The sequence below is a fragment of the Streptomyces sp. NPDC085937 genome (assembly GCF_044540535.1).
Classification (GTDB): Bacteria; Actinomycetota; Actinomycetes; order Streptomycetales; family Streptomycetaceae; genus Streptomyces.
Genome location: NZ_JBITSH010000002.1, coordinates 659034 through 714671, shown reverse-complemented (window position 1 = coordinate 714671; position 55638 = coordinate 659034). Strand labels below are relative to the sequence as shown.

Sequence of the window (55638 nt, the reverse complement as noted above, 5' to 3'; positions counted from 1 at the left end):
CCGCTGTCTTTTGTCCGGATGACGATAGTCCGCGCGGGATCACGTTGCCCCGGGGTGACGCGAGAAGGATCACAACCGGCCACGGCGGAGGGTGGTCCGGGGCGCCGCGGCGTGCCTGGACACACGGCATTTCGATGCAGTATGCAGCTAATTACGTACCGCCCGTAAGGGGGGAAACGGCGCCTATGGTCGCTTGCTTCGGCCCGCCCGACAGTGCCGCCGCGCGGACCCCGTCCCTGATCCCGACGAAAGGCAGGCGAGCGACGTCTTGTCGACTGTCCCGGTCGCCCCTCATCCCGTCGTCCCCGGTCCCGGCTCACCCGCGCCCGGGAAGGCCGGTCCCGCACAGGCACCCGACCCCGCCGTCGGCCCCCCGACGGTCACCGACCCCGCGCTCGTCCGGCGCGCCGTCAAGGCGGCCGCGCTCGGCAACGCGATGGAGTGGTTCGACTTCGGTGTCTACAGCTACATCGCCGTCACCCTGGGCAAGGTCTTCTTCCCCTCGGGGAACCCCACCGCCCAGCTGCTGTCCACGTTCGGCGCCTTCGCCGCGGCCTTCCTGGTCCGCCCGCTCGGCGGCATGGTCTTCGGCCCGCTCGGCGACCGCGTGGGCCGGCAGAAGGTCCTCGCCCTCACGATGATCATGATGGCGGCGGGCACCTTCGCCATCGGCCTGATCCCCTCCTACGCCGCGATCGGCGTAGGAGCCCCGATCCTGCTGCTCGCGGCCCGCCTCGTGCAGGGCTTCTCCACCGGCGGCGAGTACGCCGGCGCCTCCACCTTCATCGCCGAGTACGCCCCCGACAAACGGCGCGGCTTCCTCGGCAGCTGGCTGGAGTTCGGCACGCTCGCCGGATACATCGGCGGCGCGGGCCTGGTCACCCTGATGACGGCACTGCTGTCCACGGACGACCTGCTCTCCTGGGGCTGGCGGATCCCGTTCCTGATCGCCGGCCCGATGGGCATCATCGGCCTGTACCTGCGGATGCGTCTCGAGGAGACCCCCGCGTTCAAGGCCGAGGTCGCCAAGGCCGAGACCGAGCGCCCGAAGGTGCCGCTGCGCGAGATGGTCACCGGCCAGTGGCGCGCGCTGCTGCTCTGCGTGGGCCTGGTGCTGGTCTTCAACGTCACCGACTACATGCTGCTGTCGTACATGCCGAGCTACCTCACCAGCGAGCTGGGCTACGACGCGACACACGGCCTGGTCGTCGTGCTCGGCGTGATGGTCCTGATGATGATCGTCCAGCCGTTCGCCGGCGCGCTGACCGACCGGGTCGGCCGCCGACCGGTGATCGCGGCCGGCTGCGCCGGGTTCCTGGCGCTGTCCGTCCCGGCGCTGCTGCTGATCCGCGACGGCTCGCTGCTCGCGGTGGCCGTCGGCCTGGGCGCGCTCGGCCTGCTGCTGGTCTGCTTCACCGCCGCGATGCCGGCCGCGCTGCCCGCGCTGTTCCCCACCCGGGTCCGCTACGGCTCGCTGTCGATCGGCTTCAACGTCTCGGTGTCCCTCTTCGGCGGCACGACCCCGCTGGTGGTCACAGCCCTGATCGGCGCGACCGGCGACGTCATGATGCCCGCCTACTACATGATGGCGGCCGCCGTGATCGGCGGGTTCGCGGTGTGGCGCATGGCCGAGTCGGCGGGCCGTCCGCTGCCCGGCTCGGCGCCCTCGCTGGAGGCCGGGACGCCTGCGGAAAAGGTCTGACCGCCGGCGGCCGTGCCCCGTGTCCTCGACGGCCGGTTCGGCCGGGCGGGCCGGCCGGCCGGCCGGCGGTTTCGCGCCGGCGCGCGTGGTGGCGTGGGCGGTCCCGGTCGGACGGCTCACGCCCTGCGGCTCACGCCTCGTGGTAGAAGCCGACGTTGACGCTGCGCGGGGCGGTGCGGTCCTGGATGACGACCTCGCCGCTGCCGCCCCGGGGCAGCGCCACGGTGCCGCCGTAGGTCACCGGGTGGGCGTACTCCCCGACGGTCAGCCGCACCTCGGACGACGGCTCGGGCAGCGAGCCGCGCAGCCAGGTCAGGTGCCAGGTGCCGTCCTGGCCGCACTGGAACTCCAGGTGCACGCGGGAGACGAACAGCCAGTCGTCCGGCGTCGACAGCCGGCACAGGGACGAGTCCCGGCCCACCCGCAGCGACGCGCCCGGCTCGCTGGGCGCGTCGGCCATGAGCATCCCGGCCGTGGCGCCCGCTTCCGCCGCGGACACCGCGGCCATGGTGAGTTCGAGCACGTGCGCTCCTCCTGGGAGGTCCTGGGGGCCGGGGCCCCGGCGCCGGCCCGGGGCGGCCGGATCGGCTCCCCGCCGCCGCATGATAAAACGCCCGGCCGGACGGCGTCCGGCACAATGGGCTCATGACCGAGCGAAAGCCACCCGGCGTCGACTTCGAGAGCTGGGTCGACAAGCAGATCCGCGACGCCGACGCGCGCGGGGAGTTCCAGCAGCTGGAGGGCGTGGGCAAGCCCCTGCCGCGCGAGGTCGAGAGCACCTACGACGAACTGTGGTGGGTGAAGCGGAAGATGGCCCGCGAGGGCTTCTCGGTCCTGCCGCCGACGCTGGCGCTGCGCAAGGAGGCCGAGGACGCCCTGGAGGCCGCTCTCGCGGCCCCCTCGGAGCGGGTCGTGCGGAAGATCCTCGCGGAGATCAACGCGAAGATCAGCGACATGATGTTCAAGCCGCCGCCCGGCCCCCCGCTGGGCAAGAAGCCGTACGACGTCGAGGACGTCGTACGCCGGTGGCGGGAGCGCCGGGCGGCGTCGGACGGACGGGAAGCTCGGGACTGACAGGGCGGGCGTGCCGGGGCGGGACGGCTCAGACACCCATCAGGCGCTCCGCCAGCTCGCGGTAGTCCCGCAGCGCGAGGCGCAGTTGCTCGGTGTCGGCGGCCGGCGCGGCCCCGTCCTTCGGCTCGCCCTGGGCGGGCGCCTTCCAGTTCCGCGTGAGGGTGCGGCGGCGCTCGGTGAGCGCGTCGGTCAGCCGCTCGGTCAGCTCCTGCAGGACGAGGTCGGCCTCCTCGACGGCGTCCCGCGGCCGGTCCACGAAACCGGCCACTGCCTGCCGCAACTGCTCGGAGAGCCGGTCACAGGTGTCGGTCGGCAGCAGCCGCCCGTCGGAACCGGTGTGCGGGGAGGACCCGTGCGGGGTGCCGTCCTTGTGCGGACCGGTGGTGCGGGCGCCGGCGCCGTCCGTGCCGGGGGGCGTGGTGTGGGCGCCGGTGCCGTCGGGGCCGGGCACGGAGGTGCGGTCCGCCGAGCCGGGCACCGAGGTGTGGTCGGCCGGGCCGGGTGCCGAAGTCCGGGCGGACGTGGCCGACGCGGTGGCGTCGGTGCCGTGCGTGCCGGTGCCGCTCCGCGGGTGCGCCGCGACCAGCGGGCTGTCGGTCCCGCCGGAACCGGCGGACCCGGTCTCCGTGCCACCGGCACGGTGCGCGGTGTCCGTCCCACGGGTGGCACCCGCCGCGTCGGTCTTGCCGTGGAGCGTGGTCGCCTCGTACCCGGGGTCCGCGGCGGCGGAACCGGAGTGCGGGGCGTCCGGGGCGGGGCCGGACCCCGGGGTGCCGGGGAGCCAGGTGTCCTGGGTGTGACGGGGGGTGTCGGGCATGGCGATCAGCTCTCCTTCGCCTGGCGGCGGTGCAGCATCGACGGGGTGCGGTGGCCGGCGCGCGGGGTGGCCGGGGCCGTGCGGTCACCGGCGACGGCACGGCGTCCGCCCTCGCGCCGCGACGGGCGCACCAGTTCCTCGAACAGCGCCCGCGCCTCGACCATCGCCTCGCGCATCTCCTCCGTGCCGGTGTTCACGTCGTGCGTGCCGTCCGGACGGGTCTGCGCGACGCGGTGCACGCGCCGGTAGCCCTCGACGTGGTGGGCGTGGTGCACGGACAGCGCGGCGAGCTGCTCCTCGTAGTGGCCGTCGGCGGGGAAGCCCCGCGTGCCGGCGAGTTCGGCGATCAGGCGGTCCGCCTCGACGACGGCCTCCCGCGGCGCGTCGACGAACCGCTCCTGCGCGGCCGTCCAGCGCGCCTCGTACGCCTCACGCTGGGCGGGCTCCAACGGCCGTACCTCCAGGGAGCCGTGGCGCTCCACGCGCTCGGCCAGCTCCCGCTCCGCGGCCTTGGTGTCCCCGTCGTGCCGGGCGACGGCACGCTCGTACTCGGGGCCGAAGCGGCGCTTCAGGTTCGCACCGTGCCGCGGGCCGCGTGCGCGCAGGGTCAGGACGGCCGCGACGGCGACAACGACCGCGACAATCACGATCAACGCAATGATCAGGCCAGTGGACATGAATGCCTTCCGGGGGTTTCGTCCCAACCGGCACTCCTCGCGAGCCGGTTCGCGCATCGGGTTGCCCGATGCGCGACGCACAAACTGCGCGGCGCAGACGCCCTGGCCGCCTGCCACCCCCCAATTCGCTTGCGCGGACGCCCCGCAGGGCCCCGACAATGCGGGCATGACCTGGACCGTCGCGCCGGAACAGCCCGGCTCCCCCGCCGCCTCGGCGCTCTGGCGGGCGTACTACACGGAAGTCAGCGACCGCTGGTACCTGCTGCACGAGGGCCGCCGTACCGACCCGGAGGAGCTGGAGCGGGAGGTCGCCGCCGATCCGGGCGCCGATCTCGCCCCGCCCCGGGGCCGGCTGCTGGTCGCCCGGTACGCGGGCGAGCCGGCCGGCTGCGCGGGCGTGCGGCTGCCGCCCGGCGGGCCCGCCGAGCTGACCCGGGTGTTCCTCTACGAGCGGATGCGCGGCCGGGGCGGCGCGGCCCTGCTGGTGCGGGCGGCCGAGGACGTGGCCCGCGCCGCCGGCGCCCGTGACGTCGTGCTGGACACCCGGGGCGACCTGGTCGAGGCGCGAGCCCTGTACGCCCGCCTCGGCTACCGCGAGACCGCGCCCCACAACACGGCCCCGTACGCCGAACACTGGTTCGCCAAGCGGCTCGGCTGACGGACGCCCGTACGGGCCGGGGCCGCCGGGTCAGGAGGCGGGGGTCACCGCGCGCCTGCTCTGGGGGCGTTCGCCCCGGGAGCCGCACAGCTCGTCGTTGAGTTCGTGCACGAGCTGCACCAGGTCGGTCGGGCGGTCCGGGCCCCACCAGTCGCCGAGCAGCTCGGCCAGGGACTCCTCGCGCGCCCGGGCCAGCCGCTCGGTCACCTCTCGGCCCTCGTCGGTGAGCACCATGTCCACGCCCCGGCGCACGGCGAGGTGCCGGCTCTCGACCTGGCGGGTGGCCTCAAGGACGACGTCCAGCGGGACGGGGTTGCGCTCGGCGAGCCGGGCCGGTTCCACCGAGCCGTGCCGGCGGATCCGCAGCAGCAGCCAGCTCGACGCCGGGAGCAGGTCGTAGCCCGCGCGGTCGGTGATCTTTCGGTAGATCTCCCGGCGCCCCTCCCGGGTGCCGAGCACCGAGAGCGAGCGGCACACCTCGTCGTGCGAGGAGCGCTCCACCGGGTTCGGGGCCAGGGTCTCGGACGCGTCGGGCGCGGTGACCGAGGCGCGCAGCGGGTCCTCCTTGAGGAACCACGCCAGCACGAAGCCCAGCAGCGCCACCGGCACGGCGTACAGGAAGACGTCCGTGATGGCGGTGGAGTAGGCGTCGAGCGCGGCCGGGCGCAGGGCGGGCGGCAGGGCGCCGATGCCACGCGGGTCGGCCTCCAGCGTGTCGGCGGAGACGCCGGCCGGGAGGTCCGCGCCGCGGAAGGCGGCCGAGAGCTGGTCGCCGAGCCGGCCGGCGAAGATCGCGCCGAAGACGGCGACACCGAACGAGGCACCGATGGACCGGAAGAAGGTCGCGCCGGAGGTGGCGACGCCGAGGTCCTCGTAGGGGACGGCGTTCTGCACGATCAGGATGAGGACCTGCATGACCAGCCCGAGCCCGAGTCCGAAGACGAAGAAGTACGCGCTCATCAGCGCGGTGGAGCTCTGCGTGTCGAGCTGGTGGAGCAGCAGCAGTCCGACGGCGGTGACGGCGGTGCCCGCGACCGGGAAGACCTTCCAGCGGCCGGTGCGGCTGACGATCTGTCCGGAGCCGGTGGAGGACAGCAGCATGCCCGCCACCATCGGCAGCATGTGCACCCCGGACAGGGTCGGGCTGATCCCGTGCACCACCTGGAGGAAGGTCGGCAGATAGGTCAGCGCGCCGAACATGGCGAAGCCGACGATGAAGCTGATCACGGCGGACAGGCTGAAGGTCCGCACCCGGAACAGCTTCAGCGGCAGCACCGGTTCGGCGGCCCGCCGCTCCACCGCCACGAACGCGACGATCAGTACGGCGCCCAGCACCGCGAGCCCGATGATCTGCGGTGAGGCCCAGGGCCAGGTGTTGCCGCCGAGGGAGGCGACCAGCACCAGGCTGGTGGCGACCGAGGCGATGAGCAGCGTGCCGAGGTAGTCGATCACGTGCTTGGTCGACCGGCGCGGGATGTGCAGCACGGTGGCGATGACGGCGAGCGCGACGATGCCGACGGGCAGGTTGATGTAGAAGACCCAGCGCCAGCTCAGGTGCTGGGTGAACAGTCCGCCGAGCAGCGGTCCGAGCACGCTCGTCGCGCCGAACACGGCCCCGAACAGGCCCTGGTAGCGGCCGCGTTCGCGGGGCGGCACCAGGTCGCCGACGATCGCCATCGACAGCACGATCAGGCCGCCGCCGCCCAGGCCCTGGAGCGCGCGGAAGCCGATCAGCTGGGGCATGTCCTGCGCCGCCCCGCACAGCGCCGAGCCCACCAGGAAGATGACGATGGCGGTCTGGAACAGGCGCTTGCGGCCGTACTGGTCACCGAGTTTGCCCCACAGCGGGGTGGCGGCGGTGGACGCCAGCAGATAGGCGGTGACCACCCAGGACAGGTGCTCCAGGCCGCCGAGGTCGCTGACGATGGTGGGCAGGGCGGTGGAGACGATGGTCTGGTCGAGGGCGGCCAGCAGCAGGCCGAGCAACAGCGCGCCGATCGACAGCACCACGCTGCCGGACACCTGTTCCTTGCTGTGGGCGGTGCCCGGCGCGTCCCCGGCCATGCGGACCTCCAGAGGTTCGTTTCACCATCCATCGTGATCGGAGTGACCGCATATGGCCTGTTGAGTCCTTCCGGAAGTCCCCATTCCGGGGGCGCGCGGACGGGAGTGTGAAGAAGATCTGCATAATCTCTGGAGTTCGCGAGGGGAGGGACGACACGTGGAACAGCCGAACGGACACCCGTGCCCGGAATGCGGTGCGCCCAGGAACAGGGACAACACCCCGGCGTGCGGCTGCACCCGGCGTGCGTCCGACGCCCTGCGCGACGCCCGCACGGCGGAGGCGGCAGCGGCGGAGGACTTCGACCCCCTGCGCATACGGCCGTACGTAGAACTGGACGACTGCCCCACCCCGACTACGCCGGACGGGTTGCCACAGGCAACGGCCACGCCTCCGGCGGGGGACGGAGAACGGGGAACGCCTTCGTCACCGGAGGGGCCGCCCACGGACGGGGCGCCGCCCGCTTCCGGGTACGGGCACACGGAAGCTCCCGGCGGACCGGCCGCCCACGGGGCGCCCGCGCCCCGGGGACCGCACGGCTCGACACCGTCGGGCGCGACCGCCGGGCCGCAGACACCGGAGTCCGGTGAACCGGCGCCCGACGCCACCATGACCCTGAAGGCCATCCGCCCCGACACGCCTCCGCCCACCACGCCGGCCGGACCACCGAACAGCACGGGGGCACCCGCCACGGGCACACACGGCGGCACGGGGGCAGACGCCCACGGCACGGGCGCCTCCGGCGCGGCAACGCCCGCCACCGGCACGGGCGCGCACGGCACAGGAACGCAGAGCGCGGGCGCGGGCCCGTCCGGCACGGGCGCACAGACCGCAGGCGCGGGCGCCCCCGGCGCGGCACCGTCCGCCGCCGCAAGCCCGTCCGGCGCGGGCCCATCGGGCACGAGCCCGTCCAGCACAGGCCCATCGGGCGCAGGCCCGGCCGGAACAGGCGCGCAGACCGCAGGCGCGGGCGCCCCCGGCGCGGCACCGTCCGCCGCAAGCCCGTCCGGCGCGGGCCCATCGGGCACGAGCCCGTCCGGCGCAGGCCCATCGGGCACAGACCCGTCCGGCACTGGTGCGCACGGCGCGGGAGGGCAGCCGGTCGGCGGGGCGCCGGTACCGGACGGCGGCGCGGAGCCGGGGGCGGTCGACGCCACCATGACGTTGCGGGCCGTCCGGCCCGGCGCGGCGGCGGAAGCCGCGGGGACCGCCGCCGCGCCAGCGGCCGTGTCCGGGTTGCCCAGCCCCCTCGCGCCGGGGACGGCACGGCCCAACGCCGACGACCTCGGCCTCTTCGACGACGCCACGCGCCCTCTCCGACAGGTGCCCGCGGGGGCGGCGGCAGCCGCACGGCACACAGGCGACGAACCCCCGCAGCGCGGCCGCCGCAGGCGAGGTGCGCTGATCGCGGCGTCCGGTGCGGCCGTGGCCGTGCTGGGCGCGGCGGGCTGGGCGAGCGGTCTGTTCTCCTACGACTCGCCGTCCCGGGACGACGCGGCACCGGACGACGTCAGGGCGAGCGTGCCGGACCGGCCGTCCGGGTCGCCGTCGGCGGAGCCGTCCCCCGACGCTTCGTCCGCGTCGCCGTCGGCGTCCCCCTCGGCCTCCGGCTCCCCGTCCGCGAGCGCGAGCGCGTCCGCCTCCCCGTCGCCCTCGGTATCCAGTTCCGCGCCGAGCGCCTCCGCGCCGGCCGAACCGTCGGCGACCGCGTCGACCGGCGCCGCGTCGTCCGCGCCCGCCGTGGCCCCGGAGCCGACGGACCCGGGCGGCACCGCGCCCGTGCTGCGGCGCGGCGACCGGGGCCCGGAGGTCACCGCACTCCAGCAGCGCCTGCGCCAGGTGTGGCTGTACCACGGCGACATCAACGGGCAGTACACCCCGCGCGTGGAGGAAGCGGTCCGCGCCTACCAGTGGTCGCGCGGCATCGCGGAGGAGACGGGCGTCTACGGCCCCCGGACCCGCGCCCGCCTGGAAACGGAAACCCGGGCCCCCTGACCGCTCCGGGGGCCGGCTCCGCCCCGGGGCCGGCTCCGCCCCGACCCTCGCCGCTCGAACGCCGGAGGGGCTGATTCCAGCCCGTCCGGCGCTTGAGGACGAGGCCCGCCAGGGCCGTCAGGGGGTCCGGGGCGCAGCCCCGGACAAGGGCCCCGCCTACGCGGCGATGTGCAGCCGGACCATCCCCGAAGGCATCCGCTCCACCCGCACCTGCGTCAGATCACGGACGACCACGTCCGGCCCGTGGAAGCCGGCCCGCGGCCCGATCCCCACCACCCGCATCCCCGCGGCGCGCCCCGCCGCGATCCCCGCACCGGAGTCCTCGAAGACGACGCAGTCGGCCGGGGCGACACCCAGTTCCGCCGCCCCCTTCAGGAACCCCTCCGGGTCCGGCTTGCTCGCGCCGACCGACTCCGCCGTGACGCGGACCGCGGGCTGCTCCAGCCCGGCGGCGGCCATCCGCGCCGTGGACAGGGCGACGTCCGCGGACGTCACGAGCGCGTGCGGCAGCCCGGCGAGGGAGGCGAGGAACTCACGGGCGCCCGGTATCGCGACGACGCCCTCGGTGTCCGCGGTCTCCTCCGCGAGCATCCGGGCGTTCTCGGCGTGGTTCTGTTCCATCGGCCGGTCGGGCAGCAGCATGGCCATCGAGGCGTAGCCCTGGCGTCCGTGCACCACCTTCATGACCTCGTCGCCGTCGAGTCCGTGGCGGTCGGCCCAGCGCCGCCAGATGCGCTCGACGGAGGCGTCGGAGTTGACGAGGGTGCCGTCCATGTCCAGCAGGAGGGCACGGGCGGTGAGTACGGAGGGGGTGGCCGTCATCGGCTGCTCCAAGAAGCGGGGGGCGGGACCGTGGGGGCGGGGTCCGTCGGGGACAGAGCGGCCCCGCCCGCCGGTCAGGGGAAACGGGCGGGAGCCACTTTGTTCATCCACGGTACAAAACTACCCCGCTCTCCCGCCAGCGGGTGCACCGGGTGTTCGCCGGCCTGCCGTCCGGGCGTCACCCGGCGACCGCCTCCCACAGGCTCCACACGCCGAGGGCCAGCATGAGCAGCGCCGCTATCCGCGTGATCAGCTTCAGCGGCACCCGCTTCATCAGCGCCTTGCCGCCGACGATGCCGAGACCGGCCACCGCCCACAGGGCGAGCACGGCGCCCACGCCCACGGAGACCGGGTCGTCGTACCGGGCGGCGAGGTTCGCCGTCATGATCTGCGTGAGGTCGCCGAACTCGGCGACGAGGATCAGCATGAACCCGGCCCCGGCGACCTTCCAGAAGGACTGGTCCTCGGGCTTGCGGACCTCCTCCTCGTCGTCGTCCTTCCTGAACAGCAGCACCGCCGCGCCGCCGAGGAAGAGCACGCCCGTGATCGCGTGCACGAGCTGCTGCGGCAGCAGGGTCAGCACACTTCCCGCCGCCACCGCCAGGGCGACGTGCACCGCGAAGGCGGCGGCGACGCCGGCGAAGACGTACGAGGCGCGGTAGCGGGTGCCGAGGACGAGCCCGGCGAGCGCGGTCTTGTCGGGCAGTTCTGCCAGGAAGACGACGCCGAAGACGACGGCCGTCACGGTCAGGCTGATCAAGGTTCCTCAATCGGTCGGGGGCTGCCCCGCCGAGAGTGACGAACTTGCGCGCAAGACACCTCGGCACGGCAGCACACACGGTGCCCGTGCCGTACGGCACAGGCGTGCACTGCTTGCCGAAGGTCTCGCCGGCCGGCCCTCACGGGCCTGCCTCCGGGCGCCGGCTCAGGCTCGCTGAGCAGTATGTCGACGGTCCGGCAAAGGGCTACTCCCCTTCTGCGCCGCCCATGGTACGTGACGTCCGCGCGGACCCCGAAAGCCCGTCCCCGTGACAGGCCCCGTACCGGTCCCCGTACCTCCGTGCGCGGAAACTTCACACCTGAACCATAGACGTGTCATGAGCACGTCATTAACTTCTTACCGGACCCACGCCTCCCGGCAACACGGCGCCGCGAGCATTCCCCTGCCCGCACGCCAACCCCCGCACCCCACAAGGGAGTTCGCATGACGAAGTTCTACGCGCGTCGACGGCTCAGCATAGCCGCGGCGCTCACCGGACTCATAGCCTCCGCGGGGCTGTTCAACGCCCCGGCCGCCTCCGCCGCCCTCCCCACCCCGGTGAGCGCCGCCACCGCCCGCGGCTACCTCGCCACCCTCCCCGTGCGCACCGAGAGCCGCACCGGCTACAACCGCGACCTGTTCCCGCACTGGATCACCATCAGCGGCAGCTGCAACACCCGCGAGACGATCCTCAAGCGCGACGGCACGAACGTCGTCACGAACTCCTCCTGCGCCGCCACCAGCGGCAGTTGGTACTCCCCGTACGACGGCGCCACCTGGTCCGCCGCCTCCGACGTCGACATCGACCACATGGTGCCGCTGGCCGAGGCATGGGACTCCGGCGCGAGCTCCTGGACCACCGCCCAGCGGCAGGCCTTCGCCAACGACCTCACCCGCCCGCAGCTGATCGCCGTCACCGACAACGTCAACCAGTCCAAGGGCGACCAGGACCCCGCCACCTGGATGCCGTCCCGCACGGCCTACCGCTGCACCTACGTCCGCGCGTGGGTCCAGGTGAAGTACCACTACGACCTGGCGGTCGACTCGGCCGAGAAATCCGCCCTCCAGGGGTACCTCAACAACTGCTGACGCGGCACGGCCCGAACTGCCGGGTGCGCCAATCTCCCCGGTGGCCTCCGTCGCTGCGTACCGTACGGGGCGACGGAGGAAGGGGTCACCATGGCCGGACTGCGGCTCGGACCACTGCTGAGGTACGTCGACGGCTCGTCCGCGAGCGTCTGGGCCGAGACGGACGGCCCGGGCACCGTGGAGGTGCGCTGTCCGGACGGTTCCGGCGGGACGTCCGGCACCTTTCAGGTGGCCGGTCATCACTACGCGCTGGTGCGCGTCACCGGCCTCGCCCCGGGGACGGCCACCCCGTACGAGGTGTTCGTGGACGGCACCCGGGTGTGGCCGCTCGACCGGGAGCCCTTCCCGTCGTTCCCGCCGTCGGTGATCCGCACCCCGGCCGGTGACGACCGTGCGCGCATCTCCTTCGGCTCCTGCCGCTGGGCCTCCCCGCCCACCGGGGAGCCCGACCCCGTGGGACCCGACGCCCTGGACGCGCTGGCGAAGCGCATCGCCGCCGATCCGGAGGGCGAACGGCCCGACGTGCTGCTGCTCCTGGGCGACCAGGTGTACGCCGACGAGACCTCCGAGGCCACGAAGGAGTGGCTGGCCGGGCGCCGCGACCTGAGCCGGCCGCCGGGCAGCCAGGTGGCGGACTACGAGGAGTACACCCACCTCTACTACGAGTCCTGGCTCGACCCGCAGGTGCGCTGGCTGCTGTCCACCGTGCCCACGTGCATGATCTTCGACGACCACGACGTGATCGACGACTGGAACACCTCCGCCTCCTGGGTCGAGGACATGCGCGCCACCTCCTGGTGGCGGGAGCGGGTGCTCAGCGGACTGATGTCGTACTGGGTGTACCAGCACCTGGGCAACCTCTCCCCCGCCGACGCCGACGCCGACCCGCTGTACGCGGCCGTACGGGAGGTCCCCGACGGCACCGACGCGCTGCGCGCCTTCGCCGCAGAGGCGGAGGCCGACGCGACGGCCGTGCGCTGGAGCTACCGGCGCGACTTCGGCCGGGTGCGGCTGGTCATGGTGGACAGCCGTGCGGCGCGGGTGCTGGAGGAGGAGCGGCGCTCGATGCTCGACCGGGACGAGGCCGACTGGCTGCGCGCCCAGGTGTTCGACGACCGCGCCTCGTACGACCACCTGCTCATCGGTACGTCGCTGCCCTGGCTGCTCCCCCACCTGGTGCACGACGTCGAGGCGTGGAGCTCCGTGCTGTGCCGGGGCGACAAGGGGCCGCGCTGGGCCCGTTTCGGGGAGAAGCTGCGGCGGGCGGCGGACCTGGAGCACTGGTCGGCGTTCCCCGACTCGTTCACCGAGCTGGCGGAGCTGGTCGCCGACGCGGGCAGCGGTCCGGACGCGCCCGCCACGGTGTGCGTGCTGTCGGGGGACGTCCACCACGCCTATGTCGCCGAGCCGAACTGGCCGGGGCGTCCGGGGCCGGACGCGCGCGTGCTGCAGCTGACCTGCTCGCCGGTCCACAACTCCATCCCCGCCTCCATGCGGGCCGGCTTCCGCTTCGGGTGGAGCGCCGCGGCCCGGCGGCTGGGCCGGGTGTTCGTGCGGCACGGCGGGCTCGGGCGGCCACCGGTCGGCTGGCGCCGGACGGGCGGGCCCTGGTTCGGCAACCAGCTCATGACGCTGGCCACGCGCGGGCGTTCGGCGGTGCTGCGGCTGGAACACGCCCAGCAGGAGAAGGCCGGTGTGCGGCTCCGGCGCGTGATGGAGCGGCAGTTGAGCCGCTGAGACCGGCGAACACCTGTGAGTCCGCTGTGCAACGGGGGGTGGATCCGGTCACCCCTGCGGCCGGGCGGGCGGTCCGGTGCGCGCGGTGACATGCGGAGAGGGGCGTCGGGGGCGGCCGGAGGGGGCTGAACCCGTGGCCAAATGTTGAACTTGCAAGCATCTTTTAGGCACACCTAACGTGGGATCACGACTCGGTTCCGCCCCCAGGACCGGCCTCTTCCGGGGGCCGGTTCGTGACCGAAGGAGATCCCCCGCATGAACGGACGCCTCACCAGCGCCCAGCCCTACGCCTTGGGCCTGTTCCGCATGGTCGTCGGACTGCTCTTCGCCTGCCACGGCGCCGTGTCCCTGCTCGGCCTGCTCGGCGGCACGGACGGCAACGGCGGCACCGTCGAGACCGGCGCCTGGCCGGGCTGGTACGCCGCCCTGATCGAACTCGTCGGCGGCGCGCTCGTCCTGCTCGGCCTCGGCACCCGTGCCGCCGCGTTCATATCGTCCGGCGCGATGGCGTACGCGTACTTCAAGGTGCACCAGCCCGAGGCCCTCTGGCCGATCCAGAACCACGGCGAGGGTGCGGCCATGTACTGCTGGGCCATGTTCCTGCTCGTCTTCACCGGCTCCGGGGCCTTCGGGCTCGACCGCCTGCTCGCCAAGCGCTCCACGGTGCGGCAGGCACAGCCGGCGGAGCAGACCCCGGTGACCGCGTGACCGCCCCTGGCCGTCTGACCGCCTGACCGCTTCACCGCAACGCACGACCGCACGGCCGCCGGAGCCTCCCCACGGCACCCGCACCGAGTCGCACACGGCGCCCCCTGCCGCACACCGGGCAGGGGGCGCCCTCGTGTCCGGGACGGGAACCGGCGACGCCGGGCGAACGAACCCCCCGTGACCTTTCTGTCACTTACCGGGCGTACGCTGTATGGCTGTCATCGGCCTCTCCTGCCATTCCTGCCGCTTCCCCCGCGACAGCGCGGCGGGGCACGGGCCCACGGGGGCGTACGGGGAGTGCGAGTGGAGAGTGTCGGGTCGCTGGTCGGCAGCCCGTGGATCTACGCGGTGGTGGCCCTGTCGGTCCTGCTCGACGTGTTCCTCCCGGTGCTGCCCAGCGGGGTGCTGGTGATCACCGCGGCCACGGCTGCGGCCGCGAGCACCGCCGCCTACGTGCCCGACATGCTGATCCTGACGCTGTGCGCCGCCACCGCCTCCGTCCTCGGCGACCTGGTCGCCTACCGCCTCGCCTGGCGCGGCGGCCCCCGCCTGGACCGGGCCATCGCGCGCTCCCGCCGGCTGCGGAGCGCGCAGGAACGTCTCGGCGCGGCGCTCGCCCGGGGCGGCGGCGGCCTCGTGGTCCTCGCGCGGTTCGCGCCGGCCGGCCGCTCCGTGGTCTCCCTCGGCGCCGGCGCCGCCCGCCACCGCGCCCGCGACTTCCTCCCCTGGTCGGCCCTGGCGGGCCTGTCCTGGGCGGGCTACAGCGTCGCCCTCGGCTACTTCGGCGGCCAGTGGCTCGGCGCCACGTGGCTGGCCACGGCGGTCTCCGTCGGCGCGCTCTTCGCGGCGGGCGCCGGCGCCGCCTACCTGATGCGCCGTCCCCGCCCTTCCCAGGCCCAGGCGCAGTAACCGACGCGCGGCGGGCGCGCGGCGCGGTCCGCAGGCGTCGCGCGACCCGCGCGACCACCCCGGACCGACGGCGCTTCGCACCACCGCGAGACCACGGGCGACGGCCGCCCACCCAGCGCTCGGCGAGCGTCACCGGCGTGGCACACCATCCGGCTCGCGGCGGGCCGACGGGATGCCGTCGGCCCGCCGGCAAGGGTTCAGCTGGCTGCCTGGCGGGCCGGGGTGCCTCGGACCTCCAGGTTGTCCAGGAGGTCGGCCGTGGCCTCGGCGATCGCCTCGACCGCGCGGTCGAACACCTCGCGGTTGTGGGCGGCCGGGGCCCGGAACCCGGACACCTTCCTGACGTACTGCAGGGCGGCGGCCCTGATCTCCTCCTCCGTGGCCTCCTCGGGCAGCGCGGGCGGACGCAGGGTCTTGATACTCCGGCACATGCCCCCAGTCTTGCGCCTCGGGCCGCCCGGGGCCACGAAGGAGTGAATCCCGCCCCAGGACCCCTGAGTGACTCGCCACCCAAATTCGAACAGGCGTATCATTGTCGTGTGGCTGCGACCTATGACTTTCCGAGTGACCTCCGTGCCGGTCAGGAGGAACTGCATCAGGTCCGGGCCGAGCTGTCGGCCCTGCTGAAGCGGCTCCCCTGGTCGGTCGAACCCCTCGACGGGTTCAGTGACGACAACGGCTGGCGCAAGGTCGAGCGCCCCGCCTCCCCCGGCTGGACCGAGGACGAGCAGGCCGAGGTCGAGAAGCTGCGGCGCCGCGAGCACGAACTCGCGGTGTTCGTCAGCACCCACCGCTACTGGACCGAACTGACCGGCACCGACCGCGTGCACGCCCGCTCCGCGCTGAAGCACGCCCGCGAAGTCGCGGAGGACTCGCCGTAGTTCCCGCGCACGGCCGGTGGATTGCACGGGAGGCGTCCCGGCAGCAGCATGGAAGTGGACCATCGTTCCAGCGCCCGTGCGTCACATGAGGAGACCACGAGAGGCAGAGGTGAGCAGCCGAAACGTCCTGCGCAGGGGAGTCGCACTCGTGGCCGGGGGCGCGCTGCTGCTCGTCGGCGTCGCACTGCTGGTCCTGCCCGGCCCCGGACTGCTGCTCATCCTCGCCGGGCTGCTCATCCTCGCCGAACAGTTCCCCACCGTGGCCCGCTTCGTCGACCCCGTGCGCCGGCGCGCCATGAGCGCGGCCAGGGAGAGTGTCTCCTCGCCCGCCCGGATCGCCGGTTCCTGCCTGGTGGCAGCGGCCCTGCTCGCGGCGGGTCTGTTCTGGGGCGTCATGCCCGAACTCCCCTTCGGCGGCTGGCCGACGGGCGCGGGGCTCATCCTGTCGGGCGTCATCCTCATCGCCCTGCTGGTGTACAGCTACCGCACGACGCGCACCGGTGTCCGCGGGACCGGCTGACGGGATCACCGGGCCGTGCCGTCCGCGCGGTCTCCCGCCGATCTCCCGAAGGATCGAAAGAGGCCCCTCACCGGACGGGAGAGGGGCCTCTGATCTGCGTGGGCGCGGACGGTTTCGAACCGCCGACATCCTGCTTGTAAGGCAGGCGCTCTACCCCTGAGCTACGCACCCCCGGCCCGGGCGGCACCGCCCAGGTCGAGTGGACAGCCTACATGGCCCGGGTCACGGTCCCGCAAACCCCGTCGGCCCCCCGGTCCTGGGGTTATCCCCACCCCGGATCCGCCGGTCGGCCGGATCCCCGTACGCCTCCCGGCTCCGTACGGTCGAAGACGTCCGAACACCTTCGCAGGGCCAGCCGTCCGTTCCAGGGGGAGACCGTCATGACCGCCACCATCCGCGCCGCCCGCACCACCCGTAGCTCCGGCACCCGGCGGGTGCGGGCCCTCGCGCTCGCCGGTGCCGTCGTGGTGCTCGGCGCGGCCCTGACCGCCTGCGCGTCGGCCGACGACGACACCGAGCCGGACCACCGCGCCTTCGCCCTGCCCGGCACCACCCTCACCATCGACTCCGACGACTCGGCGCTGGAGATCGTCGCCTCGGACGCGCAGCCGGCGGGCGAGATCGCGGTCACCCGCTGGTTCCAGGGCAGCGTCACCCTCGGCTCGGACCCGAAGGTCACCTGGTCCATGGAGGGCGACCGGCTGGTGCTGCGCGAGAAGTGCTCGGGCTTCGTCGCGGACTGCGCCGCCAAGCACCGCATCGAGGTGCCGCGCGGGGTCGCCGTCACCGTCGAGGACAAGGACGGCAGCGTCCGCGCCGAGGGCTTCCGGGACGCGCTGAGGATCCGCACCACGGACGGCTCGGTCCGGGTCACGGACACCAGCGGCCCCCTGGAGCTGCGTACCGGCGACGGATCGGTGCGCGCGGAGGTCTCCTCCCGCAGCGTGCGCACGCAGAGCGGGGACGGCTCGGTGCACCTCACTCTCGGCGCCGTGCCGGACCGGGTGGAGTCCCGCAGCGGCGACGGTTCGCTGACCATCGAACTGCCCCGCGGCGCGTACCGGGTGGACACCTCCACCGGCGACGGCGCCGAGGACGTGTCCGTGCCGCGCGACGACTCCAGCGCCCACGAGGTGACCGCCCGCACCGGCGACGGCAAACTCACCGTCCGCACGGCGAACTGACGGGCCCGTGTGTTCGTCCTGTACCGGTGGGAGAATGACATCGGGCCGGGCGAACGACAGTACGGGAGAGGGATGTGACGGCGACACCAGCGCAGCCGTACTCGCCGTCGGAGCCGCGCGTGCCTCGCGCGCGCCGGACCGTGTCCCCCCTGCCGCCGGGGCGGCGCCGCCGCCGGGCCGCGGAGCCGCTGCGCGACACGCTCGCCCTCATGGCGTTTCCGCTGGTCGCCGCGCTCGCGCTGCCCGCCGCGTTCGCCGGCGGCGGCACCCGCCGCTGGTTCGGCGGACGCGCGGAGAACCAGCGCGCCGAGGCGCAGGCCGCCAAGGACGCGGCGGCCGCCGCCTTCTACGAACTCGACACCGCCCAGCGTGATCTGCGGATCTCCGTCGAGACGATCACCGCCGTCGACGATTCCCCCGCCGCCCGCCGGGTCGTCGACGACTTCGCGGCGCTCGGCCGGCGCATCGACGAGGCCAGCCACCGCTACATCACCGCCGTCGACGCCCACGACCTCGACCGGGACGACCTGGACGCCGCCACGGCCTCCCGGGCCCGCACCGAGCTGACCGCCGCCAAGGAGGAGCTGGGCCGGGTCAAGCAGGACCTGGACCGGTTCGCGGACGGGCTCGGCCCGCTGCTCGGCAAGGCCGAGACCCAGCTGGCCCGGCTGGCGCCCGCCGTGGAACGCGCCCGGCAGGCGCTGCTCGCCGCCTCCCAGGCCCTCGACACCGCCCGCGGCGCCGGGCTCAAGGCCGACGACCTCGCGGCCCGGCTCGCCGCGCTCTCGCCGGAGCTGACCAAGCTGAACCAGGGCGCCGGACAGCACGGCGTGCCCGGCACCCTGGACCGGGCGGCCCGCGTCACCCGCGAGGCCGAGGCGGTCCGCGTGGAGGCGGAGCGGCTGCCGGAGCGGGCCGCCGAGATCGACCACCGGCTGGTGTCCCTGCGTACCCGCGCCGAGGCGCTCACCACCCGTTCCGGGCAGGTCGAGCCGGTGCTGAGCGAGCTGCGCCGGCGCTTCACCGTCGCCTGCTGGCAGGACCTCCAGGGCGTGCCCGAGATGGCCGGGCGCAACGTCCGGCAGGCGGAGGAACGACTCACCGAGGCCCGGGCGGCCCGTGACGAACAGCGCTGGGCGGACGCCACCGCGCTGCTGTCCACCGCGCGGGCGCTGCTGAACACCACCGACGAGGCCGTGTCGGCCGCCGGCGACCGGCTGCGGCGGCTGAACGCCGTGCAGAAGAACCCGGAGCGGGAGATCGAGCGCACCCGGTTCGCCATCCGTGACGCCCAGCGGCTCGCCATGGCCGGCCGCAACACCCCCGACCCGCGCCACGCCCGTCCGCTAGACGACGCCGTGGCCCGGCTGGAGCGGGCCGTCGCCGGGCTGGAGGGCCGCCACCCCGACTACTGGCACTTCCTCACCGAGACGGAGGAGGTACGGGAGACGGTGGGCCGCGTGGTCGCACGGATCCGGGAGGAGCGCGGGGCCGGCGCCAACTGACCGGTCCGCCCCCGCCGGTCCGGTTAACCTGTGCCCATGCCTCGCTACGAGTACCGCTGCCGCACCTGCGGCGACACGTTCGAACTGAGCCGTCCGATGGCGGAGTCCTCGGCCCCCGCGGCCTGCCCGGCGGGCCACGACGACACGGTGAAGCTGCTGTCCACGGTGGCCGTGGGCGGCACCGCCGCCGCGTCCGCGGCGGTCCCGGCGCCCGGCGCGGGCGGCGGTGGCGGCTGCTGCGGCGGGGGATGCTGCGGCTGACCTCCGTCCTCAGGTCCCCTTCAGCTTGGTCTTCCTAGCGTGGGGGCATGACAGCCGGCGCAGCACACGGGATCACATCCGCCGCGGACACGGGCGGCGGACCGCAGTGGGTCAACGGCCTCATGGACGCCCTCGGCGCCCCGGGGGCCGGGCTCGCCATCGCGCTCGAGAACCTCTTCCCGCCCATCCCCAGCGAGGTGATCCTGCCGCTCGCGGGGTTCGCCGCGAGCAGCGGGCGGATGAGCCTCGTCGCCGTGCTGCTGTGGACCACCGCCGGCTCGGTGGTCGGCGCGCTCGCGCTGTACGGGGTGGGCGCGCTGCTCGGCCGGGACCGGACGCTGGCGCTCGCGGGGCGGCTGCCGCTGGTGAAGGTCGGGGACGTCGAGAAGACGGAGGCGTGGTTCCTGCGGCACGGGTCGAAGGCGGTCTTCTTCGGCCGCATGATCCCGGTCTTCCGCAGTCTCGTCTCGGTGCCCGCCGGGGTGGAGCGGATGCCGCTGCCGCTGTTCCTGGGCCTGACCACGCTGGGCAGCGCGATCTGGAACACGGCGTTCGTGCTGGCGGGCTGGGCGCTCGGCGACAACTGGACCGAGGTCACGTCCGTCGTCTCGGCCTACTCCAAGGTGGTGCTGGCGGCTGCCGCCCTGGCCCTCGTGACCTTCGTGGTCCTGCGCCTGCGCCGCGCCCGCACCGCCAAGGACGACGCGTCCGCCGGGCCGGACGACACCCCTCCCGGCCCCTCCCCCACGGACACCCTGACCCTGCGCCGCCCCGACTGACGGGGGCCGCCCCGCCAACGCCGTCCCCGCTCTCCGCGAGCGGCGCCCTGCGGGGCCCGTGCCGCCGCGGGGCGGGGCGGAGTCAGCGGGAGCGGATGGTGCGGAGGAGTTCGCGGAGGATGCGTTCGCCCGCCGCCACGCCCCGCTCGGGCAGGGAGCGGATGCCGGGGGCCGTCCAGGACGCCTCGGCGAGTTCGCCGTGGCCGGGGCGCCAGCCCAGGTCGGCGGCGAGGAGCAGGTCCGCGTCGAGGAGGGAGTCGCCCGCGGCGAGGGTGAGGTCCGCGCCGGTGCGCCGGACGACCTCCCGCATGGCCGCGCTCTTGGTGAGCGGCTTCGGCACGGCGTAGATCTTGCGGCCCTGGAGGGACACCGTCCAGCCGCGGTTCTCCGCCCACTCCCCGAGTTCCTTCACCCACTCCTCGCGCAGCAGCTCGCGCTCGACGACGAGGTAGGCGAAGAGGTCCTCGGCGGACCGGTGCTTGCGCACCCACACGGGGTCGGCGGTGCGCAGCAGGTGCTCCTGCACCTCGGCCAGCGGGGCGCACTCGTCGGCCAGCCGGGCCTGGACGCCCGCGTGCCAGTCGGGGTCGGAGACGCCGTCGACGAGCAGGTGCCCGCCGTTGGCGCAGATCGCGTACGTCGGGGCGGGGCCGGGCAGGTTGATGCGCTGGTACTGCTTGCGGGTGCGGGTCGTGGTGGGGACGAACAGGGCCTCGTCACCCAGCTCGGTGAGGAGCTGGGCGGCGGTCTCCGTCAGGTAGGAAAGGGGCCGGCTCTCGTGGACCTCCACGCACAGCAGCCTGGGCGCCCGCGCGTCGGGCATGGTCAGCGCGAGGGCGGCGGCGGAGTAGATGAGGGTGCGGTCCAGGTCGCTGGCGACGACGACGGGCATCAGCGGCTCACCGCCGTGCCGTCGGCGCCGGTCGCGCCCCGGGTGAAGCGGGGGTGGATCAGGCCGACGCAGGTGTACGGCAGGTCGGCGACCTCCTCGACGGGGACGCCCCGCTGCTCCGCGAGCAGGCGGACGTGGTCGAGGTCGCTCCCGGCCCCGGCGCGGGCCAGCACCTTCCACGGCACCCGGCGCAGCAGCACCCGGGTGGTCTCGCCGACGCCGGGCTTGACGAGGTTCACGTCGTGGATGCCGTACTCCTCGCTGATGCGTTCCACCGCGGCCCAGCCCTCCCAGGTGGGCGTGCGGTCGGCGGCGAGCAGCTCCTTGGCCTCGGCGCAGGCGGCCTCGGTGACCTCCTCGAAGCGGGCGGCGACGGCGTCCAGGAAGGCCACCGACAGGTCCGCGCCGGCGAGTTCGCGGTAGTACTTGGCGCCGTGGTAGTCGTCGGGACCGACCAGGTCGGCGCGCAGCACGGTGCGCGAGATCAGGCCGGACACCGTGGAGTTGAGGCACGCGGACGGGATCAGGTAGTCCTCGCGGGTGCCGTACGTACGGACGCAGGAGCCGGGGTCGGCGAGGACCGCGATCTCCGGGTCGAAGCCGGTGACGCCCTCGGTCTTCTCGAACTCCTCGACGGCCTGGGCCAGTTCGCGGGTGATGGCGCCCTTGCCGGTCCAGCCGTCGACGAACACCACGTCGCGCGGGTCGTGGTGGGCGGCCAGCCAGCGCAGGGCGTTGGCGTCGATGCCGCGGCCGCGCACGATGGAGACGGCGTAGTGCGGCAGGTCGAGGCCGTGCCGGTGCCGCGCCCAGCGGCGCATCAGGATGCCCACCGGGGTGCCGGCGCGCGCCAGGGACACCAGTACCGGGCGGGGAGACCGCTCTGCGAGGACGGACTCGGTGACCACGCCGACGGCGTGCGCCAGGCGGGCGGCCGACGCCTCCAGGGCGCTGTGGAAGAGCTGCTGGTACTGCTCGCTGGGCTGGTACTCCACGGGCAGCGACTCGGCGTAGTGGGCGCCGCCGCTCTGGATGGCCTCCTCGCGCTCCTCGGTGGGCGCCTCCAGCGTCACGTCCGAGAGGTCCTGGAGCAGCCAGCCGACCTCCTCGGGCGCGTACGAGGAGAAGGCGGGGCCTCGGAGGGGCTCGGGCAGCATGGTGGCGGGCCTTTCGGGGGCGTCCTGGACGGCGGCGGGCGCGGTGGGCACGTACGACGGTACGACCGCGAGGAGGACCCGCGGGGTGTGTTCGGCGAGCCGGGCGAGCAGGCCGTCGGGCGCGTGCAGCGCGGGGGTGTCGGCGGCCGAGTCGACGACGGCGACGACGGCGTCGAAACCGGCGCCGGCGACGTTGTAGGCGTAGCGCTCGCCGGGGCCGTCGGCGGGGTCGTCGTGGGCGGGGAAGACCAGGCGGGTGCGGATGGCGTATCCGGGGTCGTCGACCGCGAGGACGGGTGAGCGGGTGGTGGTGGAGTAGCGCACCTCGGCGCCGGTGGTGCGCTCCAGCTCGGTGGCGAGGCGCAGGGGGGCGTACATCAGTTCCTCGAAGCCGAGGACGAGCACGCGGTGCGTCTCCTCGGGGAGGACGGCGGATATGCGGGCCGCCATGGCGGGGAGGGCGGCGTCCAGCCGGGTGCGGTGGGCGGGGGTGAACCCGTGACGGCCTCCGTCGGGGAGACCGGCCGGCCAGCGCAGGTCCACTCGCGTGAGGTCCCCGGCCGACTGCGGCCCGGTGGGCGCCGCGGCCGTCTCATGTTCCGCGACCAGCGCCTGCCCCTTCTCCAGGACGCCGTCAGGCAACCGCACCGTCCCCGACGCGACCGTCACCAGATCGATCCGCGCCCCGATCTCCCGGCCGAACTCCTCCAGCCGCCCGGCGTCCGCCGCCGACCGCATGTCGACCAGTGCGACGACGACGTACCGTCCCCGCGGATACCGCGCGTGCAGAGCGCGCACGGTGTTCAGCACCGTGTTCCCCGTCGAGAATTCGTCGTCCACCAGCACCAGCGGCCCGTCCCCCGCCAGCAGCGCCGGATCCTCCGGCAGCAGCAGGTGGGAGGTGGCGTGCGAGTGGGACTCCTCGAAACCGCCGGCGGTGGCGACCCCGGCGACCGGCCGGCGCGTGGAGTGCAGGTAGGGGGCGGTGCCCAGGCCGTCGGCGACGGAGTGGCCGAGCCCGGTCGCGGTCTCGGCGTACCCGAGCACGACGGCGCGCGCGGCCGCCTCCGCGCCCAGCAGCTCCCGCACCCGGCGGCCGAGCTCGACGCCGTGCCCGTGGACCACGGACGGGGCCTGGGGGACGTGCTTGCCGAGGACGTTCGACACCAGCAGGTGGGCCCGCTTGGGGTTGCGGCGCAGCGCCAGCCCCAGCAGGCCGGGCAGCCGCTCGTCGCCGGTCAGCTCGACGCCGAGCCGCTCGGCGACCCAGGTGCCGGACCAGGTGTCCGCACCGGCCGGGGTGTCGTGACGCGTCGGTCGGCGCATCCCCTCGTTCACAGACCTGTTCTCCCTCTCGGTCACTCCGCCAGGCCCGCCGCGAGCAGTTCCACGAAGCCGATGTCCTCGTTGGCGACGCCGAAGACCTCGGCGCGCAGCATGGTCCGCTCCGCCCAGGCGCGGTGCGGCTTCACCTCGTTCATCTTGTTGGTGTACGCGGACCTGAGTACACCTCCGCCGCCGCGTTCCGGCCGCAGGATGTCCTGGGCGTCGCTGTACTCCTCGTGACTGACGACGGACAGCGCGTGCACGGGCAGCACGTGGGACGGATGGATGCAGGTCTTGCCGAGCAGGCCGTTGGCCCGGTCGAGGGCGATCTCCCGCAGCAGGCCGTCCATGGCGTGTTCGATCAGCGTCTCGCGCAGCTCCGTGGCCTGCACCTCCAGGAAGGGGCTCTGCCGCAGCTGTGGCTTGAACATGCGCTCCTGGACCCGGAAGTACTCCCACACGGGACCGGTCACGGTGAATCCGGTGCCGTCGGCCCGGGCCAGCATGTTCACCACGTCGGAGATCACCGAGGCGACGACCTGGATGTCGTACGCCGTCATGTCGGGGCCCCGGCGCAGCCCGTAGGAGGAGCAGAAGTCGGTGACGCCCAGGCGCAGGGCGAGCACGCGGTCGCGGTACTTGTCGACGGCGCCGAAGATGCCCTCCAGGGTCTCCACGCGGCTCTCGCGGTAGAGCAGCTCGGGCGACTCCAGCACCGGCATGGCGAACAGCCGGCGCCCGCTCGCGGACTCGGCGGCGGTGAGCGCCTCGAGGAACGGCAGTCCGCGCTCGGCGGTGAACTTCGGCAGCACGAATCCGGACAGCAGCGAGACCGCGGGGCCGAGGCGGCGGGCCAGGTCGGGGATCTGCTCGGGGACCCGGACCCGGACGAACAGCAGGGGCAGGTCCGCCCCGGGCCGTCCGGCCAGGTCGGTGAGCTGGCGGACCAGGTTCTCCTCGCCGGCGGCGACGTCGGCGTCGCTGATGGAGTCCTCCAGGCAGAGCACCATGGAGACCACGCCGCGGGCGCCCCGCTTGACGACGTCGTCGGCGAGCCGGGACCGGGTGGCGGGGCTGTAGAGGGTGGCGCCGAGCGCGGCGGACAGCACCCGGGCCGGTGAGTCGGCGGTGAAGGAGCAGGGCTCCCGGTAGAAGAGACGTTTCCGCACCGCAGGGGCGATGTGCCCGAAATGACGCATTGAACTCCCCCGTGGCTGTGGTGGACGCTGTGATGTGCCGAAAGGTGGCCGGTAATAGTACGTAGAAGTCCATGTCGGCGGTTCCCGCCGGGCATGAACTTCAGGTAACCCCGTGGTGTCGGAGCCAACCCCCCGCATTGTCGTGACCAGGACGGAGAAGGCAGGATGACCGCATGACGCACGCGATGCTGAAGGGGTCGAACGTCCCTCTCGAGGCCACCACGGTACGCGCCGTGCTGCGCTGGTCGCCCGGGCAGGGGGTGCCGGACGTGGACGCCTCCGCGCTGCTCCTCGGTCTCGACGGCCGTGTGCGCTCCGACGAGGACTTCGTCTTCTACAACCAGCCCCGGCACCCGTCCGGGAAGGTGTGGCGGCTCGGGAAGAAGCGGGTCACCGAGGGCCTGACCGACACGATCCAGACAGACCTGGCCGGTGTCGAGTCGGGTGTCGGCCGGATTCTCCTCGTCGCGTCGGCGGACGGGGTCACCTTCGACCGCGTACGGGACCTGCGCATCCTGCTGTACGACGCGCAGACGTCCGACGGCGAGGCGCTGGCGTACTTCGACGTCAAGCCGGAGACGGGCCGGGAGACCGCGCTCATCTGCGGTGAGCTGTACCGGCGCGGGGAGGGCTGGAAGTTCCGGGCACTCGGCGAGGGCTACTCCAACGGGCTGAAGGGCCTGGCGACCGACTTCGGCATCTCGGTGGACGAGTCGGAGGCCGCCGAGGGACCCGACGCGGACCGCCCGGCCACGCCGGAGCCGCCCGCGCAGGCCCCCGAGGGCGTCTCGCCCGACGCGCTGACCCAGCCGCAGGCCCCGGTGGTGCCGGCGGCCCCGGAGCCGTCCCGCCCGCTGCCGCCCGAGCAGCCGCCCGCGGCGGTCCCCACGCAGCCCGCGTACGGCTATCCCCCGCAGCAGCCCCCGGCCACGCAGCCCGCCTACGGCTACCCGCACCCGACGAGCCCGCCCCCGTACGGCTATCCGGCGCCCGCGCCCGCCACGGCGGCGGCCCAGGCGGCGCAGGACCGGTACGGCTTCCCGCCGCCCGCCACGGGCGCGCCCGACCCGGAGTTCCGGCTGCCGCCGCAGGGGCCGCAGTTCGTCGGACGCTAGACGGGACAGTTCCCGGGCCGGCCGCGCTTCAGCGGTCGGCCTTCGTCTTGAAGCCCCTGCCCCACTGCAGGCCCCAGCCGTAGAGCCGGTCCAGCTCCGCCTGGAAGCCGTAGACGAACCGCACCTCGCGGTGGACGAGGATCTCGTTCTTGACGTTCTCGATCATCACCACCGCGCAGGAACGGGCCTGCGGGTGGCGTTCGTCGAGGGAGATCTCGATCCGCGGGCCGTTGCTCGGGTAGAGGGTGACCACGGCCTGGGTGCGGTCGAAGGCCGGGGTCTGGTCGTAGATGTAGGCGAAGACCAGCAGGCGCTTGATGTGCTCCCGCTGGTCCAGGTTGACGTACATCGTCTCGCCGGAGGCGGAGCCGAACCGGTCGTCACCGCTGAGCTTCACGTACGGCGGGTCGTTGACGTCGCCGAGGAACCCGCCGAGGGGCTGCACCACGCCCTTGGTGCCGTCCTGCAGCTCGTACAGGCAGCCGAGGTCGAGGTCCACGTTGACCATGGACTGGCTGTGCCCGACGACCTCCGGCGGCTTGAGCGCCTTGAACGGGTGGCGCAGCAGGCTCTCGCGCTGCGGGCCGCCGAAGTCGGAGGTGCGCATCCGCCAGCTGAGGTTGATCCGCAGGTGGCCGGTGGCCGCGCCCTGCTTGGTCAAGGACACGTGGCCGTGCCGTTTGGTCAGCTCGATGGCGTTGGTGGCCGCGTTGCCGGAGTCGAAGGCGTTCCCGCGTCCGCGCCACAGTCCGTCCAGGAAACTCATTCCCGCCCCAAGTCCACTTGTCGAACCCCCGCCGGTGACCGCGGGGCGCCGGGGCGCCGCACGGCCGACGGGGCGGCCACCGAGGACTGGTCCTCGGTGGCCGCCCCGTCGAGAGCGTTCCTCACCCGGAGGGCTGTCACACCCCGGACGCGACCTCTGTCTTGTCGCCCGCCCGCGCCTCGACCTCCGCGATGCGCTTGTTGCGGCGCACGGAGGACCAGAAGGAGGCGCCGATCAGGACGACGCCGACGAGACCGGTGATGATCTCGTTGATCTGGTACTGGATGGTCACGAGCAGGATCAGCGCCAGGGCGCCGATCGCGTAGTGCGCGCCGTGCTCCAGGTACACGTAGTCGTCCAGGGTGCCCTGGCGGACCAGGTAGACCGTGAGCGACCGGACGTACATGGCGCCGATGCCGAGGCCGAGCGCCATCAGCACGATGTCGTTGGTGATGGCGAAGGCGCCGATCACGCCGTCGAAGGAGAAGGACGCGTCGAGCACCTCGAGGTAGAGGAACATGAAGAACGCGGCCTTGCCGGCCAGGGCGATCGCCGACTTGGGCTTGCCCTCGCGTGCGGCCTTCTCCTCCTCCTCGTGTTCCTGCTCCTCCTCCTCTTCGAGTTTGTCCTCGAAGTAGCCGGAGAGCCCGCCCACGATCATGTAGGTGATCAGACCGGCGATTCCGGCCAGCAGGACCGTCTCCGCCTTGTCCACGTGCGCGCCGCCGTGCTGGTGGGCGTTGGCGGCGAAGGTCATGGCGGAGATCAGCAGGACGATCAGCGCGATGCAGACCGACAGCATGTCGACCTTGCCGAGCTTGGCCAGCGGCCGCTCCAGCCAGGCCAGCCACTTGATGTCGCGGTCCTCGAAGATGAAGTCGAGGAAGATCATCAGGAGGAACATGCCACCGAAGGCGGCGATCGCCGGGTGGGCGTCGGTGACGAGCTCCTGGTAACGGTCCTTGTCGCTGAGCGCGAGGTCGACCGCCTCGATCGGACCGAGCTGGGCACTGACCGCGACGATGACGACGGGGAAGACCAGTCGCATACCGAAGACGGCGATCAGGATGCCGATGGTGAGGAAGATCTTCTGCCAGAAGGCATTCATCTTCTTCAGGATTCCGGCGTTGACCACCGCGTTGTCGAAGGACAGCGAGATCTCGAGGATCGAGAGGATCGCCACGATGCCGAAGGCGGTCCACCCCCCGAAGAGAACCGCCGCGACCAGGCCGAGCGCGGTGACCGCGAACGACCAGCCGAAGGTTTTCAGAACCACTGGCTACCCCATGTGTGTGTACGGGTCTCCCCCGCCGCCGTGGCGGCTTTACGAAACGTTGACCCCGAAGTCTAGAGCGATGCCGCGCAGGCCTGACGCGTACCCCTGCCCTACTGCACGGAACTTCCACTCGCCCTGGTAGCGGTAGAGCTCACCGAAGATCATCGCTGTCTCGGTGGAGGCGTCCTCGCTCAGGTCGTACCGGGCGAGCTCCTGACCGTCCGCCTGGTTCACCACGCGGATGAAGGCGTTGCTGACCTGGCCGAACGTCTGGCCGCGCTCGTCGGCCATGTGGATGGAGACCGGGAAGACGATCTTGTCGCACTGCGCCGGCACCTTGGACAGGTCGATCAGCAGGGACTCGTCGTCACCTTCACCCTCACCGGTGAGGTTGTCGCCGGTGTGCTCCACCGAGCCCTCCGGGCTCTTGAGCTGGTTGTAGAAGATGAACCACTCGTCCCCCATGACCCGGCCGCCGCTGCACATCAGCGCGCTGGCGTCGAGGTCGAAGTCGGCTCCCGTGGTGGAGCGCGCGTCCCAGCCGAGCCCGACCATCACCTGCGTGAGGTTGGGTGCGGCCTTGGACAAGGAGACGTTGCCCCCTTTGGCAAGCGTGACGCCCATGATGCTGGTCCCCCTCCGGGTGGTGTTTCCAGGTGGTTCTGCACTCCCCCGCGAGGGGGCGTCCCCGGGCGCCGCACGTCCGACACGTGCGGCGCCCGGGCGGTGTGGCCGTACGGGACGGCCGCCGGGCGTGGCCGCCCGGGGTGCGGCCGTCTCAGACGTTCACACCGAAGTCCTGCGCGATGCCGCGCAGACCGGAGGCGTACCCCTGGCCGATGGCGCGGAACTTCCACTCCGCGCCGTGCCGGTACAGCTCGCCGAAGACCATGGCGGTCTCGGTCGAGGCGTCCTCCGACAGGTCGTAACGGGCGATCTCGGCGCCGCCGGCCTGGTTGACGACGCGGATGAACGCGTTGCGCACCTGGCCGAAGGACTGCTGACGGTTCTCGGCGTCGTAGATGGAGACCGGGAAGACGATCTTCTCGATGTCCGCCGGGACACCGGCCAGGTTGACCTTGATCTGCTCGTCGTCGCCCTCGCCCTCACCGGTGAGGTTGTCACCGGTGTGCTCGACGGATCCGTCGGGGCTCTTGAGGTTGTTGAAGAAGACGAAGTTGGCGTCGTTGCCGACCTTGCCCGAGTTGTTCAGCAGCAGGGCACTGGCGTCGAGGTCGAAGTCGGTGCCGGTCGTGGTGCGGACGTCCCACCCCAGTCCGACGATGACCGCGGTCAGGCCCGGCGCCTCCTTGCTCAGCGATACGTTGCCGCCCTTGCTGAGGCTGACTCCCACGAGTCCTCCCTTGGTGTCCAGGGGCGGGATGCCCCGTTCTGCTTGGATGTCGGATCAACGAGTCGATCCTAGTGACGGGTTCCCCGGGGCCGCAGTCCCTGGCGGCGAACGATCACAGCGCGTCGAGCGCCGCGAGGTACTCGTCCGGGTCACGGGCGTCCGCCATGCCGCTGCTCACGGTCCGGCGTACCACGCCCTCCTTGTCGATCACGAAGGTCTTCCGCACCGCGCATCCCTTGTCCTCGTCGAGGACGCCGTAGGCGCGGGAGACGTTGCCGTGCGGCCAGAAGTCGCTGAGCAGCGGGAAGGGAAGATCCTCCTGCTCACCGAAGACGCGGAGGGTGTGCATGGAGTCGTTGGAGACGGCGAGCACCTCGGCGTCGCGCTCGGCGAACTCCTTCAGCCGGTCGCGGATCTCGCCCAGCTCGCCGGTGCACACACCGGTGAACGCGAACGGGTAGAAGAGCAGCACGACGTTCTTCTGCCCACGGAAGTCGGACAGACGCACCGGGGCGCCGTGGTTGTCCTTGAGTTCGAAGTCGGGAGCCTGCTCGCCGACCGGGATCGTCATCGTCGTCCTCGTCCCTCCGCGGTGGTGCGCTGCGACCACCCTACGCAGGGGAGACGACGGTCCCGCGAACGGGCCGACGCGTGCCACGCACGACGCCGCCGGCCCGTCCCGGGATGGTTCACCGCTTCGACTTGGCCGCCTTGGGGGTCGCCAGCCGGCTGCCGCTCCAGTCCTTGCCGACGCTGACGCTCTTGGACGCCGTCAGGCCGGCCGTGGTGGCGGCCTCCGAGATCTCGCTCGGCTCGACGTAGCCGTCCCGGCCGGTCTTCGGCGTGAGCAGCAGGATCGCGCCGCCCTCTTCGATGTACGTGGTGGCATCCACCAGCGCATCCGTCAGGTCGCCGTCGTCGTCGCGGAACCACAGCACAACGGCGTCAGCCACGTCGTCGTAGTCCTCGTCGACAAGGTCGCTCTCGATGACGCCCTCGATGGCCTCGCGGAGCTCCTGGTCGACGTCGTCGTCGTAGCCGATTTCCTGGACCACCTGCCCGGGCTGGAACCCCAGCCTGCCGGCAGGGTTCGTCCGCTCCTCCGCGTGGTCCGCGGTCGCGCTCACGGGTTGCCTCCTGATCATGTCTTGGGAATGTCTCAGCCACGCGCGTGCGCGAAGCATTGGCCGTAGTCCACACGGGCGGGACGGATCGCGCAAGTACCCGGCCGTGCGCACCGCCGAAACGGTGACGATCCTGGCCGGGTCACCGCAACTTCAGGCACACCATCATCGCCCGCAGTGATGGACACCACACCTTTGTGCCCCGTTTGGGCGTTTGGGAACCGTCTGTGGGTACGAGACTCGAATGTACTCGCCCCTTGCCTCACCGTACCGGCCGGACCTCCGGATTACCTCTCGGTAGAGATGACGTCCGAGGCCCGGAGGTGGAGCATGGGACCGGCGCAATCCGGGCCGTGGCGAGCGAGACGACGGCCCTTTCACGGCCCTCCGACAGGTAAGGAACAGCGTGGCTTCCGCATCCGATCGCAACCCGATCATCATTGGCGGCCTCCCGAGTCAGGTTCCTGACTTCGATCCCGAGGAAACCCAGGAGTGGCTCGACTCCCTCGACGCCGCGGTCGACGAGCGCGGCCGGGAGCGGGCCCGTTATCTGATGCTGCGGCTGATCGAGCGGGCCCGCGCCAAGCGCGTCGCCGTGCCCGAGATGCGCAGCACGGACTACGTCAACACGATCCCCACCCGGGCCGAGCCGTTCTTCCCGGGCAACGAGGAGATCGAACGCAAGATCCTCAACGCGACCCGCTGGAACGCGGCCGTGATGGTCTCGCGCGCCCAGCGCCCGGGCATCGGGGTGGGCGGCCACATCGCCACGTTCGCGTCCTCGGCCTCGCTGTACGACGTGGGCTTCAACCACTTCTTCCGCGGCAAGGACGAGGGCGACGGCGGCGACCAGGTCTTCTTCCAGGGGCACGCCTCGCCGGGCATCTACGCCCGCGCGTACCTGCTGGACCGGCTGAGCGAGCAGCACCTCGACGGCTTCCGCCAGGAGAAGTCGAAGGCGCCGTACGCGCTGTCCTCGTACCCGCACCCGCGCTCGATGCCGGACTTCTGGGAGTTCCCGACGGTGTCGATGGGCCTCGGCCCGATCGGCGCCATCTACCAGGCCCGGATGAACCGTTACATGCACGCGCGCGACATCGCGGACACCTCGAAGTCGCACGTGTGGGCGTTCCTCGGCGACGGCGAGATGGACGAGCCGGAGTCGCTGGGCCAGCTGACCATCGCCGCGCGGGAGGGTCTGGACAACCTGACCTTCGTCGTCAACTGCAACCTCCAGCGGCTGGACGGCCCGGTGCGCGGCAACGGCAAGATCATCCAGGAGCTGGAGTCCGTCTTCCGGGGCGCCGGCTGGAACGTGATCAAGCTGGTCTGGGACCGCACCTGGGACCCGCTGCTGGCCCAGGACCGCGACGGCGTGCTGGTCAACAAGATGAACACCACGCCCGACGGCCAGTTCCAGACCTACGCCACCGAGTCCGGCGCGTACATCCGCGACCACTTCTTCGGTGACGACCACCGGCTGCGCGCCATGGTCGAGGGCATGACCGACGACCGGATCCTGCACCTGGGGCGCGGCGGCCACGACCACCGCAAGATCTACGCGGCGTACAAGGCGGCCCTGGAGCACAAGGGCCAGCCGACGGTGATCCTGGCGAAGACGATCAAGGGCTGGACGCTCGGCCCGAACTTCGAGGGCCGCAACGCCACGCACCAGATGAAGAAGCTGACGGTCGACGACCTGAAGCACTTCCGGGACCGGCTGCACCTGCCGATCTCCGACAAGGACCTGGAGTCCGGTCCGCCGCCGTACTACCACCCGGGGCCGGACACCGAGGAGATCCAGTACATGCACGACCGCCGCCGGTCCCTCGGCGGGTACGTGCCGACGCGGGTGGTGCGGTCGAAGCCGCTCGCCCTGCCGGAAGACAAGACGTACGCGACCGTGAAGAAGGGCTCCGGCCAGCAGTCCATCGCGACGACCATGGCCTTCGTCCGGCTCCTCAAGGACCTCATGCGGGACAAGGAGATCGGCCGGCGGTTCGTGCTGATCGCGCCGGACGAGTACCGCACCTTCGGCATGGACTCGTTCTTCCCGAGCGCGAAAATCTACAACCCGCTCGGCCAGCAGTACGAGGCCGTGGACCGGGAGCTGCTGCTCGCGTACAAGGAGGCGCCCAACGGGCAGATGCTGCACGACGGCATCTCCGAGGCCGGCTGCACCGCCTCGCTGATCGCGGCGGGCTCGGCCTACGCCACGCACGGCGAGCCGCTCATCCCGGTGTACGTCTTCTACTCGATGTTCGGCTTCCAGCGCACCGGCGACCAGTTCTGGCAGATGGCCGACCAGCTGTCCCGGGGCTTCGTGCTCGGCGCCACCGCGGGGCGGACCACGCTGACCGGTGAGGGTCTGCAGCACGCCGACGGCCATTCACAGCTGCTCGCCTCGACCAACCCGGCGTGCGTCGCCTACGACCCGGCGTTCGGCTACGAGATCGCGCACATCGTGCAGGACGGGCTGCGCCGCATGTACGGCTCCTCCGACGAACACCCGCACGGCGAGGACGTCTTCTACTACCTCACCGTGTACAACGAGCCGATCCAGCACCCGGCGGAGCCGGCGGACGTGGACGCCGAGGGCATCGTCAAGGGCCTGTACCGCTTCAGCGAGGGCCCGGCGGGCTCGCTGCCGGCGCAGATCCTGGCGTCCGGCGTCGCGATGCCGTGGGCGGTCGAGGCGCAGAAGATCCTCGCCGAGGAGTGGAACGTCAAGGCGGACGTCTGGTCGGCGACCTCCTGGAACGAACTGCGGCGCGAGGCCGTGGACTGCGAGCGGCACAACCTGCTGCACCCGGAGGAGGAGCAGCGCACCCCGTACGTGACGCGCAAGCTGGCCTCGGCGCAGGGGCCGGTGGTGGCGGTGTCCGACTGGATGCGGTCGGTGCCGGACCAGATCGCGCGCTGGGTGCCGGGGACGTACCAGTCGCTGGGCGCGGACGGCTTCGGCTTCGCGGACACCCGCGGGGCGGCCCGGCGGTTCTTCCACATCGACGCGCAGTCGATCGTGCTGGCGGTGCTGACCGAGCTGGTCCGTGAGGGGCACCTCGACCGCTCGGTGCTGAAGCAGGCGATCGACCGGTACCAGCTGCTGGACGTGTCGGCCGCGGACCCGGGCGCGGCGGGCGGCGACGCGTAGCGCCTCCGGCGGGGGGATGCCTCCCGGGGTGGTGGGGCGGCTGCGGGTGTGTTCGGGCCGGTCGCGCAGTTCCCCGCGCCCCTGGGGGGGGGTGTCCCACCGCCGCCCGGGAGGCGCGGGGAACATCAGTCGCGTGCCCCGTGGGGCGGCACGGCATCGGTGAGGGGGCCTCCGGCTGGTTCGCCGGAGGCCCCCTCACCGATGCCGTGCCGCCGGGTCAGAACATGCCGGAGCCCATGGCGCCCGCCCCGGCCAGCCAGATGACGGCCAGGAGCGTGTCGATGGCGCCGAGGACCAGGGCGATCAGGGCCGGCACCGAGCGGGAGCCCGCCCAGCTGCGCCCCATCGCGAGCCAGCCGCACACCATCGCCACCGGGCCGAGCACGATGCCCAGGACGAAGAAACCGGCGACGGCGCAGATGGCTCCGATGATCCCGAGCGTCGCGCGATCCGGCCCGGACCGTGACCACGTCCGACCACTGGTGCGGGGGTGCCTGCGCGTACCTTGTCCGAAGCTCGCCATCGTCAACTCCCTGATGGGTTGGTTGACATGGCGGGTACCCCCGCTTCCGTCCTGAATTCCCCTTGTGTGTACGGCGGATGACCGCCGAGGCGCGCCGCCCCCTCCGGCGGTGTGCCTCGGCGGTCCTCACGGGCCGTCAGATGTGGCCGACGCCCGCGCCCGCCTCCGCGTTCTCGCCGCGCTTGGTGAACAGCGCCACCACGACGGCGACCGCGGCGACCCCGGCGGCCACCAGGGACGCCAGGCTCATGCCGGAGATGAAGGTGTCGTGGGCGACGTCGGTGATTTTCGCGGCGATCGCCTCGGGGGTGCCCTTGGCCACCGGCGGCACACCGACCTGGACCGCCTGGGAGGCCGCGGCGGCCTGCTCCGGGTCCAGCGGCGGCAGCCCGGCCCTGTCCCAGTTGCCCGGCAGGTCGCCGTCCACCTTCGAGGCCATCACGGCGCCCAGCACGGCGGTGCCGAGGCTGCCGCCGACCTGCATCGCGGACTGCTGCAGACCGCCGGCGACACCGGAGAGCTCCAGCGGCGCGTTGCCGACGATGACCTCGGTGGCGCCGACCATGACGGGGGCGAGGCCGAGGCCGAGCAGGGCGAACCAGACGGACATGGCGAGGCTGCCGGTGCTCTTCTCCAGCGTGGAGATGCCGTACATGGCGAGCGCGGTGCAGGCCATGCCGCCGGCCAGCGGGATCCGCGGACCGACCTTGGTGATCATCACGCCCGCGAGCGGGGAGCCGACGATCATCATGCCGGTGAGCGGGAGCAGGTGCAGACCGGCGTCGACCGGGCTCAGCCCGTGCACGTTCTGCAGGTAGAAGGTGACGAAGAACAGGCCGCCCATGAAGGCGATGGCCATGAGCACCATCAGCACGACACCCGCGGACAGCGGGACCGAGCGGAAGAGGGCCAGCGGGATCAGCGGCTCCTTCACCTTGGTCTCCCAGAAGGCGAAGGCGACGAAGCCCACCACCGAGGCGGCGATGAACCCCCAGGTCCTGCCGTCGCCCCAGCCCCACTCGGGCGCCTTGATCAGGGCCCACACGAGGCAGAACATCGCGCCGGACAGCAGGACGATGCCCGGGATGTCGAAGGAACGCGGCGCGTTCTCCGCGCGGTGGTCGAGCAGGATCCACGCGCCGAGCGCGAGGGCGAGGACACCGACCGGCACGTTGATGAAGAACACCGACTGCCAGTTGACGTGCTCGACGAGGACACCGCCGAGGATCGGACCGCCGGCGGTCGAGGCGCCGATGACCATGCCCCAGATGCCGATGGCCATGTTGAGCTTCTCGGCCGGGAACGTGGCCCGCAGCAGGCCGAGCGCGGCCGGCATCAGCAGCGCGCCGAACAGGCCCTGGAGCACACGGAAGACGATGACCAGGGTGATGCTGTCGGACAGGCCGATGGCGCCGGAGGCGGCGGCGAAGCCGACGACACCGATGAGGAAGGTCTGCCGGTGCCCGAAGCGGTCACCGAGCTTGCCCGCGGTGATCAGGGACACCGCGAGGGCGAGGAAGTACGCGTTGGTGATCCACTGGACGTCGGCGAGGGTGGCGCCGAGGTCACTGGCGATGGCGGGGTTGGCGATGGCCACGATGGTGCCGTCCAGGGCCACCATCATGACCCCCACGGCAACGGTGAACAGCGTGAACCAGGGGTGCCCGCGCAGCCCCTTGCCCGGCGTCGCCTCCGACGGGGCGCCCGAGGGTCCGTCCCCCTGCCCCGCCTTGTCGATGGTGGTCTGACTAGTCATACGTTCGAGGCTAGTGACAGCCACTGACACTTGACAAACCGATTCACCAGTCAGTAACTGACAGGACATGCGCCTATAGCCTGAACCGGAACATGCGGTTCGAGGAGGAGCCATGGAATCGGCCGGGACCGTCGCGGGCACACTGCCGCGACCGGGACTGCGCGAACGCAAGAAGCAGCGCACCCGGGACGCCCTGGTCCGGGCCGCCCTGGAGCTGATCGCCACCCGCGGGTACGACGGGACGACCGTCGACGACATCGCCGCGGCCGTCGACGTCTCGCAGCGCACCTTCTTCCGTTACTTCGCGAGCAAGGAGGAGGTCGCGCTGTTCGTCCCGCGCCTCGCGGAGTCGCGGATCGCCGACGCCGTCCGGGCGCGTCCGCGGGACGAGGCGCCGCTGGAGGTGCTGCGCCGGGCCGTGCTGGACAGCTGGGACGCGATCAACGAGGCGGTCGGGCGGCTGGTCCCGGTGGAACTTCACATGCGGGTCTACCGGGTCATCGAGTCCACGCCCGCGCTGCTCGCCGCGCACCTGCGGCGGGCGGCGGAGCTGGAGGAGGAACTGGCGGGCATCATCGCCGAGCGGGAGGGCCTGGACGTGGACGCCGACCCCCGGCCGCGGATCCTGGTGGCGGCGTTCGGCGGGGTGATCCGGGTGGCGGAGCGGCGCTGGTCCGCCGGGAACGACCTCACGCCCGAGGCGCTGAGGGACCTGATGCGGATCTGCCTGGACCACGTCGGACCGGCCCTCGCCACGAACTGGCGTACGGAAGCATCCCTGGATCGGCACAACGAAACGTGATCCCAGTCACTGGATTCACGCGAGACACTCTCGTTCTCCTAGTGTGTCCTCCCAGTGACTTCCTTCGACACCTCCCCCCAGCTGAACGTGTGGCGGGCGCTGCTGGCCCTCGCCGTGGTCTTCGTGATGCTGGCGACCACCGGCTGGACGGCACTGCGCCACCAGCGCCACCCCGCTCCCCTGCAGGCGTCGATCGCCGCGTGGGAGGACGGCCGGGTGGCCGGGAAGCGGCTGCCCGACCCCGAGTCGGCGCCCCTGCGGCTCGCCCGGTTCTTCGCCTCGCTCACCGAGGGACAGCGGGTACGGCTCGCCCACCGCTATCCCCTGGCGGTCGGCAACATGAACGGCGCGCCGGTCGAACTGCGCTACCGCGCCAACCGGATCGCGCTGGCCGAGGCCCGCGAGGTGGAGCTGCGCCGGCTGCACGACAGCCGTCTCACCTCGTCGGGCCAGCGGCAGGCGGCCCGCAGGATGGACCGCATCGAGGCGCTGATGCGGCCGGGACGGCACATCCTCGCCTTCGACCCGGCGGGCTCCGGCCGCGTCGCGGAGGTCTTCGGTGACCTGCGGCACGCCGAGCGGGTGTCCGTGGTCGTCCCGGGTGTCGACACCGACCTGCTCACCTTCGAGCGCTCCCGGCGCGCGCACTCCGCCCCCGTCGGCATGGCCACGTCCCTGTACGCGGCCCAGCGCGCCGCCGACCCGGCGGCCCGTACGGCCGTGATCGCCTGGGCCGACTACACCGCGCCCAGCGGTCTCGGCATGGACGCGGCCACCGCGATGCGCGCGGAGGACGGAGCGGCCCGGCTGGACACGATGGTGCGGGGGCTGCCGGGCGTGGCCCCGGTCTCGCTGTTCTGCCACAGCTACGGCTCGGTGGTGTGCGGACTGGCCGCGCACCGCGTGCCGGAGCGGGTGAGCGACATCGCGGTGGCCGGCAGCCCGGGCATGCGGGTGGAGAACGCCGCGCAGCTGCACACCACCGCGCGGGTGTGGGCGATGCGGGACGCCGACGACTGGATCCAGGACGTGCCGTACCTGGAGCTCGGCGGGCTGGGCCACGGGGCCGACCCGGTGGCCGACGGCTTCGGCGCGCGGGTCCTGTCGGCCCGTGAGGCCAGGGGGCACGCCGGGTACTTCGTGCCCGGGACGGACAGCCTGCGCAACTTCGCCGAGATCGGGGTTGGCGCATACCGGGCGGTTTCCTGTGCGCGCCAGGACGACGCCTGCCGGGCGGGTTTGTCCGGTACGACCCCTACCGGACGCGCGTAGAAGCGGAGATACTGCGGTATGCGTGGGGAGGGGACGGAGAAGCTCGTGCCGCATACGATGAGCCGCATGGGTGACGTACTGGCCGGATTTCATGCCGCCTGGGAGTTCGAATCCGACTCCGTGCTCATCCGTTACGAACGAGGGATTCGAACACCCAAGCTGTTCCAGGCGCTCGGTGAGCGGCGTGTGCCGCTGGAGGCGATCGAGGGCGTGAGCCTCACGCCCGGCAAGCGCGGGTCCGTGGTGCTGCGTCTGGAGCCCCGGCCGGGAGCCGATCCGCTGATGGAGGCGGCCGCCGGGCAGTTGAAGGAGAGCAGCGACCCCTACCGGCTGGTTCTGCCCGCCGAGCGGGAGACGCTCGCCGAGTACTACGCCGACGAACTGCACGACCGGCTCACCGAGTCGGGCCCCGCCGAACGCCACCTGGTGGCGGCGCCCGAGGCGCCGCTGCAGTTCAAGGCGTACGACGGCAAGGCGACGTTCGACGGTACGGCGGTGGCGTTCCGCTGGTTCTGGACCGGGGCCTCGTCGGCGAAGTGGAAGGCCGGCGACCAGCGGTTCCCGATAGCCGAGCTCGGCGGGGTGGAGTGGCGGTCACCCGAGGTGTTCGAGGGTCACCTGCGGCTGCTGCGCCGGGACACGGCGGTGCCGGCGCCGGCGCAGGCCGACCAGGACCCCGCCGCGGTGGTGTTCGGCCTGGGGTACGGGCCCGTGCACGAGTCGCTGCCGTTCGCGGCGGCCGTGCTGGCCGCCGTGCGGGACTGTGCGGCGGTGCCGGTGATGTCGTCGCCGGCGATGGCGGCGCCGGTGGCCGCGGCCCGGCGGGATCCGGCGGACATCGCCGAACGGATCCGGCATCTCGGGGAGTTGCATCAGGCGGGGCTGGTGACGGATGAGGAGTTCTCCGCGAAGAAGGCGGAGCTGCTCGCGGAGCTGTGACCCCGCCGGGTACGGCGGGCCCCTGGGCGCGGGCCCGCCGCGGCCGGTCGCGCGGTTCCCCGGCGCCCTTCGGCCGGGGAACGTTCCTCAACGGGTCACGCGGGCCCGGGCGAGCCCGACCGGCTTCTGACCATCGTGGTGTGGGGGGTGTTGTGCGGGGTCTCGCTCAGCCGGAACTGGAACTGCTCCTTGGCCATGCCGTAGGTGGCGGCCAGTTCCTCCAGACTCTCGCTCAGCCTGTCGAGCTGGGTCTCACGCGCCTCGACGTCGTCGGTGAGCCGCGTCTTCTGCCGGCGGTCGACGGCGGTCTGCCTCTCGCGCCACGCCTGGTCACCCGGCACCGGCGGCAGCGCCGCGAAGTCGTCGTCGTCGCGCACCTGGTGCATGTCGACGGGCACCAGGTCGTACGCGCCGCGGTCCGGGTCGTGCACCGGCCGGTAGATGATGACGTTCATGCCCTCGACGCCCTTGCCGATCCGCTTCCTGAGTTCCGGCCACTCGATGGTGGCCAGCACGCTGGAGTCGTCGCGGCCCTCCAGGACATGGGCGTTGACCCACCCCTCCAGGCCGCTCGAGTAGGTCTGCGACAGCTTCTTCCACAGGGCCTGCAAGGTGGGGGACGCCGACCAGTTGGGCAGTCCGAACAGGAGGCCGTTGAAGATGTACCCCTGGACGGAACTCTCCAGGACGACCGCCCGCGCCACCTGCGCCTGTTCGATGGGCTCGGCGGCGCCGAGCTTCGACCAGACCGCCCCGTGCGACGCCGCCTCCTTCGCGCGAGCGGCGAGGGCGTCGTAGAACCCCTCGTTCCGCTGGTTCCTGACGTACCACCGGTACTGAAGTCGATGGCCCAGCACATGAGGGTGCTGCAGCCCGGCGATGATCGTGTCGATGACCTGGTCCTTGACCGGGGTGGTCTGCGTCCCCCCGCCGGCGGCCGACTCCACGTCGGAGTGGATGTCCGCCAGGAAGGAGGTGACCGCGCTCCGGAAGCCGTCGATCCGGGAGAGCGCGAGGATCTCTTGGATGCGGTCCCAGAGGATCTTCTTCTCCATCTCGAACGTGACCTCCGCCCGGAGGGCCTGCGAGCTGACCGAGTCCATGGAATCGGACCTCGTCGGTGCCCGCTGCACCCGCGTGTCTCCCGGGCCCCGCAGCGCTCGGACGGTGGCCGCGTTGCCGGCGGTCCGCTGGAGCGCGGTGAGCGCCCGCGGATCGGCGGAACCCGCCGTCCGGGGCGGGGCGGTGACATGGGCCGTGGAAACGGGCGGCCTCTGCCGGTGAGAACGGCCTTCCCCGTCCGCGTGCAGGCGCATGGGTCCCCTTCATGGTCATGGGTGAACTCCGCTCGGACACCCTGCCATGTCCCGTGCGCCGGCGGGAACGCGGGACTGCGCACAACTCCGCGCACGTCAACGGGCTTTGCCCTCGTGAAGTGACGGTCTCCCCCCGAGGGTCGCCCCCTCGGGGGGAGCGCGGTCTACTCCCTGCCTGCCGAGGTGAAGGTCATGTCCGCGTAGCGGGGGCCCGCCACCTTGTCGGCGATGGGGTCGAGGGACGCCAGCTCGGACTCGGTGAGGGTGATGCGGGTGGCCGCCGTGTTCTCCTCCACGCGGGACGGCCGGCGGGTGCCCGGGATCGGGACGACCGGGAGGCCGTGCACCCGCGCCTGCTGGTGGACCCAGGCCAGGGCGATCTGGGCCGGGGTCACGCCGTGTGCCTCGGCGGCCGCGCGGACCGGTGCGAGCAGGGCGGCGTTGGCGGACGCGTTGTCCCCGGTGAACCGGGGCATCGTACGGCGCAGGTCGTCCTCGCTGAGGTCCTTGGCGGCGTCCGCGAAGGAGCCGGTGAGGAAGCCCCGGCCGAGCGGCGAGTACGGGACCAGGGTCACGCCCAGCTCCCGCGCCGCCGGCACCACCGCGGCCTCGATGTCCCGGCTGAACAGCGACCACTCCGACTGCACGGCCGCGATCGGGTGCACGGCGTGGGCGGCACGCAGTTCACCGGCCGTCACCTCGCTCAGCCCCAGCTGCTTCACCTTGCCCTCGCGGACCAGCTCGGCCATGACGCCGACGGTCTCCTCGATGGGGATGTTCACGTCGCGCCGGTGCATGTAGTAGAGGTCGATGACGTCGACCTCCAGGCGCCGCAGGCTCCCCTCGACGGCCTGCCGGATGTACGGCGGGTCGTTGCGGACGATGCGCCGGGTGGGCTCGTCCGGCGGGATCGACAGGGCGAACTTGGTGGCGAGGACCACCTCGTCGCGGTGCGCCGCGAGGAACGGGGCGAGGAAACGCTCGTTGTCGCCCGCGCCGTACGCGTCCGCCGTGTCGTAGAGGGTGACGCCGAGGTCCAGGGCGCGCTCCAGGGTCGCCCGGGAGGCGTCCGCGTCGGCGGGGCCGTAGGCGAAGCTCATGCCCATGCAGCCGAGGCCCTGCACGCCCACCTCGGGGCCGTCCGCGCCCAGCGTGGTCGTGGGGATCGTGTGCTCGCTCATCATGCCCTTTCCGAAGCCAGGGCGCGCCCGGCGTCCGCGTAGAAGCTGATCTTGCGGTCCAGGACGGCGAGGGTGCCCTGGAGTTCGGCGATGCGGGCCAGTACGTCCTCGCGGGTCGCCTTGAGCAGCTCGAAGCGCTCGGTGTACGTGTGATCGCCGGCCCGGACCAGTTCGGCGTAGCGCACCATGTCGGCGACCGGCATGCCGGTCAGCCGGAGCTTGCCGACCAGGGCGAGCCAGTCCAGGTCGCGGTTGGTGTAGCGCCGCTGCCCGGTGTGGGAGCGGTCGATGTGCGGCATCAGTCCGATGCGCTCGTACCAGCGCAGGGTGTGTGCCGTCAGCCCGGTGAGGGCGGCCACCTCGCTGATCGTGTACTTGTCCTCGCCGTCCGGCCGCCGGTTCCCCTGCGGGGGTCCGGCGCAGGTGTCGGTCCTGGTACCCGTGGTCTCCGTCACCGTCATGGCTTCCACGCTAGATCCTTGGAGTGCGCTCCAGGCAAGCGACGCCGAAGAGAAATGGGCGGCACGGGTCAACGGCGTCCGACTACCGTGCCGCCATGACTCCTGTACGCCGTGCGACGCCCGAGGACGCCGAGGAAGTGCTGCGGCTGCGTCAGGTGATGATCGACTCGCTCGCCCGGTCCGACCCGTCCACCGCGTGGCACGCCGAGTCGCTGCCCGTGCTGCGGGAGAGGCTGGCCGCGCCGGACGGCGGGTTCGCCGCGTTCGTCGTGGACCACCCCCGGCGGGCGGGCGCCCTCGCGGCGCTGGTGGCCGGCACGATCGAGTACCGCATCGGCGGCGCGCACAACCCGCGCGGCACCGACGGCTACGTCTTCAGCGTCGCCACCGACCCGGACGCCCGCCGCCGGGGCTACGCGCGGGCGTGCATGGACGCGCTGCTGGAGTGGTTCCGCGAGCGGGGCGCCGTGCGGGTGCGGCTGACCGCGAGCCCGGAGGCCGAGCCGATGTACCGCTCCCTGGGCTTCGTCCCCAAGCCGGACCCTTTGCTGGAGCTCAGGCTGTGAGCGCTTAGGCTCGACGGCATGTCGCTGAAGAGCCTCGCGTCGATCGAGAACTGGCCGGTCCCCACCGCTGCGGCGGGGGTGGTGCGGGCGGACGGCACCGTCCTGGGTACGCACGGACCGGCCGGGCACCGCTTCCCGCTGGCCTCGGTCACCAAGCCGCTGGCCGCGTACGCGGTGCTCGTCGCGTACGAGGAGGGGGCGGTCGAGCTGGACGAGCCGGCGGGCCCTGACGGCTCGACGGTCCGCCACCTGCTCGCGCACACCTCGGGCCTCGCCTTCGACGAACACCGGGTGACCTCCGCGCCGGGCGAGCGCCGGCTGTACTCCAACGCCGGGTTCGAGCAGCTGGGCGACCATGTGGAGAAGGCGACGGAGATTCCGTTCGGCGAGTATCTGCGGCAGGCGGTGCTCGAGCCGCTGGGGATGACGTCCACCTCGCTGGAGGGCTCCCCCGCGAAGGACGGCGTGTCCACGGTCGAGGACCTGCTGCGGTTCGCCGCCGAGGTGCAGGCGCCGCGCCTGCTGGACCCGCGGACGGTGGCCGCGGCGATGACCGTGCAGTACCCGGGCACCAAGGGCGTGCTGCCGGGCTACGGGCACCAGAACCCCAACGACTGGGGGCTGGGCTTCGAGATCCGGGACGGCAAGGCCCCGCACTGGACCGGCGGGTCGTCCTCGCCGCGCACCTTCGGGCACTTCGGCCAGTCGGGCACGTTCCTGTGGATCGACCCGGACGCGGGCGCGGCGTGCGTGGCGCTCGCCGACCGCGCCTTCGGACCCTGGGCGGTCGAGGCGTGGCCGCCGTTCACGGACGCGGTGCTGGCGGAACTGCGCGGCTGATTCCGCCCTCCGCGGCCGGACGTACCGGAACACCCCGTACGACCTGGGGTGTTCGCGTGGGCCCGAGGTGAAAACCCTGTGGAAGCGGTGTCGGTGGGGCGCCCTATGATGCGCCGGACGATCACGCGGACCAGGGGAGGGCGCGACATGTTCGGCAAGTTGTTCGGCAGGGGCGGGGACGGGCCGGGGGCGGATCCGTACGCCCTTCCGGCGCCGCGCAGGAAGAACGGGGTGTACGCCCTGCGCGCCCTCGGGGACGCGCGGGTGCTGGCGGTCGTGGAGGCCGCCGACGCGGGTGACTGGGAGGCGGTCAAGGCCGCCCTGGCCCCCTTCGACCTGGGCCGCGACCATCAGGTCCTCGGCCAGATGGCCGTCCTGGACGGGGTGCAGGACTGGATCGGCCGCGCCGTCGAGGAGGACAAGGAGCACCGGGCCCTGGCCCTGCTGATATCCGGGGCACGGCACGTCGACTGGGGCTGGGAGGCGCGGACCAGCGCGCGTGCCGTGGACGTCACGCGGGAGCAGTGGCAGGTCTTCCGCGAGCGGCTCCAGATCGCCGAGCAGCAGTTGTTCGAGGCGGCCGAGCTGCGTCCCGACTGGATCACGCCGTGGCGCCACCTGCTCACCTCCGCGCGCGGCATGTCGCTCGGCTCCACGGTCGCGGAAACCCGGCGCGACGCCGCCCTGCGCCGTGACCCGCTCGACCTGGAGGTCCACCTCGCATGGCTGTCCCAGCTCCAGCCCCGCTGGGGCGGTGAGCCGGGCGAGGCCCTGGAGTTCGCCCGCGCGGCGTTCGCCAAGGCGCCCGAGGGCCACCGGCTCGGCTGCGTGGTCGCCATGGCGTACATCGAGGAGTGGGTGGAGTCCGACGACGGCGCCTGCCTGCAGCAGCCCAGGATCCGCACCGAGCTGCGGGAGGCGGCGGAGCGCAGCGTCCTGCACCACGCCTACGAGCGCCGCCTGGGCTGGCAGGGCGACTACAACATCTTCGCCATGGCCCTGTCCCTGGCCGGAAGCAGCACCGCATCCAACATCTTCCGCGAGCTGGAGGGCGCGTACACCGAGTGGCCGTGGACGTACATGTCCGAACCGCAGAAGACGTACGCGCGCTTCCGCAAGGCCTTCTGAGCCCCGGCTCGCCCCTCTTCCGTCGCCCGTCGCACACCTTCACACCCCGGACCGCCGATGACCCTGCCCGAGAACACCGCCGACCGCACCTTCCAGGTCGACCTGCGCGGACTCGTCGACCTGCTCTCCCACCACCTCTACTCCAGCCCCCGCGTCTATCTGCGTGAACTGATGCAGAACGCGGTGGACGCGCTCACCGCCCGGCACGCCCTCGAACCGGCCGCCCCCGCCGGCACCTTCGGCATCCGGCTGTACGCCGACGCCGCCGTGGTGCGCGTCGAGGACGACGGCGTCGGCCTCACCGAGGCCGACGTGCACACCTTCCTGGCCACGATCGGCCGCAGCAGCAAGCGCGCCGACGGGATCGCCGAGCAACGCGGTGACTTCATCGGCCAGTTCGGCATCGGCCTGCTGTCCTGCTTCCTGGTCGCGGACGAGATCCACGTGGTCAGCCGGTCCGCCCGTACGCCGGGCGCGCCCGCCGTGGAGTGGCGGGGACGCGGCGACGGCAGCTACACCGTGCGCACCCTGCCCGCCTCCGCCCGGCCCCGGCCCGGCACCACGGTCACGCTGACCCCGCGCGCCGACGCCGGCGAGTGGACCCGGCCCGCGCGGGTGCGGGCGCTGGCCGGGCACTTCGGCTCGCTGCTCCGCCACCCGGTGACCTTCGACGACGGCACCGGCCCCGCCGTCCCGGTCAACCCCGAGGCGGCGCCCTGGGCGCGGACGTACCCGACACCGGGTGCCCGCTCCCGCGCACTGGCCGCCTACGGCGAGGAGGTGTTCGGCTTCGCCCCGCTGGACACCATCGAGCTGGACCTGCCGGCGGTGGGTCTGAAGGGCATCGCGTGCGTGCTGCCGGAGGCGGTGCCCGCCGGGCGCCGTCACGGCCACCGGGTGCACGTCAAGGGCATGCTGCTGTCGGAGCAGGCGGAGGAGATCCTGCCCGACTGGGCGTTCTTCGTCCGCTGCGTCGTCGACGCGGAGAGCCTGCGCCCCACGGCGTCCCGCGAGTCCCTGTACGAGGACGACACCCTCGCCGCCGTCCGGGACGCGCTCGCCGAGAAGCTGCGCGCGTGGATCGCCCGCGTCGCCGCCAGCGACCCGGACCTGCTGCACCGCTTCCTCCAGGCGCACCACCTGTCGGTGAAGTCGCTCGCCGTGCACGACGACGAGATCCTGCGGATGCTGCTGCCGTGGCTGCCGTTCGAGACGACCGACGGCCACTGCACCCTGGACGAGTTCTCCCGCACCCACCGCACCGTGCTGGTGACGTCCAGCGTGGAGGAGTTCCGGCAGGTCGCGGCCATCGCGTCGGCCGCCGGGCTCGGCGTGGTCAACGGCGGCTACACCTACGACCGCGAACTGGCGCACCGGCTGCCGGAGATCAGGCCCGAGGTGAGCGTCGCCGACCTCGACCCGGCGACCCTGACCGCGCACCTCGACCCGGTCGACCGGGAGACGGAACTCGCCGCCGCGGCCTACCTGGCGCTCGCCCGGGACGCCCTCGCGGTGTTCGACTGCGACGTGGCGCTGCGCGCCTTCCAGCCGGCGTCCGCGCCCGCCCTGCTCGTCGACAGCCGCGAGGCCCGGCACGAGCGCACCCGCTCCCGGCTCGCCCGTGAGCAGGAGGGCGGCCTGTGGGGCGACATCCTCGGCGCCCTGCAACAGGAGGCGCCGCGTGCCCAGCTGATCCTCAACCAGCTGAACCCGCTGGTGCGCACCGCCGTCGCGATCGACGAGCCCGAGCTGGCCCGCACCAGCGCGGAGGCCCTGTACGGGCAGGCGGCGCTGCTGTCCCGGCGTCCGCTCCGGCCCGCCGAGTCCAGCCTCATCAACCGCTCCTTCCTCGACCTTCTCGCCCACGCCCTGCGCAAGGACAGCTGACGATGCAGACCGCACCCCAGACCACCGACGAGCTGTACGAGGCGCTGCGGGAGAACGACCGGCGCCCCTACGGCCGCACCCGCACCGTCACCGCCGAGGAACTCGCCGAGGCGGCCGAGCTGTTCGGCGAGCCGGTGCCGCTGATCCACGCCCTGCTGGAACTCCAGGAGGCGTACACCTACGGCTCGGAGCCGCGGAAGTCGCCGGTCGTCTTCGCCCGGCTGCTGAACCTCTTCGACGAGCAGCCCGACGTGTTCGACGACCGGCTGCGCCACCAGCTGTTCTGGCGGTTCAAGTGGGTCGCCAACGCCCTGCGCTGCCTGCCCGAGGTGCCGCTGGCCAGTCTGCGCCAGTGGCAGACGGAGATGCGCGACCGCTACGAGAAGGCCGGGCTCGACCTCCAGCCGTACTACGGGCAGGCCTACCAGCTCGCCGCCCACGTCGGTGAGGACACCGACCTCGCCTACGAGCTGTGGGCGGGCCGGACCCGCGGCATGCTCAGCGACTGCGAGGCGTGCGAGACCTGCGAGCGCGCCCTGTACCACCTGGCGGCGGGCGACGACGAGCGGGCGCTGCGCGCCTGGGAGCCGGTGCTGGCCGGCGAGGAGTCCTGCCAGGAGGAGCCGGCCCGCTCCGTGTCGTACGCGCTGCTGCCGCTGCTGCGCGCCGGCCGCACCGACGAGGCGCGCCGGCTGCACCTGGCGGGGTACCGGGGCTGCCGCCGCAACCCCTCGATGGCCGGGGAGGTCGGCCGCCACCTGGAGTTCTGCGCGCTGACCGGAAACGAGGCGCGCGGCCTGGAGCTGCTGGCGGAGAACCGCACCCTGTTCGAGGAGGTGGACTCGCCGCTGGCCCTGCTCGACCTGCTCACCGGCGTGGAGGTGCTCCTCGCCCGCGTCGAGGCGCTGGGGCGCGGGGAGCTGCCCGCCGCCGGGTTCCCCGGCCGGAGCTGGACGGTGGCGTCGCTGCGCGCCGAGGTGCGGCGGCGGGCCGACGACCTGGCCGGCCGCTTCGACGCCCGCAACGGCACGACGGCCCACACCGACCGCCGCGCGGCCCGTCTCGGCCGGGCGCCGCTGCTGGAGTCGCTGGAGCTGACGCTGCGGCCGCGCACCCTGGAGGACGTGGTCCCGGCGACCGCCCCGGCCGCGCCGGAACCGGCCGAGGCGCTTCCCGAGGCACCCGCCGACCTGATCAAGCGGGCGCGGGAGCTGGACGAGCAGGGCCATCCGGACGCGCACGCCTGCTGGGCCCGCCTGCGCGCCCTCACCGCCGCCCCGGACCACGTCCACCCGGACGACCCGGAGGTGGGCCCGCTGGTGCGGCTGCGGGCGGACCTGCTGGAGGAGGAGGCCAGGCTGGCGGAGCGCAAGGACGCGCACACCGACGCGGCGGCGCTGTACGAGGAGGCGGCGGGCCTGTACGAGGACGCGGGCCTCCCGGGCCACGCGGTGTTCGCCCGCGCGAGCGCCGTGCTGGCGGGAGCACAGGTGGCTCCGCCGGGGGCGACCGAGGAGGGCGCCGATCCTGAGGCGCGGGCCGCCGCCCAGGTCTCCCGGTTCACGGAGGCGCACGCGGAGCTGGTGCGGCTGCACGAGCAGGCGTCCGGGATCGCCCCGTACCTGGAGGCGCGGCTGCTGCGGCTGCGGGTGAGCGCGCGCGGCCTGCGGCTGCAGGCGTCCGGGGACAAGGAGCACGTGGCCCCGATCCTCGCCGAGGCGGAGCTGCTGTACGACTTCGCCACCCGGCACGGCCTCACCGGGCAGATCGCCGCCGCCCGGCTGCTGCGGGCCACCACGCACGCCATGGCCGGCGACCTGCCGGCCTCGCTCGCCGAGGCGGACGGACTGGTCGAGCTCCTGCGGACGGACGGCCCCGCCTGGCACCTGCCCCGCGCGCTGTCCCTGCGCGGCAAGATCCAGCTCGGCCTGGGGGACGCGGAGGCCGCCCACGCGAGCCTCGGCGAGGGGATACGGCTGGCCGCCGAGTGGCCCGCCGAGGCGGTCGACGCCGCGACCCTGCACGGCGAACTGGCGCAGGCCTGCATGGGTCTGGGCCGTCCCGACGAGGCGTTGCGCCATCTGACGCGGTCGGCGGAGCTGGAGATGCGGGCGGGCACCCGGTTCGACGCGTTCTGCACCTACAGCAACGCCGCCCAGCTGAGCCTCGACCTGGGCCGGATCGAGGACTGCATCGCGCTGCTCGACTCCCTGCTCGTGGAGCCGGACGTCGTGGGCGGCGAGCTGGACGACCGGCTCGTCGCCCAGCTGCGCCTGACCCGCGCCCGCGCGCTGCGCGCCGGTGACGACCTCAAGGCCGCCACCGCGGAGTTCGTCGCCCTCGCGGCCGAGTCGGCCGGCTGGGACGACGACCCGGGCAGCCACGCCATGATCGCGGCGGAGACGGCCGTACTGCTCGGTGAGGCCGGTGAGTTCGCCAAGGCGCGGGAGGCCGTGGACCAGGCGCTCGCGGCCCACGCCCGCGATCCGCGGTACGAGCTGGTCAGCAACGCCCTGCGGGAGCTGGCCCGGCTCCAGGCCCAGCAGCAGGGCCCCGACGGCCTGGCGGACGCCCGTGCCTTCCTCGACGACGCCGGCCGGGTGGCCGACGCGGCCCGCGCCGTCGGCTTCGAGGCGCACGGCCGCTCCCTGGACTCGGCCCTGGCCTACGAGCACGGGCGGATCAACGCCTACGCCGGCGCGTACGACGAGGCGCTGGCCGCGCTGGAGAAGGCCGTCGGGCTGCTCGGGGAGCCGGGTGAGGACGCCGACGTGGCCGGTGAGTGGGCGGAGTGCGTCCGCCTGGCCGGTGTCGTGGAGGGCGTCTACCTGGAGCGCACCGCCCCGGCCCTCGCCCGGGTCGAGGCGGCGGCGCACCGGCTGACGGCCCTCGGCCACACCGAGGAGGCCGAGTCCCTGACGGGGCTGGCGGAGCGGCTGCGCGACGAGGAGTGAGCGGTGCCGGTGCCGGGGTGGGGCGCGTGTGTCCCTCCCCGGCACCGGCGAGGGGAGCCGGGCGCGCTCCCGTCTCGCGATGCGGGACGAGCGGCCGCCCCGGCCCCGGGCGGTGACTGTGACGGTGATCTCGTTTACGGAGCGTATCTGCGCCTTTGATGACCTTGTGTCACTGCCTCTTTGTGGCACGGACGTTAACGCCCGCCTGAACCCCTTGTGCAATCCGCGTAGACAGATCAATCTTTCGCCTGGCGGCAGGACATGCGGAGCGCGGCCACAGCGCCCGTGTTTGGCATGTTCCTGACATGCATGCGTTCCGGTGACCCGGGGCGGACGTCCGCCGTGCGGCGCCTCACCCCCAGAGGCGCGACCCCCACACTCCCCACCTGTCGAGGAGAAACCTCAGATGGCAGTGAAGCGAAACACCAAGCGCAGATCGATCGTCGGCGTCGGCGCGGTCGCCGCGGCGGCTCTGACGGGCGGTCTGTTCACCGCTCCCGCCGCGCACTCCGCCGAATCCCCCAAGGGGGCGATCGCCTACGCGGACGCGCCGAACGCGGTCGAGGGCAGCTACATCGTCACCCTGAAGTCGGGCACCAAGGCCACGTCCGCCCAGGGCAAGGGCCTGGCCAAGAAGTACGGTGCCGACGTCGAGCACACCTTCCGCGAGGCCGTCAACGGCTACACCGTCGAGGCCACCGAGGCCGAGGCCGCCGAGCTGGCCGCCGACCCGTCGGTCGCACTGGTCGAGCAGAACCGCGCCTTCACCATCCAGGCGACGCAGACCAACCCGCCCTCCTGGGGCCTGGACCGCATCGACCAGGCCGCGCTGCCGCTCAGCGGTTCCTTCACGTACGACGACACCGCCGGCCAGGGCGTCACCGCGTACATCATCGACACCGGTGTGCGCGTCTCCCACAGCGACTTCGGCGGCCGCGCCCGCAACGGCTACGACGCCGTCGACGGCGACAACGTCGCCCAGGACGGCAACGGCCACGGCACCCACGTCGCCGGCACCGTCGCGGGCAGCGCCTACGGCGTCGCCAAGAAGGCCGCCATCGTCGGCGTGCGCGTCCTCGACAACAACGGTTCCGGCACCACCGCCGGCGTGATCGCGGGCGTCGACTGGGTCGCCGCCAACGCGGTCCTCCCGGCGGTCGCCAACATGTCGCTCGGCGGCGGTGCGAGCACCACGCTCGACACCGCGGTCCGCAACGCCATCGCGGCCGGCGTCACCTTCGCCGTCGCCGCGGGCAACGAGTCGACCACGGCGACCGGCTCCCCGGCCCGGGTGGCCGAGGCGATCACCGTCGGCGCGACCACGTCCACCGACGCCCGCGCCAGCTACTCCAACTACGGCTCGAACCTGGACATCTTCGCGCCGGGCTCGTCCATCACGTCGGCCTGGAACACCAGCGACAGCGCCACCAACACCATCTCCGGCACGTCGATGGCCACCCCGCACGTGGCGGGCGCCGCGGCGCTGTACCTCGCGGACAACCCGTCGGCCACCCCGGCGCAGGTCTCCTCCGCGCTGGTCGCGAACTCGGTCTCCGGCGCGGTCACCAGCCCGGGCACCGGCTCCCCGAACCGTCTGCTGTACGTCGGCGGCAACGGCGGCACCACCCCGCCCACCGGCAAGACCTTCACCAGCTCGACGCGGTACACGATCAGCGACCGGACGACGGTCGAGTCCCCGATCGCCGTCACCGGCGTCTCGGGCAACGCGCCCTCGACCCTCAAGGTCCCGGTGAACATCGTCCACACCTACATAGGTGACCTGACGGTGTCCCTGGTCGCCCCCGACGGCTCGGTCTACACCCTCAAGCCCTCCGGCACCGGTGGCTCCACGGACAACATCAACACCACCTACACCGTGAACGCCTCCTCGGAGACGGCCAACGGCACGTGGAAGCTGCGGGTCACCGACGGCTACGCCGGCGACACGGGCTACATCAGCAGCTGGGGCCTGACCTTCTGAGGTCATGACCTCGGCGCCCCTCCTCCGCCCCGGCACGGACGTCCGTGCCGGGGCGGAGTCCGGCCAACTGGCCGGCCGTCCCGTCCAGCCCCGGCCCGGTCGTCCGACCCGTGCTTCGAGCGCACGGGGCGCAACCTGCGCGTCAGCGCCCTCGCCTGGGGTCTCGGCGCCGCTCACCAGGGCGCGGGCGTTCCGTCCCAGGAGAAGAAGCCACCGGTGGGGCCGTCGTCCGGCAGCAGGGCCAGGCGGGCCGCTCCCCGGGCGGCCTCGGCCGGGTCGTCGCCGGCAGCGGCGGCCAGGGGGTTGAGGTCGGTGGCCCGCATGCCGGGGGCGAGCGCGTTGACCTTGAAGCCGTCCTCGGCCAGCGTCTGGGCGTAAAGGACGGTGAGGGCGTTGAGGGCGGCCTTGGACGACCGGTAGGCGGCGGCGCCACCGCTTCCCGGGGTGAACTGGGGGTTGGGGTTCGTGCTCCAGGTCAGCGATGCGGTGCCGCTGGAGATGTTGACGATGCGCGGCTGCGGGGACCGGCGCAGGGCGGGCAGGAAGGCATTGGTCACCGCCACCACCCCGAAGACGTTGGTCTCGTACGTGCGCCGGAACTCCTCGACGCCCGTGTCGGTCGGCAGGGCGAGTGACGGTGAGATCCCGGCGTTGTTGACCAGCACGTCCAGACGGTCCACCTGGGTCGCGGCCCGTGCGATGCCGTCAGGATCCGTCACGTCGAGCACCAGCAGGCGGGCGCCTGCGCCGATCTCCTCGACGGCTCGCTGTCCGAGCCCGCGGTCGCGAGAGCCCACGTACACGGTGAGGCCCTCGGCGGCGAGGAGCCGCGCGATGTGCTTGCCGATGCCCTTGTTGGCACCGGTGACAAGAGCTGTGCGATCGTTCATGGCACCTAGCGTTCCCTGGCTGTGGGCGCCCTGCCAGGGACAACCTGTACCAGGCAGTGGGAGGAAGCGGCATGGCACGGCAGGAGCTGGCCCGCTTCCTGCGGGACCGCCGGGCGGGCCTGCGTCCGCACGAGATCGGCCTGACGGTGACGGGCACCGATCGCCGGACACCGGGTCTGCGCCGCGAAGAGGTGGCGGAACTCGCCCACATGTCGGTCGACTACTACACGCGGCTGGAGCAGGCCCGGGGCCCGCGGCCGTCCACCCGGATCCTGGACGCGTTGTCCCAGGCACTACGGCTCACGCCGGCCGAGCGCAGCCACCTGTTCCGCCTTGCGGGATCGAGCGCGCCGCCCGGCATCAGCGCCGTGCGGTGGGTACGCCCGCACGTGGCCCGGATGCTGGAGCGGTTGCCGGAGACCGGTGCGATCGTCACTGACGCGACGTACGGCGTCGTCGCCTGGAACCCCCTGGCCCAGGCACTGTTCGGCGGCGATCTCGAGGTCGGGAGGACGAACCTGGCGCGGCGCCGCTTCCTCGGCCAGGGGCGGATGTACGAGAGCTCCGGCGCCGAGGAGTTCGGGCACATCGTGGTGGCGCGGCTGCGACGGGCCGCCGACCGCTACCCGCATGACCCGCAGCTGACCGCTCTGCTGGCTGAACTGCACGGCGGCAGCGAAGAGTTCCGGCAGATATGGCAAACGCGTCCGGTCCACGCCCCCGGGCACCGCACCAAGATCCTCGATCACCCGGCGACCGGCACGCTGCGGTTGAACTGTGACGTCCTGCTCGTGCCCGAGGACGACCAGGAAGTCGTCCTGATCACGGCCGACCCCGGATCACCCGCCGCGCGGACCCTGCACAGGCTGGCCAGGCAGGCGACCTGAAGCGCAGGTCACCCCGACGGGGTCGTCGAAGTAGGCCTCGACGGCCCATCCACGCCGCCACTCGTTCTGACGACGTCCTCCCGTGTCCGTGACCGCGCGGGCTACTCCCTGCTTACGCTCGATCACCCAGAGGAACACGCCCCGTGCGGCGAGGAAATGAGGTGCAGCCGTGGTTCACGTCCAGTCGCTCGACCCCACCGCGTCCCCGCTGGACTACTACGGCTGGGAACTGCGCCGCCAGCGCGAGGCGCACGGGCTGAAGCAGAGCCAGCTCGGCGAGATCATCTTCTGCACCGGGTCGCTGGTCGGCCAGATCGAGACCATGAAGAAGGTGCCCACCCGTGACTTCTCCGAGCGCGTGGACGCGGCCCTCGGCACGGACGGCCTGTTCTCCCGCCTGATCGGCCTGGTCCTCCGCAGCCAACTCCCCACGTGGTTCCAGCCGTACGCGGAAATGGAGGCGAAGGCGGCGTACATCTCCACGTACCAGGCGCAGTTGGTGTACGGCTTGCTGCAGACGGAGGAGTACGCGCGGGCGGTGCTCGCCACCGGGACATCGGACGACCTGGAGGGCCTGGTCGGGGCACGGATGGAACGCCAGCGCGTTCTGGAGCGGGAGCAGCCTCCGCTGACGTGCGTGGTGCTGGACGAAGCGGTGCTGCTTCGACCGGTCGGCGGTCACGAGGTCATGCGGCGGCAACTGGCGCACCTGTTGGAGGTCTCCGGGCACCGGTGGACGCAGGTGCAGGTGTTGCCGAACGAGGTCGGCGAACACGTCGGCCTGGCGGGTTCGTTCAACCTCCTTCGCTTCGAAGACCACCCGGACGTCGTCTACACGGAGGACGTCATCTCCGGTCACATGACAGCCAATCCGGAGACCATCAGGGAGGCCGCCCTCCGTTACGCTCGCTTGCAGGCTGCCGCACTCTCTGTGGAGGATTCGGCGGGACTGATCAGCCGCCTGATGGAGGAACGCTATGGACACCGCTCCCAGCCCGAGGAACAGCCAGTGGCGTAAGTCCAGCTACAGCGGAAACACCGGCGGCGACTGCGTCGAGGTCGAACTGACGGATGCCGCCGTGATCCCCGTCCGCGACAGCAAGAACCCGGCTGGCCCGGTCGTCACCGTCGGCGCCGAGGCCTGGCAGGCGTTCCTCGGCAGCCTGCGCCGGCACTGACGCGAACCTCCACCGTGGACTGTGCCGCATCGAGTTGATCGCGCAGGCGCGGGCCGTCGATGTGTTTGCGCTCGATGAGTGGAGGGAGCCGGTGACCCGGCCGGGGACTAGCTCCGCTCGGGGCCGAGCCGGCGGCCGAAGAAGCGGACCGTGCTGTCCAGTTCGGACGGCGGGATCTCGCCGTGTCGGCCGGGGTTGGCGTGCAGCGACTTCTCCGGTGAGGCCAAGGCGTCGAACAGGGCCAGGCTCTGTTCCCTCGGGACGCGTTCGTCGTCCCACTGCACCAGGAACTCCACCGGGACCGTGATCCGTGCGGCGGCCTCGGCGGATGCCGATCCCCCGCCCAGGCCCAGGACCGCCGCGCGGACCCGCGGTTCCGCCGCGACGAACGGGACGCCGAGTCCGCAGCCCAGCGAGACGCCCCAGTAACCCACCGGGCCGGTGCCCACGTGGTCGAGCCGCTGCACCGCGTCCAGGACCGCCCGCCACTCCGGCACGGTCTGCCGGGCCACGAGGGCCTGGAAGCCGGCGATCAGCGGGGCCAGTTCCTCACCGGCCTCCACGCGAGCCTGGTTCCCGGTCGCGATCCGGTCGTACTCCTCGACCTTCGGCCGGTCGCCGTGGGCGGGAACGTCGACGGAGACGGCCGCGAAACCGCACTCGGTCACGAAGCGGCGGGCGAGGGCGAGGATCTCGGGGTCCCTCTTGTGCCGGCCGCCGCCGTGTCCCAGGAGGACGAGGGGCAGCGGGGCGGCGGTGTCGTCCGCCGGTGTCCACAGGACGCCGGGGCTGTCACCGAGGGAAAAGAGCTGTTCGCGGACGCCGTCGGACGGCGTGTCGGAGAGGAAGCGCATAGCGATGCGTGCCTTTCGGGAGACCTCTGCGGGCGCTCCCTAGGCCATGCGAGGGGAGGAGGCCCGACCTGTCGAAGCGTTGATCGGTCTCACCTCCTCGGGACGCAGCAGTGCACGGCGGCAGGAACGTACCACGGTGGCGCGCCGGAACACCCCAGCCCTGCATGGGAGCAGCGCCGGCACCGGCGGGGCCCGTCGTGGGCGGCCCTTCCGGATGCCGTCGACCGGCCCCCGCCTGAGGCTGGAGGCATGGCGCATGAAAACGAATAATAGATTAGAGTTGACATCTAAAGGCGAGCCGATCCGCATCGGCACGCGGCGACCCACCCACGCGCGCACTCGCGCACCGGAACGGAAAGAGACCGACATGAGCACCTACCTGATCAACCACCTGCGGATCCCCGGTGACGTCCCCAACGAGGAAGGGCTGTCCTACCTGGAGCAGGTCGAGGCGACCGTCGCGCCGTTCGGGGGGAAGTGGCTCGCGCAGGGAGACGTGGACGTGGTCGAGGGGGCGTGGCCGGGATCGGTCGTGCTCATGGAGTTCCCCGACCGCGCCGCGGCGGAGGCCTGGTACAACTCCCCCGAGTACCGGGACATCCGTCCCCTGCGGGTCAACAACGCGATCTCGGATCTCATCCTGGTCGACAGCCTCCCCGACGGTTTCACCGTCCGCGGCTTCGCTCAGCAGGTCCGCGCCATGGTGGCGCAGGCCTCCGA

The 55638-nt window shown here is 72.6% G+C and carries 53 protein-coding genes and 1 tRNA gene (1 of these 54 cut by a window edge); 29 read left to right on the top strand and 25 right to left on the bottom strand.

Annotation, left to right across the window (positions count from 1 at the left end; all coding sequences use genetic code 11):
- The first annotated feature begins 268 nt into the window (after positions 1 to 268).
- Positions 269 to 1702: a glycine betaine/L-proline transporter ProP gene (gene proP / locus ACIF8S_RS06690; protein WP_399997708.1), complete on the top strand. Its 1434-nt coding sequence runs from the start codon at positions 269 to 271 to the stop codon at positions 1700 to 1702.
- A gap of 130 nt (positions 1703 to 1832) precedes the next feature.
- Here proP and ACIF8S_RS06685 read toward each other — a convergent pair whose 3' ends face one another.
- Positions 1833 to 2225: an FHA domain-containing protein gene (locus tag ACIF8S_RS06685; RefSeq protein WP_399997706.1), complete on the bottom strand. Its 393-nt coding sequence runs from the start codon at positions 2223 to 2225 to the stop codon at positions 1833 to 1835.
- Positions 2226 to 2347: 122 nt separating this feature from the next.
- Here ACIF8S_RS06685 and ACIF8S_RS06680 point away from each other — a divergent pair, with 122 nt between their 5' ends.
- Positions 2348 to 2776 (top strand): DUF1992 domain-containing protein, encoded by a 429-nt coding sequence (locus ACIF8S_RS06680; RefSeq protein ID WP_399997705.1) that lies wholly within the window; start codon positions 2348 to 2350, stop codon positions 2774 to 2776.
- Positions 2777 to 2804: 28 nt separating this feature from the next.
- On the opposite strand, the gene ACIF8S_RS06675 is transcribed toward ACIF8S_RS06680, so the two are convergent.
- The gene (locus ACIF8S_RS06675; RefSeq protein ID WP_399997704.1) at positions 2805 to 3593 is read right to left on the bottom strand and encodes a hypothetical protein; all 789 of its coding nucleotides are present in this window, start codon (positions 3591 to 3593) and stop codon (positions 2805 to 2807) included.
- A gap of 5 nt (positions 3594 to 3598) precedes the next feature.
- On the bottom strand, positions 3599 to 4270 hold the full coding sequence (locus ACIF8S_RS06670; RefSeq protein WP_399997703.1) for a hypothetical protein: 672 nt from the start codon (positions 4268 to 4270) through the stop codon (positions 3599 to 3601).
- 166 nt (positions 4271 to 4436) lie between these two features.
- On the opposite strand from ACIF8S_RS06670, the gene ACIF8S_RS06665 reads away from it, so the two are divergent.
- Positions 4437 to 4928 carry a GNAT family N-acetyltransferase gene (locus tag ACIF8S_RS06665; protein WP_399997701.1) on the top strand — a complete coding sequence of 164 codons (492 nt, stop codon included), beginning with the start codon at positions 4437 to 4439 and terminating at the stop codon, positions 4926 to 4928.
- 30 nt (positions 4929 to 4958) lie between these two features.
- Here the strand turns inward: ACIF8S_RS06665 and ACIF8S_RS06660 are convergent, their stop codons facing one another.
- Both ACIF8S_RS06660 and ACIF8S_RS06655 read right to left on the bottom strand, forming a co-directional pair.
- Entirely contained in the window at positions 4959 to 6992 is a 2034-nt protein-coding gene (locus ACIF8S_RS06660; protein WP_399997700.1) for a DHA2 family efflux MFS transporter permease subunit, read from the bottom strand.
- Between the two features lie 1467 nt (positions 6993 to 8459).
- On the bottom strand, positions 8460 to 8762 hold the full coding sequence (locus ACIF8S_RS06655; RefSeq protein ID WP_399997699.1) for a hypothetical protein: 303 nt from the start codon (positions 8760 to 8762) through the stop codon (positions 8460 to 8462).
- 7 nt (positions 8763 to 8769) lie between these two features.
- Here ACIF8S_RS06655 and ACIF8S_RS06650 point away from each other — a divergent pair, with 7 nt between their 5' ends.
- Complete coding sequence (locus ACIF8S_RS06650; RefSeq protein WP_399997698.1) at positions 8770 to 8985, top strand: peptidoglycan-binding protein; 216 nt, start codon at positions 8770 to 8772, stop codon at positions 8983 to 8985.
- Positions 8986 to 9141: 156 nt separating this feature from the next.
- Here ACIF8S_RS06650 and ACIF8S_RS06645 read toward each other — a convergent pair whose 3' ends face one another.
- Entirely contained in the window at positions 9142 to 9807 is a 666-nt protein-coding gene (locus ACIF8S_RS06645) for an HAD-IA family hydrolase (RefSeq protein ID WP_399997697.1), read from the bottom strand.
- Between the two features lie 178 nt (positions 9808 to 9985).
- Positions 9986 to 10567 carry a TMEM165/GDT1 family protein gene (locus tag ACIF8S_RS06640; protein WP_349793240.1) on the bottom strand — a complete coding sequence of 194 codons (582 nt, stop codon included), beginning with the start codon at positions 10565 to 10567 and terminating at the stop codon, positions 9986 to 9988.
- A gap of 444 nt (positions 10568 to 11011) precedes the next feature.
- On the opposite strand from ACIF8S_RS06640, the gene ACIF8S_RS06635 reads away from it, so the two are divergent.
- The 4 genes from ACIF8S_RS06635 (at position 11012) to ACIF8S_RS06620 (ending at position 15010) form a co-directional block, all read left to right on the top strand.
- Complete coding sequence (locus ACIF8S_RS06635) at positions 11012 to 11656, top strand: HNH endonuclease family protein (RefSeq protein ID WP_399997696.1); 645 nt, start codon at positions 11012 to 11014, stop codon at positions 11654 to 11656.
- 90 nt (positions 11657 to 11746) lie between these two features.
- A complete protein-coding gene (locus ACIF8S_RS06630; RefSeq protein ID WP_399997694.1) occupies positions 11747 to 13393 on the top strand; it encodes an alkaline phosphatase D family protein in 1647 nt (548 codons plus the stop codon).
- Between the two features lie 255 nt (positions 13394 to 13648).
- Entirely contained in the window at positions 13649 to 14101 is a 453-nt protein-coding gene (locus tag ACIF8S_RS06625) for a DoxX family protein (protein ID WP_349793235.1), read from the top strand.
- 303 nt (positions 14102 to 14404) lie between these two features.
- Complete coding sequence (locus ACIF8S_RS06620) at positions 14405 to 15010, top strand: DedA family protein (RefSeq protein ID WP_399997692.1); 606 nt, start codon at positions 14405 to 14407, stop codon at positions 15008 to 15010.
- Positions 15011 to 15207: 197 nt separating this feature from the next.
- Here the strand turns inward: ACIF8S_RS06620 and ACIF8S_RS06615 are convergent, their stop codons facing one another.
- The gene (locus tag ACIF8S_RS06615) at positions 15208 to 15441 is read right to left on the bottom strand and encodes a DUF2277 domain-containing protein (protein ID WP_399997691.1); all 234 of its coding nucleotides are present in this window, start codon (positions 15439 to 15441) and stop codon (positions 15208 to 15210) included.
- A gap of 108 nt (positions 15442 to 15549) precedes the next feature.
- Between ACIF8S_RS06615 and ACIF8S_RS06610 the strand changes: the two genes are divergently transcribed.
- Positions 15550 to 15891 (top strand): hypothetical protein, encoded by a 342-nt coding sequence (locus tag ACIF8S_RS06610; RefSeq protein WP_399997690.1) that lies wholly within the window; start codon positions 15550 to 15552, stop codon positions 15889 to 15891.
- A 109-nt stretch (positions 15892 to 16000) separates the two neighbouring features.
- Positions 16001 to 16411, top strand: a complete 411-nt coding sequence (locus ACIF8S_RS06605; protein ID WP_399997688.1) for a PGPGW domain-containing protein — start codon at positions 16001 to 16003, stop codon at positions 16409 to 16411.
- 99 nt (positions 16412 to 16510) lie between these two features.
- Here the strand turns inward: ACIF8S_RS06605 and ACIF8S_RS06600 are convergent.
- Positions 16511 to 16582, bottom strand: a tRNA-Val gene (locus ACIF8S_RS06600).
- A 209-nt stretch (positions 16583 to 16791) separates the two neighbouring features.
- Here ACIF8S_RS06600 and ACIF8S_RS06595 point away from each other — a divergent pair.
- The 4 genes from ACIF8S_RS06595 to ACIF8S_RS06580 all read left to right on the top strand — a co-directional run bounded on the left by ACIF8S_RS06595 (position 16792) and on the right by ACIF8S_RS06580 (position 20140).
- A complete protein-coding gene (locus tag ACIF8S_RS06595) occupies positions 16792 to 17595 on the top strand; it encodes a DUF4097 family beta strand repeat-containing protein (protein WP_399997687.1) in 804 nt (267 codons plus the stop codon).
- A 74-nt stretch (positions 17596 to 17669) separates the two neighbouring features.
- Positions 17670 to 19100, top strand: coding sequence for a hypothetical protein (locus ACIF8S_RS06590; RefSeq protein WP_399997685.1), 1431 nt, complete (start codon positions 17670 to 17672; stop codon positions 19098 to 19100).
- Positions 19101 to 19136: 36 nt separating this feature from the next.
- A complete protein-coding gene (locus ACIF8S_RS06585; RefSeq protein ID WP_399997684.1) occupies positions 19137 to 19361 on the top strand; it encodes a zinc ribbon domain-containing protein in 225 nt (74 codons plus the stop codon).
- Positions 19362 to 19408: 47 nt separating this feature from the next.
- The gene (locus tag ACIF8S_RS06580) at positions 19409 to 20140 is read left to right on the top strand and encodes a DedA family protein (protein ID WP_399997683.1); all 732 of its coding nucleotides are present in this window, start codon (positions 19409 to 19411) and stop codon (positions 20138 to 20140) included.
- Between the two features lie 82 nt (positions 20141 to 20222).
- Here the strand turns inward: ACIF8S_RS06580 and ACIF8S_RS06575 are convergent, their stop codons facing one another.
- From ACIF8S_RS06575 to ACIF8S_RS06565, 3 genes are read right to left on the bottom strand one after another with little or no spacing between them, the layout of a single operon-like run.
- Complete coding sequence (locus tag ACIF8S_RS06575; protein ID WP_399997681.1) at positions 20223 to 21032, bottom strand: HAD family hydrolase; 810 nt, start codon at positions 21030 to 21032, stop codon at positions 20223 to 20225.
- The gene (locus ACIF8S_RS06570; RefSeq protein WP_399997680.1) at positions 21032 to 23515 is read right to left on the bottom strand and encodes a phosphoribosyltransferase; all 2484 of its coding nucleotides are present in this window, start codon (positions 23513 to 23515) and stop codon (positions 21032 to 21034) included. Before ACIF8S_RS06570 ends, ACIF8S_RS06575 begins: the two co-directional genes overlap by 1 nt.
- 32 nt (positions 23516 to 23547) lie before the next feature.
- Positions 23548 to 24714 (bottom strand): HpcH/HpaI aldolase/citrate lyase family protein, encoded by a 1167-nt coding sequence (locus ACIF8S_RS06565; RefSeq protein ID WP_399997678.1) that lies wholly within the window; start codon positions 24712 to 24714, stop codon positions 23548 to 23550.
- A 173-nt stretch (positions 24715 to 24887) separates the two neighbouring features.
- On the opposite strand from ACIF8S_RS06565, the gene ACIF8S_RS06560 reads away from it, so the two are divergent.
- Positions 24888 to 25829: a TerD family protein gene (locus tag ACIF8S_RS06560; protein WP_399997676.1), complete on the top strand. Its 942-nt coding sequence runs from the start codon at positions 24888 to 24890 to the stop codon at positions 25827 to 25829.
- A 28-nt stretch (positions 25830 to 25857) separates the two neighbouring features.
- Here the strand turns inward: ACIF8S_RS06560 and ACIF8S_RS06555 are convergent, their stop codons facing one another.
- From ACIF8S_RS06555 to ACIF8S_RS06530, 6 genes are all read right to left on the bottom strand, one after another.
- Entirely contained in the window at positions 25858 to 26595 is a 738-nt protein-coding gene (locus tag ACIF8S_RS06555) for a Tellurium resistance (protein WP_349793215.1), read from the bottom strand.
- Positions 26596 to 26731: 136 nt separating this feature from the next.
- Positions 26732 to 27871: a DUF475 domain-containing protein gene (locus ACIF8S_RS06550; RefSeq protein ID WP_399997674.1), complete on the bottom strand. Its 1140-nt coding sequence runs from the start codon at positions 27869 to 27871 to the stop codon at positions 26732 to 26734.
- Between the two features lie 48 nt (positions 27872 to 27919).
- Positions 27920 to 28495 (bottom strand): TerD family protein, encoded by a 576-nt coding sequence (locus ACIF8S_RS06545; protein ID WP_024882806.1) that lies wholly within the window; start codon positions 28493 to 28495, stop codon positions 27920 to 27922.
- Positions 28496 to 28649: 154 nt separating this feature from the next.
- A complete protein-coding gene (locus ACIF8S_RS06540; RefSeq protein ID WP_024882807.1) occupies positions 28650 to 29225 on the bottom strand; it encodes a TerD family protein in 576 nt (191 codons plus the stop codon).
- Between the two features lie 112 nt (positions 29226 to 29337).
- Positions 29338 to 29796, bottom strand: a complete 459-nt coding sequence (locus tag ACIF8S_RS06535) for a peroxiredoxin (protein WP_024882808.1) — start codon at positions 29794 to 29796, stop codon at positions 29338 to 29340.
- Positions 29797 to 29914: 118 nt separating this feature from the next.
- Positions 29915 to 30352: a DUF3052 domain-containing protein gene (locus tag ACIF8S_RS06530; RefSeq protein WP_024882809.1), complete on the bottom strand. Its 438-nt coding sequence runs from the start codon at positions 30350 to 30352 to the stop codon at positions 29915 to 29917.
- 403 nt (positions 30353 to 30755) lie between these two features.
- Between ACIF8S_RS06530 and aceE the strand changes: the two genes are divergently transcribed.
- Positions 30756 to 33503, top strand: coding sequence for a pyruvate dehydrogenase (acetyl-transferring), homodimeric type (gene aceE, locus ACIF8S_RS06525; RefSeq protein ID WP_399997672.1), 2748 nt, complete (start codon positions 30756 to 30758; stop codon positions 33501 to 33503).
- Between the two features lie 217 nt (positions 33504 to 33720).
- Here the strand turns inward: aceE and ACIF8S_RS06520 are convergent, their stop codons facing one another.
- Together ACIF8S_RS06520 and ACIF8S_RS06515 are read right to left on the bottom strand one after the other, a co-directional pair.
- Positions 33721 to 34026: a small hydrophobic protein gene (locus ACIF8S_RS06520; protein WP_349793207.1), complete on the bottom strand. Its 306-nt coding sequence runs from the start codon at positions 34024 to 34026 to the stop codon at positions 33721 to 33723.
- Positions 34027 to 34162: 136 nt separating this feature from the next.
- Positions 34163 to 35782 carry an MFS transporter gene (locus tag ACIF8S_RS06515; protein ID WP_399997670.1) on the bottom strand — a complete coding sequence of 540 codons (1620 nt, stop codon included), beginning with the start codon at positions 35780 to 35782 and terminating at the stop codon, positions 34163 to 34165.
- A 112-nt stretch (positions 35783 to 35894) separates the two neighbouring features.
- On the opposite strand from ACIF8S_RS06515, the gene ACIF8S_RS06510 reads away from it, so the two are divergent.
- From ACIF8S_RS06510 to ACIF8S_RS06500, 3 genes are all read left to right on the top strand, one after another.
- A complete protein-coding gene (locus ACIF8S_RS06510) occupies positions 35895 to 36584 on the top strand; it encodes a TetR family transcriptional regulator (protein WP_399997669.1) in 690 nt (229 codons plus the stop codon).
- Between the two features lie 54 nt (positions 36585 to 36638).
- Positions 36639 to 37856 carry an alpha/beta hydrolase gene (locus ACIF8S_RS06505; protein ID WP_399997668.1) on the top strand — a complete coding sequence of 406 codons (1218 nt, stop codon included), beginning with the start codon at positions 36639 to 36641 and terminating at the stop codon, positions 37854 to 37856.
- Positions 37857 to 37922: 66 nt separating this feature from the next.
- Entirely contained in the window at positions 37923 to 38795 is an 873-nt protein-coding gene (locus tag ACIF8S_RS06500) for a DUF4429 domain-containing protein (protein ID WP_399997667.1), read from the top strand.
- Positions 38796 to 38890: 95 nt separating this feature from the next.
- On the opposite strand, the gene ACIF8S_RS06495 is transcribed toward ACIF8S_RS06500, so the two are convergent.
- The 3 genes from ACIF8S_RS06495 to ACIF8S_RS06485 all read right to left on the bottom strand — a co-directional run bounded on the left by ACIF8S_RS06495 (position 38891) and on the right by ACIF8S_RS06485 (position 41753).
- A complete protein-coding gene (locus ACIF8S_RS06495; RefSeq protein ID WP_399997666.1) occupies positions 38891 to 39898 on the bottom strand; it encodes a hypothetical protein in 1008 nt (335 codons plus the stop codon).
- Positions 39899 to 40275: 377 nt separating this feature from the next.
- A complete protein-coding gene (locus ACIF8S_RS06490) occupies positions 40276 to 41292 on the bottom strand; it encodes an aldo/keto reductase (RefSeq protein ID WP_399997665.1) in 1017 nt (338 codons plus the stop codon).
- Entirely contained in the window at positions 41292 to 41753 is a 462-nt protein-coding gene (locus ACIF8S_RS06485; protein ID WP_024882817.1) for a MerR family transcriptional regulator, read from the bottom strand. Before ACIF8S_RS06485 ends, ACIF8S_RS06490 begins: the two co-directional genes overlap by 1 nt.
- Positions 41754 to 41848: 95 nt before the next feature.
- On the opposite strand from ACIF8S_RS06485, the gene ACIF8S_RS06480 reads away from it, so the two are divergent.
- From ACIF8S_RS06480 to ACIF8S_RS06455, 6 genes are all read left to right on the top strand, one after another.
- Positions 41849 to 42319 (top strand): GNAT family N-acetyltransferase, encoded by a 471-nt coding sequence (locus tag ACIF8S_RS06480; RefSeq protein WP_399997664.1) that lies wholly within the window; start codon positions 41849 to 41851, stop codon positions 42317 to 42319.
- 18 nt (positions 42320 to 42337) lie between these two features.
- Complete coding sequence (locus tag ACIF8S_RS06475; protein ID WP_399997663.1) at positions 42338 to 43159, top strand: serine hydrolase domain-containing protein; 822 nt, start codon at positions 42338 to 42340, stop codon at positions 43157 to 43159.
- Between the two features lie 147 nt (positions 43160 to 43306).
- Complete coding sequence (locus ACIF8S_RS06470; RefSeq protein WP_399997662.1) at positions 43307 to 44287, top strand: hypothetical protein; 981 nt, start codon at positions 43307 to 43309, stop codon at positions 44285 to 44287.
- Positions 44288 to 44344: 57 nt separating this feature from the next.
- Positions 44345 to 46174, top strand: coding sequence for an HSP90 family protein (locus tag ACIF8S_RS06465; RefSeq protein ID WP_399997661.1), 1830 nt, complete (start codon positions 44345 to 44347; stop codon positions 46172 to 46174).
- Positions 46175 to 46176: 2 nt separating this feature from the next.
- On the top strand, positions 46177 to 49128 hold the full coding sequence (locus ACIF8S_RS06460; protein ID WP_399997660.1) for a hypothetical protein: 2952 nt from the start codon (positions 46177 to 46179) through the stop codon (positions 49126 to 49128).
- Positions 49129 to 49534: 406 nt separating this feature from the next.
- On the top strand, positions 49535 to 51109 hold the full coding sequence (locus tag ACIF8S_RS06455; RefSeq protein WP_399997659.1) for a S8 family serine peptidase: 1575 nt from the start codon (positions 49535 to 49537) through the stop codon (positions 51107 to 51109).
- Positions 51110 to 51282: 173 nt separating this feature from the next.
- Here the strand turns inward: ACIF8S_RS06455 and ACIF8S_RS06450 are convergent, their stop codons facing one another.
- Positions 51283 to 51999: an SDR family oxidoreductase gene (locus tag ACIF8S_RS06450; protein WP_399997658.1), complete on the bottom strand. Its 717-nt coding sequence runs from the start codon at positions 51997 to 51999 to the stop codon at positions 51283 to 51285.
- 71 nt (positions 52000 to 52070) lie between these two features.
- On the opposite strand from ACIF8S_RS06450, the gene ACIF8S_RS06445 reads away from it, so the two are divergent.
- The 3 genes from ACIF8S_RS06445 (at position 52071) to ACIF8S_RS06435 (ending at position 54064) form a co-directional block, all read left to right on the top strand.
- A complete protein-coding gene (locus ACIF8S_RS06445; protein ID WP_399997657.1) occupies positions 52071 to 52886 on the top strand; it encodes a helix-turn-helix transcriptional regulator in 816 nt (271 codons plus the stop codon).
- Positions 52887 to 53055: 169 nt separating this feature from the next.
- Positions 53056 to 53904 carry a helix-turn-helix transcriptional regulator gene (locus ACIF8S_RS06440; RefSeq protein ID WP_399997656.1) on the top strand — a complete coding sequence of 283 codons (849 nt, stop codon included), beginning with the start codon at positions 53056 to 53058 and terminating at the stop codon, positions 53902 to 53904.
- Positions 53864 to 54064, top strand: a complete 201-nt coding sequence (locus tag ACIF8S_RS06435; RefSeq protein ID WP_399997655.1) for a DUF397 domain-containing protein — start codon at positions 53864 to 53866, stop codon at positions 54062 to 54064. Before ACIF8S_RS06440 ends, ACIF8S_RS06435 begins: the two co-directional genes overlap by 41 nt.
- Positions 54065 to 54171: 107 nt before the next feature.
- Here the strand turns inward: ACIF8S_RS06435 and ACIF8S_RS06430 are convergent, their stop codons facing one another.
- Positions 54172 to 54918: a dienelactone hydrolase family protein gene (locus ACIF8S_RS06430; RefSeq protein WP_399997654.1), complete on the bottom strand. Its 747-nt coding sequence runs from the start codon at positions 54916 to 54918 to the stop codon at positions 54172 to 54174.
- 367 nt (positions 54919 to 55285) lie between these two features.
- Between ACIF8S_RS06430 and ACIF8S_RS06425 the strand changes: the two genes are divergently transcribed.
- Positions 55286 to 55638, top strand: the 5' portion of a protein-coding gene (locus tag ACIF8S_RS06425) for a DUF1330 domain-containing protein (RefSeq protein ID WP_399997652.1). 7 nt of this gene lie beyond the right edge of the window; the window shows 353 of its 360 coding nt (coding positions 1-353); the start codon lies at positions 55286 to 55288; the stop codon falls past the right edge of the window.

Coding starts and splice junctions, on each gene's coding strand:
- ACIF8S_RS06680 (WP_399997705.1), top strand. CDS start 2,348: ATGACCGAGCGAAAGCCACCCGGCGTCGACTTCGAGAGCTGGGTCGAC.
- ACIF8S_RS06675 (WP_399997704.1), bottom strand. CDS start 3,593: ATGCCCGACACCCCCCGTCACACCCAGGACACCTGGCTCCCCGGCACC.
- ACIF8S_RS06670 (WP_399997703.1), bottom strand. CDS start 4,270: ATGTCCACTGGCCTGATCATTGCGTTGATCGTGATTGTCGCGGTCGTT.
- ACIF8S_RS06665 (WP_399997701.1), top strand. CDS start 4,437: ATGACCTGGACCGTCGCGCCGGAACAGCCCGGCTCCCCCGCCGCCTCG.
- ACIF8S_RS06660 (WP_399997700.1), bottom strand. CDS start 6,992: ATGGCCGGGGACGCGCCGGGCACCGCCCACAGCAAGGAACAGGTGTCC.
- ACIF8S_RS06645 (WP_399997697.1), bottom strand. CDS start 9,807: ATGACGGCCACCCCCTCCGTACTCACCGCCCGTGCCCTCCTGCTGGAC.
- ACIF8S_RS06635 (WP_399997696.1), top strand. CDS start 11,012: ATGACGAAGTTCTACGCGCGTCGACGGCTCAGCATAGCCGCGGCGCTC.
- ACIF8S_RS06630 (WP_399997694.1), top strand. CDS start 11,747: ATGGCCGGACTGCGGCTCGGACCACTGCTGAGGTACGTCGACGGCTCG.
- ACIF8S_RS06625 (WP_349793235.1), top strand. CDS start 13,649: ATGAACGGACGCCTCACCAGCGCCCAGCCCTACGCCTTGGGCCTGTTC.
- ACIF8S_RS06615 (WP_399997691.1), bottom strand. CDS start 15,441: ATGTGCCGGAGTATCAAGACCCTGCGTCCGCCCGCGCTGCCCGAGGAG.
- ACIF8S_RS06595 (WP_399997687.1), top strand. CDS start 16,792: ATGACCGCCACCATCCGCGCCGCCCGCACCACCCGTAGCTCCGGCACC.
- ACIF8S_RS06585 (WP_399997684.1), top strand. CDS start 19,137: ATGCCTCGCTACGAGTACCGCTGCCGCACCTGCGGCGACACGTTCGAA.
- ACIF8S_RS06580 (WP_399997683.1), top strand. CDS start 19,409: ATGACAGCCGGCGCAGCACACGGGATCACATCCGCCGCGGACACGGGC.
- ACIF8S_RS06575 (WP_399997681.1), bottom strand. CDS start 21,032: ATGCCCGTCGTCGTCGCCAGCGACCTGGACCGCACCCTCATCTACTCC.
- ACIF8S_RS06570 (WP_399997680.1), bottom strand. CDS start 23,515: ATGCGCCGACCGACGCGTCACGACACCCCGGCCGGTGCGGACACCTGG.
- ACIF8S_RS06565 (WP_399997678.1), bottom strand. CDS start 24,714: ATGCGTCATTTCGGGCACATCGCCCCTGCGGTGCGGAAACGTCTCTTC.
- ACIF8S_RS06560 (WP_399997676.1), top strand. CDS start 24,888: ATGACGCACGCGATGCTGAAGGGGTCGAACGTCCCTCTCGAGGCCACC.
- ACIF8S_RS06555 (WP_349793215.1), bottom strand. CDS start 26,595: ATGAGTTTCCTGGACGGACTGTGGCGCGGACGCGGGAACGCCTTCGAC.
- ACIF8S_RS06545 (WP_024882806.1), bottom strand. CDS start 28,495: ATGGGCGTCACGCTTGCCAAAGGGGGCAACGTCTCCTTGTCCAAGGCC.
- ACIF8S_RS06535 (WP_024882808.1), bottom strand. CDS start 29,796: ATGACGATCCCGGTCGGCGAGCAGGCTCCCGACTTCGAACTCAAGGAC.
- ACIF8S_RS06520 (WP_349793207.1), bottom strand. CDS start 34,026: ATGGCGAGCTTCGGACAAGGTACGCGCAGGCACCCCCGCACCAGTGGT.
- ACIF8S_RS06515 (WP_399997670.1), bottom strand. CDS start 35,782: ATGACTAGTCAGACCACCATCGACAAGGCGGGGCAGGGGGACGGACCC.
- ACIF8S_RS06510 (WP_399997669.1), top strand. CDS start 35,895: ATGGAATCGGCCGGGACCGTCGCGGGCACACTGCCGCGACCGGGACTG.
- ACIF8S_RS06500 (WP_399997667.1), top strand. CDS start 37,923: ATGGGTGACGTACTGGCCGGATTTCATGCCGCCTGGGAGTTCGAATCC.
- ACIF8S_RS06495 (WP_399997666.1), bottom strand. CDS start 39,898: ATGGACTCGGTCAGCTCGCAGGCCCTCCGGGCGGAGGTCACGTTCGAG.
- ACIF8S_RS06490 (WP_399997665.1), bottom strand. CDS start 41,292: ATGAGCGAGCACACGATCCCCACGACCACGCTGGGCGCGGACGGCCCC.
- ACIF8S_RS06485 (WP_024882817.1), bottom strand. CDS start 41,753: ATGACGGTGACGGAGACCACGGGTACCAGGACCGACACCTGCGCCGGA.
- ACIF8S_RS06480 (WP_399997664.1), top strand. CDS start 41,849: ATGACTCCTGTACGCCGTGCGACGCCCGAGGACGCCGAGGAAGTGCTG.
- ACIF8S_RS06475 (WP_399997663.1), top strand. CDS start 42,338: ATGTCGCTGAAGAGCCTCGCGTCGATCGAGAACTGGCCGGTCCCCACC.
- ACIF8S_RS06470 (WP_399997662.1), top strand. CDS start 43,307: ATGTTCGGCAAGTTGTTCGGCAGGGGCGGGGACGGGCCGGGGGCGGAT.
- ACIF8S_RS06465 (WP_399997661.1), top strand. CDS start 44,345: ATGACCCTGCCCGAGAACACCGCCGACCGCACCTTCCAGGTCGACCTG.
- ACIF8S_RS06460 (WP_399997660.1), top strand. CDS start 46,177: ATGCAGACCGCACCCCAGACCACCGACGAGCTGTACGAGGCGCTGCGG.
- ACIF8S_RS06455 (WP_399997659.1), top strand. CDS start 49,535: ATGGCAGTGAAGCGAAACACCAAGCGCAGATCGATCGTCGGCGTCGGC.
- ACIF8S_RS06450 (WP_399997658.1), bottom strand. CDS start 51,999: ATGAACGATCGCACAGCTCTTGTCACCGGTGCCAACAAGGGCATCGGC.
- ACIF8S_RS06445 (WP_399997657.1), top strand. CDS start 52,071: ATGGCACGGCAGGAGCTGGCCCGCTTCCTGCGGGACCGCCGGGCGGGC.
- ACIF8S_RS06435 (WP_399997655.1), top strand. CDS start 53,864: ATGGACACCGCTCCCAGCCCGAGGAACAGCCAGTGGCGTAAGTCCAGC.
- ACIF8S_RS06430 (WP_399997654.1), bottom strand. CDS start 54,918: ATGCGCTTCCTCTCCGACACGCCGTCCGACGGCGTCCGCGAACAGCTC.